Below are 57,671 nucleotides of genomic sequence, written 5' to 3' on the forward strand. Positions count from 1 at the left end.
AAATTAAACGAAAAAGTACTTGGCAAAACGGTTTAGCGAACTATAATGCGCGGCAAGACACGGACTCATAGCTCAGCTGGATAGAGTACTCGGCTACGAACCGAGCGGTCGGAGGTTCGAATCCTCCTGAGTCCGCCATACAATGAGGCGGTTTTCTTTGGAAGACGCATCATTTCACCAGTGGTAATCTGGTCTAAAACTACCATCGACGGACTCATAGCTCAGCTGGATAGAGTACTCGGCTACGAACCGAGCGGTCGGAGGTTCGAATCCTCCTGAGTCCGCCACTTTCTGAAGTGGCTTTGCTTGTCGAGAAATCCTCAAGAAGAGAAGCTTCGAAACCAGTGGTAATCTGGTCTAAAACTACCACCACGGACTCATAGCTCAGCTGGATAGAGTACTCGGCTACGAACCGAGCGGTCGGAGGTTCGAATCCTCCTGAGTCCGCCACACCAAAAAGCCCGCTCCTGTAGCGGGCTTTTTCTTTTCTGCCGTTCACGAATCTGTCAGTGCAACGCGGCTAGACTCCGTATAAATCCCTGCTGCACGTCGATGTGCTTTTTCGCTGTTGTGCGCCGTCGCACTGTTGGCTTCGAGCGTTGTCACAGCTTTATCGCGCAAACGATTGTTCCAGCCAAAAATTTAAGCGATCAGACAGCTTGAGCAGTGTATGATTGCGCCCGTCAGCCCCGCCGGGGCTTGTGGAATACCACCATGGACTTACCCAGTAGTTACCCCTTAATCCGCTTTATCAAGCCAGATCTGACCGATTGATTCTCCCGGCGTGCTCCGCTGCTGGGAGTGGAGTTCGCCTATGACCGAAGTCGAAGTAAAGAAAGTCCAAGAGAGCCTGCAGGATCGCCTCGCCCAGGTGATCGAGCTACTGCAGCGCCAGCGCGTCGTTGAGGACCTGACTCATCGTCAGGAAGGTCAGCACAACGACCTGGTGGAAAACCTCGTCCACCGCCAGAACCTGGTCGAGCTGCAGCGCAAGCTCGATGATCTGCACCCCGCCGACATCGCCTATATCCTCGAAGCCTTGCCCCTGGAAGATCGTCTGACGGTCTGGCAGCTGGTGCGCTCGGATCGTGACGGCGACATCCTTCTAGAAGTTTCCGACGCCGTACGTCAGACGTTGATCGCCGACATGGACGATCACGAGCTGCTGGCTGCGGCAAAGGAAATGGACGCAGACGAACTCGCTGACCTGGCGCCTGAGCTGCCGCGTGACGTTGTCCATGAGCTGATGGAAAGCCTCGATGCCCAGCAGCGTGAGCGCGTGCGTTCGGCCCTGAGCTACGACGAGGAGCAGGTCGGTGCGCTGATGGACTTCGAGATGGTCACCATCCGCGAAGACGTCAGCCTGGAAGTGGTACTGCGTTACCTGCGTCGGCTCAAGGAGCTGCCGGGGCACACCGACAAGCTGTTCGTGGTCGATTACGACGGCATTCTGAAGGGTGTGCTGCCGATCAAGCGTCTGCTGGTCAACGACCCGGACAAGAAGGTGGCGGAGGTCATGGCGACCGACCCTGTCAGCTTCACGCCCGAGGAAGATGCCTACGATGCTGCGCAAGCATTCGAACGTTATGACCTGGTCTCTGCACCGGTGGTCGACAAGAGCAATCGCCTTATCGGCCGTCTGACCATCGACGAGATGGTTGACCTGATTCGTGAAGAGAGCGAAAGCGAAGTGCTCAACATGGCCGGCCTGCGCGAGGAAGAAGATATCTTCGCCTCGGTCTGGCGTTCGCTGCGCAACCGCTGGGCATGGCTGGCCATCAACCTGATCACCGCGTTCGTTGCCTCGCGGGTGATCGGACTGTTCGAAGGGTCGATCGAAAAGCTGGTAGCCCTTGCGGCGCTGATGCCTATCGTCGCCGGTATCGGTGGTAACTCGGGTAACCAGACCATCACCATGATCGTGCGCGCCATGGCGCTGGACCAGGTATCGCCGGGCAACACCCGTCGTCTGATGCGCAAGGAGCTGGCGGTATCGCTGATCAACGGTCTGATCTGGGGCGGGGTGATCGGGGTAGTGGCGTTCCTGCTCTATGGCAGTTGGTCGCTGGGTGTGGTGATGACTGCGGCAATGACCCTGAACCTGCTGCTGGCGGCGTTGATGGGCGTGTTGATCCCCATGACACTGGTGCGCCTGGGGCGCGACCCGGCGATGGGTTCGAGCGTGATGATCACTGCCGTAACCGACAGCGGCGGCTTCTTCATCTTCCTTGGCCTGGCGACACTGTTCCTGCTCTGACGGATTCCGCTCAAATGAAAAAAGCCAGCTTGCGCTGGCTTTTTTCGTGGGCGTTGGAAGCCTCAGGAAGCGTCGGCAGCCATTTCCACATCGTGAGCGATGAGGGCGACCAGCGCATTCTGCTGGCGATGGGTCAGTTGACGGAAGCGTTGCAGCAATTCGCGTTCGTGCAGGGACAGCTCAGGGCTGTCCAGGCGCATGCTCAGCTCGTCGCCCAGTGCACCTTCCTGGATGAGACTTTGCTCCAGGCGGGCGATGATTTCGGAGTTCATGCTGCGGTGATGGTTGCGCGCTACCTCGGCAATGCGCTCACGCATCCCGTCAGGCAGGCGGACGACGAACTTGTCAGCGGTGCGGCTGGAGTAGATAGCCTGTTTCATTGGGCGCATATAAATTGACCGGTTGTTCTGGTTCAGGGGAAGCGGTTCTCAAATTGGCCGCACGGTAGTGGGTTCGACCGTCGCGACGACAAAATGTTCAACCGTGATGTGATTTTGGATGCTCATCTTGCCTCATGGTCGCCGTTTCCTTGGCGTCAATTCTGTGACAAATAGTGATCCGGGTAAAGGCTTTCTGCCAGTACCAATTATCAGAAATGAGTACTGGTTTGAAAAGTTTTACTCTTTCCCGTCTCGCCCTGTTGTCAGGCCTTTGCTGTCAAAATCTCGTAAAGTTCGACAAGACCTGGGGAAAATCATCAAACCCGCAAGGTTTCCCTATCCTTGAGCATAGTGGCTATGCAACATGACGCAAGCGTTCCCCATCAGGCCGAAGCGCCCGACGTTCACGTTTTGACCGCGCCCGCACAAAAAATTCCCTGACGATGCCAGTAATATGCAATTGAACCGCCGCGCAGCTTGGAGGCGGCGAGAAATCGCAGAAAGGGACTACATGGAAATGCCAGCATTGGGCATGACAAACGGTCGAGCGCTGGTTACCATGCTCGCCGCCGACAGCCTGCGCCGCGTCGTGTGGCTTCTCCAACCCACTGAATTTGCGTAGAATGCGCGCCGTGATGTCCCCTTAGTTCAACGGATAGAACAAGCCCCTCCTAAGGGCTAGATGCTGGTTCGATTCCAGCAGGGGACACATCCTTCCTTTCTCGCCTTTCCCTCGCTTCCGCTTGCCACTGCTATCCGATGATTCGGCTGCAGACGTTTTTACCTGCGCAGGAGCCTGCCGTAATGGCCAGCGTTGCACCGGCCATCGCGGTCATGCCACTCAGACGGACTGCGCCTTTTCCTTGTCTTCCTGCTGCTTGCTGGTCTCACTCCCCTGGGCCATGTCGGCCGTGTTGGCTGCTGCGCGTTCAGCCTGTTGTTGCAGCTTGGCCTGGGTCTTGAGTTCGACGTCTTCCTTCATGCGTTGGGCGATCTGCTCGTCGATCTTCTGTTTCTTCTCGGGAGGCAGGGCGTTGTAGTCCTCCTCGGTCATGCCGAGCTCCTGCAGGATCTTCTCCTTGATCTTTTCCGCTGGCGACTTGGACATGTAGTCGCGGAACTCCTGCAGCGCATTGCTGGCTGCAGGTTTCGACGAACTGGCCTGCTGACGTGCGCCAATGTCAGGGTTCTGCAGGGCCACCTTGAGCTTGGCGAAAGCTTCCTGACGAGCGTCCTCGGCATCTTGCTGCGAGGTACTGCCTTGATTGTTCTGCTGCGCTGCTGTGTTGCTGGTGGTCATTGCCTGACGCTGCGGCATGAAATCGGCCTGCACAGCGTCATGGTTGACCCGGCTTGGCTGCTGCAATGCAGTCTGCCAGCCCAGCCCGTTGAGGCTGATCATCATGTGTTTCCTCCTTGGATGGTAGTCGCGTTGTGCAAGGGGCAAAACCTGTGCCATTTGGCTCAGGCCAAGCCTGGCGGGGGTTGTAGCCGAGCAACAGGTATCACCTGGGCAGCGGATTGCCCATCGGAGGAAGCGCATTGCCGGTATCGGCAACAGCCGCTGTTGCAAAAAAAGACCCGCAGCACCCCAAGGCGCTGCGGGTCAAAACGGCCAACGCCGCTTCAGTGCTGATCAGATATGCAAGGCATGTCCCAAAGCTCGCAATGCCGCTTCCTGCACGGCCTCGCCCAAGGTCGGGTGGGCATGGATGGTGCCGGCCACGTCTTCCAGCCGCGCGCCCATTTCCAACGATTGGGCGAAGGCTGTGGACAGTTCGGAAACCGCCACCCCGACGGCTTGCCAACCGAGGATCAGATGGTTGTCGCGACGTGCAACCACGCGCACGAACCCGCTTTTCGACTCAAGGCTCATGGCTCGCCCGTTGGCCGCGAAGGGGAACTGCGCAACGATGCAGTCCAGGCCTTCGGCGCTGGCCTGCTCAGGCGTCTTGCCAGTCACCACCACTTCCGGGTCGGTGAAGCACACCGCAGCAATCGCGGTGGGCTCGAAGCGGCGGGTCTTGCCGGCGATAAGTTCGGCGACCATCTCGCCCTGGGCCATCGCTCGGTGTGCGAGCATCGGTTCGCCGGCCACGTCGCCGATCGCCCAGACGTTGCGCATGCTGGTCTGGCAGCGCTCGTCGATGGCGATCGCCGCACCGTTCATCTTCAGCGCCAGGCTCTCCAGGCCAAAGCCCTGAGTGCGTGGTCGACGGCCAACGGCGACCAGTACCTGATCGGCTTCCAGGCGCAGCTGTTGGCCTGCACCGTCGCGTGCCGACAGACAGCCATGTTCATAGCCTTCGACGCTGTGTCCCAAGTGCAGTGCGATGCCAAGTTTTTTCAGCGACTCAGCCACCGGGGCGGTCAACTCGGCGTCGTAGGTGGGCAGGATGCGATCACGTGCTTCTACTACGCTCACACGAGCACCGAGCTTGCGGTAGGCGATGCCCAGCTCCAGGCCGATATAGCCGCCGCCGACCACCACCATGTGCTGCGGCAGGCTTTTCGGTGCCAGGGCCTCGGTAGAGGAAATCACCGGCCCGCCCAGCGGCAGCATCGGCAGCTCGACACTGCTCGAGCCGGTCGCCAGCAACAGGTGTTCGCACTGGATGCGCTGGCCGTCGACCTCGACGTTCTTGCCGTCGAGGATCTTCGCCCAGCCATGGAGCACCTTCACCCCATGTTTCTTCAGCAAGGCCGCCACACCGCTGGTGAGGCGGTCGACGATGCCGTCCTTCCATTCGACGCTGCGCGCAATGTCCAGCTGCGGTGCCGAGACGCTGATACCCAGCGTCGAGTCGTCAGCATACCGGCTGGTCTGGTGGAACTGCTCGGCCACGTGGATCAGCGCCTTGGACGGAATGCAGCCGATGTTCAGGCAAGTGCCGCCCAATGCCTGCCCTTCGACCAGCACGGTGGGAATGCCCAGTTGCCCGGCGCGGATGGCGGCCACGTAGCCGCCGGGTCCCCCGCCGATAATCAGCAGGGTGGTATCGAGGATCTGTTGCATGCTCACTCCACGAACAGGCAGGCGGGCTGTTCCAGCAGGCCGCGCACGGCCTGGATGAACAGGGCGGCGTCCATCCCGTCGACCACGCGATGGTCGAACGAGCTGGACAGGTTCATCATCTTGCGCACCACGATCTGGCCATCGATCACCACGGGGCGCTCGACCATGCGGTTGACGCCGACGATCGCCACTTCGGGAGTGTTGACCACCGGCGTGCTGACGATGCCGCCCAGGGCGCCGAGGCTGGTCAGGGTGATGGTCGAGCCGGACAGCTCTTCCCGACTGGCCTTGTTGTTGCGCGCGGCATTGGCCACGCGGGCGATCTCGCTCGCGTTGCTCCACAGGCTGCCGGCTTCGGCGTGACGCAGTACTGGCACCATGAGGCCGTTGTCACCTTGGGTAGCGATACCCACGTGTACGGCGCCGTGGCGGGTGATGATCTGGGCCTCGTCGTCGTAGGTGGCGTTGATCTGCGGGAAATCGCGCAGGGCGACGACCATGGCGCGCACCAGGAAGGGCAGCAGCGTGAGCTTGCCACGGCTTTCGCCATGCTTGGCGTTGAGCTGCTGGCGCAGGGCTTCGAGCTGGGTGACGTCGATTTCCTCGACATAGCTGAAGTGCGCGACGCGGCGCTTGGCATCCTGCATGCGCTGGGCGATCTTGCGGCGCAGGCCGATCACCGGCACCTGCTCGCTGTCGGTGCGCTTGCCGTAGCCAGCCGGCGCCTGGCCGAGGGCGGTCTGCGGCTTGCTGATGAAGGCGTCGAGGTCTTCGTGCAGGATTCGCCCGGCCGGGCCGCTGCCGTGCACGTAACGCAGCTCGATACCGGCATCCAGTGCACGCTTGCGCACGGCGGGTGAAGCCAACGGTTTGTCATGCGCCTCGCGCGGGACGATGGGCGCGGCGGCGTGGCTTGTCGCAGGTTGCGGACGGTTTTCGGGCTGCGGCTCGATCTTCGTCTGGACTGGCGCCGGCGCGGCGTGCGCCTCGGCCGGCTTGGTCTGCGGCGCGTCGACGTGGTTGCCGCTGCCTTCGACTTCGATACGGATCAGCTCGCTGCCGACCGCCATGACCTCACCGGGCTGGCCACCCAGGGCCAAGACCTTGCCGCTGACCGGCGAAGGAATTTCTACCGTGGCCTTGTCGGTCATGACATCGGCCACCACCTGGTCTTCTGCGATCACATCGCCGACCTTGACGAACCATTCCACCAGCTCGACCTGCGCGATGCCTTCACCGATATCCGGCATCTTGATGACGTGCGTGCCCATTCAGACCTCCATGACCCGTTTCAATGCCGCACCTACCCGCGAAGGACCAGGGAAGTAGGCCCATTCCTGTGCGTGGGGGTAGGGGGTGTCCCAGCCGGTGACGCGCTCGATCGGCGCTTCGAGGTGATGGAAGCAATGCTCTTGGACCAGCGAAACCAGCTCGGCGCCAAAGCCGCAGGTACGGGTGGCCTCGTGGACCACCACGCAACGCCCGGTCTTCTTCACCGAGGCGACGATGGTTTCCAGGTCCAGCGGCCAGAGGCTGCGCAGGTCGATGACTTCGGCGTCGACGCCACTCTCCTCGGCGGCCACTTGGGCCACGTAGACTGTGGTGCCGTAGGTCAGCACGGTGACATCGTTGCCGAGGCGGGTGATCGCCGCCTTGTCCAGCGGCACCTTGTAGTAGCCGTCCGGCACGGCACTGTGCGGGTGCTTCGACCAGGGGGTTACCGGGCGGTCGTGGTGCCCGTCGAACGGGCCGTTGTACAGGCGCTTGGGCTCGAGGAAGATCACCGGATCGTCGCACTCGATCGAGGCGATCAGCAGGCCCTTGGCGTCATAGGGGTTGGATGGCATCACCGTACGCAGGCCGCAGACCTGGGTGAACATCGCTTCGGGGCTCTGGCTGTGGGTCTGGCCGCCGTAGATGCCGCCGCCGCAGGGCATGCGCAGGGTCAGCGGCGAGATGAATTCGCCGGCCGAGCGATAGCGCAGGCGAGCCATCTCCGAGACGATCTGGTCGGAGGCGGGGTAGAAGTAGTCGGCGAACTGGATTTCCACCACCGGGCGCAGGCCATAGGCGCCCATGCCCACGGCGGTGCCGACGATGCCGCTCTCGGAGATCGGTGCATCGAATACCCGCGACTTGCCGTACTTGCTCTGCAGGCCTTCGGTGCAGCGGAACACGCCGCCGAAATAGCCGACGTCCTGGCCGTAGACCACCACGTCGTCGTCGCGCTCGAGCATGACATCCATGGCTGAGCGCAGGGCCTGGATCATGGTCATGGTAGTGGTGGCCATGGCGGTTTCCGGGTTGATGCTGTTGTTGTGATCGTTCATTTCAAACCCCCAGTTCCTGGCGTTGCCGGCGCAGGTGATCGGGCATTTCCTTGTACACGTCCTCGAACATCGAGGCGGCGCTGGGGATATGGCCATTGGCGAGGGTGCCGAACTTTTCGGCGTCCTTCTGTGCCTTGATCACCTCGGCTTCGAGCTCCGCACTGACGGCCTGGTGCTCTTCTTCGGACCAGTGGCCCGCCTTGATCAGGTGCTGCTTGAGGCGAAGGATCGGATCGCCCAGCGGGAAGTGGCTCCAGTCGTCGGCAGGGCGGTATTTGGATGGATCGTCCGAGGTGGAGTGCGGGCCGGCACGGTAGGTGACCCACTCGATCAACGTCGGGCCCAAGCCGCGGCGAGCACGCTCGGCGGCCCAGCGCGAGGCGGCGTACACGGCGATGAAGTCGTTGCCGTCGACCCGCAGCGAGGCGATGCCGCAGCCCACGCCGCGGCCGGCGAAGGTGGTCGACTCGCCACCGGCGATGGCCTGGAAGGTGGAGATCGCCCACTGGTTGTTGACCACGTTGAGGATCACCGGGGCGCGGTAGACGTGGGCGAAGGTCAGGGCGGTGTGGAAGTCGGATTCGGCTGTGGCGCCGTCACCGATCCAGGCCGAGGCGATCTTGGTGTCACCCTTGATCGCCGACGCCATGGCCCAGCCGACCGCCTGCACGAACTGGGTCGCCAGGTTGCCACTGATGGTGAAGAAGCCCGCCTCACGCACCGAGTACATGATCGGCAATTGGCGGCCCTTGAGCGGGTCGCGGGTGTTGGACAGCAGCTGGCAGATCATTTCCACCAGCGACACGTCGCGGGCCATCAGGATGCTCTGCTGGCGATAGGTGGGGAAGCACATGTCGGTGCGGTTCAGGGCCAATGCCTGACCGCTGCCAATGGCTTCCTCGCCCAGGCTCTGCATGTAGAAGGACATCTTCTTCTGGCGCTGGGCGACCACCATGCGGCTGTCGAAGATGCGCGTCTTGAGCATGGCGCGCATGCCCTGGCGCAGCACCTGCGGGTCGATGCCTTCGGCCCAGGGGCCGACAGCATTGCCGTGCTCGTCGAGCACACGCACAAGGCTGTAGGAGAGGTCCGCAGTGTCGGCGGGCTCTACGTCGATAGGTGGTTTACGGACTTGACCGGCATCGTTCAGACGCAGGTAGGAGAAATCGGTCTGGCAGCCTGGCCGGCCTGTGGGCTCGGGCACATGCAAACGCAGGGGGGCGTACTCGTTCATGCTTTTTACGCTCGCTCGAATGTTGTTTTTGTGAGCTCTGAAGCGGCCGCCGCTGCCTACTGGCTTGTGACTGGTAGGTCAGCGTCATTTACATCTTAGAGGCTGGGCCGAAGAATTTTTCTCTCAAGTTCATTGCCTTTATCGCGTGGCGCAGATAAACATTCTGAATAAACACAAGAATCAGGTGAATTTTCCTCATGCGTAAACTCGATCGCACAGATATCGGCATTCTCAACAGCCTCCAGGAGAACGCCCGAATCACCAACGCAGAGCTTGCGCGCTCGGTGAACCTCTCGCCGACTCCCTGTTTCAACCGGGTCAAGGCGATGGAGGAGCTGGGGGTCATCCGCCAGCAAGTGACCTTGTTGTCGCCCGAAGTGCTGGGTCTGGATGTCAACGTGTTCATCCATGTCAGCCTGGAGAAGCAGGTGGAGCAGTCATTGCATCGCTTCGAGGAGGAGATCGCCGAGCGACCCGAGGTGATGGAGTGCTACCTGATGACAGGCGATCCGGATTACCTGCTGCGCGTACTGTTGCCGAGCATCCAGGCGTTGGAGCGGTTTCTCGATTACCTGACGCGGCTGCCGGGGGTGGCCAATATCCGCTCCAGCTTTGCGCTCAAGCAGGTGCGCTACAAGACGGCGTTGCCGTTGCCGGCCAATGGCATGACCTTGCGCGAGTAGTTGTCAGTGCAGGCCCTATCGCGGGGCAAGTCGCAGCGATAGCTTCGCCGCTCTACAGGGTGCTTGATATTTTAAACACCCCCGGCCTATGTTGTGGCTGTCGCCGTTCGCGGCATGCCTACAACAACAAGGACCAGCGTCATGACGACCGAGCGCCTGACCGGCATCGACGAAATCGAATGCGTCACCCCCGACCTCAATGGCGTCCCGCGCGGCAAGGTGATGACCGCCGAGGGCTTTCTCGAAGGCCGGCGCCTGCAGATGGCGCGTGGCGTGCTGCTGCAATGCATCATGGGCGGCTACCCGCCGGCGAAGTTCTACGGCAGCGATGATGGCGACCTGGCGCTGGTCGCCGACCCTGGGCAAACCCATGTCCTGCCTTGGAGCGACAGCCCTCGGGCACTGGCCATCTGCGATGCGGTCGAGCTCGATGGTACGCCCTCGGGGCTTTCGACCCGTGGCCTGCTCAAGGCGGTGATCGCCCGTTATGCGGCGCTGGGGCTTGCGCCGGTGGTGGCCACCGAACTGGAGTTCTTCGTGTTCGCGCCGAACAGTGATCCGGACCAGCCGTTCCAGCCACCGCTGGGCAGGGACGGGCGTCGCGAGCTGGGCCATTCGGCCTTCAGCGTCAGCTCCAACAATGGCTTGCGCCCCTTCTTCAGCGAGGTCTACCGGTGCATGGCAGCACTGGGCCTGCCACGCGACACCTTCATGCACGAGATGGGCGTCAGTCAGTTCGAGATCAACCTGGTGCACGGTGATCCGCTGTTGCTGGCCGACCAGACCTTCCTGTTCAAGCACCTGCTCAAGGAGGTTGCGCTCAAGCACGGTTTGACCGTGGTCTGCATGGCCAAGCCGCTGGCACATACCCCTGGCAGTTCGATGCACATCCACCAGAGCCTGGTGGAGATCGGCACCGGCCGTAACGTGTTCAGTGACGAAGAGGGCAGGGCAACCGACACCTTCCATCACTTCATCGGCGGCTCGCAGGCGTGCATGGCCGACTTCACCGCACTGTTCGCACCCAACGTCAACTCCTACCAGCGTCTGTGCCACCCGTACGCATCGCCGAACAATGCTTGCTGGTCAGAGGATAATCGCGCTGCCGGCCTGCGCATCCCGGCCAGTTCGCCGGTGGCGCGACGTGTGGAAAACCGCCTGCCTGGCGCCGACACCAACCCTTACCTGGCGATTGCCGCAAGTCTTGCGGCCGGGCTGCATGGCATCGAGCGCAAGCTGCAGCCCACGCCGGCGATCCAGGGCGAGTTCGTGGTGCCCGAGCACCTGAGTCTGCCCTGCACGCTGCACGCGGGGATCGAGCGCCTGCGTCGCAGCACGTTGGCGCGGGAACTGTTCGGCGAGGAGTTCATCGAAGGCTACGTCGCCACCAAGACCCTGGAATTGACTGATTTCTTCAATGAGATCACGCCGTGGGAGCGTAGGGTGCTGGCCGCGCAGGCCTGATCGCGACAGAAGCTTTGCCCGGCGCGCCGCTCCTGGCTTTTTTTCATTGCCAGGGGCCCGCGTCCGGGAAATTGCCCTTATGCTTGCCAGCAGCACCACACCTGCCCAAGGAGCCCGCGGGGACGCATGCGCCAGATCTGGAAGTCATTTCGCTCGTTGTACTTCGCCGCCCTGATGATGCTGATCGGCTCAGGCCTGTTGAGTACCTACCTGGCGTTGCGCCTGGCTGCCGACCATGTCGACAGCCTCTGGGTCGGTGCGCTGATGGCGGCCAACTATTTCGGCCTGGCAGTGGGCGGCAAGGTCGGTCACCGATTGATCGCCCGGGTCGGGCACATTCGTGCGTATGCCACCTGTGCCGGCATCGTCGGCGCGGCGGTGCTCGGGCATGGGATGACCAACTTCGTGCCCGCCTGGATCGGCCTGCGAATGATCGTGGGCCTGGGCATGATGTGCCAGTACATGGTCATCGAGAGCTGGCTCAACGAACAGGCCGACGCCAAGCAGCGCGGTGCGGTATTCAGCGGCTACATGATCGCGTCCTACCTCGGGTTGGTACTGGGTCAGTTGATCCTGGTGGTGCATCCGGCACTGGGGCCTGAGCTGCTGATGCTGGTCGCCATGTGCTTCGCCCTGTGCCTGGTGCCGGTGGCGATGACCCGGCGCATTCACCCGGCGCCGCTGCGGCCGGCGCCGATGGAGCCGAAGTTCTTCATCAAGCGGGTACCGCAGTCGTTGAGTACTGTGCTTGGCGCGGGCCTGATCGTCGGTTCCTTCTATGGTCTGGCCCCTCTGTATGCGGCGCGCCAGGGGCTGAGCACCGAGCAGGTCGGTCTGTTCATGGGTTGCTGTATTTTTGCCGGGCTTCTCGTGCAATGGCCTCTGGGCTGGCTGTCGGATCGTTACGATCGGGCAGTGCTGATCCGCAGTGTATCGATCGGCCTGGCGGTGGTTTCGCTGCCGCTGGCGCTGTTGCCCAGTGTGCCGCTGGAGTTGCTGTTCGCGGCAGGCTTCATCGTTTCGTTGCTGCAATTCTGCCTCTACCCATTGGCCGTGGCGTTCTCCAATGACCACGTGGAAAGCGAGCGGCGGGTATCGCTGACGGCGATGCTGCTGGTCACCTATGGCGTGGGGGCGAGCATCGGTCCGCTGGTGGCGGGCGTTCTGATGAAGGCGTTGGGCGCACAGATGCTCTATGCCTTCTTCACCTTCTTTGCCCTGGTGCTGGTGTGGCGTATTCGGCCGAAGGCGGTCACCGGGCTGCACCAGGTGCAGGATGCACCGCTGGGCCACGTGGCTATGCCGGCGGCAGGTTCGCCTCTGTCGGCTGCGCTCGACCCGCGGGTCGACGAGCAGACCGTGCAGGACGTGATGCAGGCGCCGGTGGCGGCGGAGGATACCGAGGCCGAGGAAGAGAAGGACACAGCTGCCAAGGCGCCGCAGGCCGAGGCAGACAAGTCGGTTTGACGCAGGCTGTGCCGGCCCTGTCGCGGGGCCCCACGGATCAGAACGAAAACGCCACCGATCGGTGGCGTTTTTCATTTGAGCTGGACGATCAGTAGTCGTCCTTGTCGAACCGCCGTGCTTCGCGCTGCAACTGATACACGAAGCTCTCGATCTTGCGCTGGCTTTGCCCATTCAGGTTGTGGAAGCGCACGCCGGCGAAGGTGGTGTTGATCCGCTCTTCGAAGTGCAGGTGGCGCAATTCCACCATGACGTCGGTCAGGCCCAAGGGGTTGGCAGCCTTGAAGCGCTCGTACACCTGGCCCAGTTGCAGGCGGTCTTCGACATTGCCGTCGAAGCGCAGCTTGCAGCCGGTGGCGGACACGTCGAGCAGCTTGCCGCGCAGCGCGCCGTTGCCCTTGAGGTGGGTGCCGTCGAGGATGATGTCGACCAGTTGCGACAGTTTCAGCGCTGCGCGGAAGGCATTGCGGCGCTGGTGGTAGGTCATTTCGGTGGGGAGCGGGCCGCGGTAGCAGCGGTGGCCATCGACTTCGCCGATGGTCAGCGGAGTGTTGCACTCCCAGGCAATGCGTACGCCATCGTGGAAACCTTCGACACGGAAGGGTTCGCCGTTCTCGATGAATTTCTCGCCATCACGCGGGATCATTTCGTCCAGTGCCAGAACGTTGGCGTCCCGGTCCACCTGTACCACGTAACTCTGGAAGCGCTGGCTGCGCTCATGGAAGCTGATGATCAGCGGATCATGGCTGTCCATCAGCTGGCGCAGGTTCGCCGAAATCTCCAGAGGAGTGGTCAGCACTTTTGGTGGCTGAGGAGCATCGGACTCATTGAACACGGGTAATCAATCTCCAGGCAAAAACGACACACGCAAGTAACGGCATTTTGCCAGTATGTTCCGTGCCTTGAATAGGAATAATCACACCTGGCTGATCGCCCGGGGCTTGTCCATGGGGGAGGTGGTGCCACGGCTATCGTACAGCGACGGAGAGTCGCCGCCGTTGAGGATTCTGATCTGGTTGGCCGTGGCGTGCTGTTGCACCTGGATGACCCGGCCGTTGGTCTCGTTGACCTTCTGGCAGGTGTCCATCAACTGGGTCAGCACATCGAGTTGCTGCAGGATGATCTCGCCGTTGGGCGATTGTGCAGCGACGGCCTGCACACCTGCCCGGTCGGCGCTGAGACCGAGCCCGTTGAGCAGGTGATTGCGCCGCATGCCCTGCTGCTCGAGCAAGACGATCAGCGATTGCTTGCGGGCGAGGATGGTCTCCAGCACCTGCATGTCCCGACCGTGCAGGGCGACCGTTTCCTTCTGGAGCAGGTCGAGCAGTTCCTGGGTCGGCGCGATGTCGTCTTCGATCAGTTGCAGCAGTGTGGTGTCGTGCATGGCTGGCTCTTGGCTCTGGCGTCCTGGAAGTCAGCGCACCGTAAGGTTAGCGCTGCGCTTCGAAATCAAGCAGTTTGCTGGCGACCCGGCCGGCATCGACCTGGTAGCTGCCGTCTGCAATCGCCTGCTTCAACTGGGCCACACGGGCACTGTCGACTGCGGGTTGATCGCGCAGCTTGTCGCTGATCTTCTGCAACTGCTGGGCCTCTTGACTGAGGTGTACCGCTTCTCCGCTGACGCTGGCAGGCTTGCCTGCATCGCTGGCAGCACCGGTTTTTTCGGTGTTGCCCGATGTGGCATTGCCGCGAACGCCGCCCGTTATGGACGGAGAGTTATTCAAACGACTGAAGTCGATGACCATGATCAGAAACCTCTGGGTAAATAGGACGCTTGCCTTTGTTTCGGCTAACCCGAAACAAACTTTAGGCACAAATGTTTTGCCGTCCGTCAGCAAACCCGCGTATCCCGATTTCTGACACAGTTTAGGAAAAGCGGTTCATCGCCGCCAGTCCTGGGGCCCTGCATTATTTCGTCGGCAATGCCGCCGACGTCTTCTTTCTACATCGCCACTTCGACCTGGCCCGGCCCGACCACCGTGGCCTTGACCACGCGCTGGGAGTTGAGATTACGCACCCGGATCTGTTCGGTCAGGCCGCCTTTGCTCAAGGCTTCGCCTGGCATGCGTACGCTCAGGCCGCCACTGCGGGCGGTGATCACTACGTGGTCGCCCTTGCGAATCACATCCGCCTGCTCCAGTTGCTGCAGCGTCAGGACCTGGTCGAGGACGGTCGGGCGCAGCAGTTTCATGCCCACGGCCTGGTCGAGTTCGCTCAGAAAGCCCTGGCCCAGGGTGCTGACGTCACGCTCGCGCAGGGCCACGTCACCTTCACCGATCACGCTTTCGCGCTTGAGCGGGCGGGTCATGACCACCACGTCGCGAAACAGCTTGACCTGTGCTGGCACGAACACGGTCCAGGGCGAAGTACCGTCGCAACGTACCCGTACCGTCACTCGCCCAAGCGGCTGAGCCGGGCTTTCCAGCGAGGCGTCCAGTTGCTGGCTGCACACCGGCATGCGCAGGCGTGGGTCGAGATTGTTGACCTGGATGTCATAACGCCCCACGGTCTGGGTGCGCGTCATGTAGTCTTCGACGGTGAATTCAAGAAACCCTTGGGTGACACCGATAAGCTGTTCAGGCAAGGTAAACGAATCCGCCAGCGTGCGGGCGCCGGATGCGAGCAGGCATGCAATGGCCAGGGGGATGGCCAGCAGGCGCGTCAGTCGTCGGAAAAATGTCGTTTTCGTATACATACGCTCAAAAAAGCAAAGCCCGTGCCGACTTGTTGGCAAGCGAGCAGAAAAATAGAAGGAGTCTGGCATGGCTGGCGTTATGGATTCGGTCAACCAGCGCACGCAACTGGTTGGACAGAATCGCCTCGAGCTGCTGTTGTTCCGTCTCAATGGCGATCAACTCTACGGCATCAACGTGTTCAAGGTCCGGGAAGTGCTGCAGTGCCCGGAGCTGACACTGTTGCCCAAGTCCCATCCGGTGGTGCGCGGTGTGGCGAACATTCGTGGGGCGACCATCCCCATCCTCGACCTGTCGATGGCGACGGGGCTGCCGGGCCTGAAAGAAGAGACCCGCAACAGTTTCGTGATCATTACCGAGTACAACACCAAGACCCAGGGTTTCCTGGTGCACTCGGTCGAGCGCATCGTCAACATGAACTGGGAAGAGATCCACCCACCACCCAAGGGCACCGGGCGTGATCACTACCTGACGGCGGTCACCCGGGTAGACAACCGCATGGTCGAGATCGTCGATGTCGAGAAGGTGCTTGCGGAAGTGGCGCCGTCCTCGGAGTCGGTCTCCGCCGGCGTGGTCGATGCCGAGGTGCAGGACAAGGCCGTGTTGCTGCGGGTGCTGACCGTCGACGATTCGTCGGTGGCGCGCAAGCAGGTCAGCCGTTGCCTGCAGACCGTGGGCGTGGAGGTGGTGGCGCTCAACGACGGCCGCCAGGCGCTCGACTACCTGCGCAAGCTGGTGGATGAGGGCAAGCGGCCGGAAGAAGAGTTTCTGATGATGATCTCCGACATTGAAATGCCGGAAATGGACGGCTATACCCTCACCGCCGAGATTCGTAACGATCCGCGCATGCAAAAATTGCACATCGTCCTGCATACTTCGCTATCGGGCGTGTTCAACCAGGCGATGGTCAAGAAGGTTGGCGCTGACGACTTCCTGGCAAAGTTCAAGCCGGACGACCTGGCCCAGCGCGTAGTCGATCGGATCAAGGCAACGCATTGAAACGGCCGGGGCGAGCCCCGGCGCAAGTGATTGAAAAGAGGCGGCAGCATTGTCTACGGGTAATTTGGATTTCGAACAGTTCCGGGTATTCCTGGAAAAAGCCTGTGGCATCCTGCTGGGCGAAAATAAGCAGTATCTGGTGTCCAGCCGTCTCAACAAGCTGATGGAGCAACAGGGCATCAAGAGCTTGGGTGAGCTGGTGCAGCGCATCCAGACCCAGCCCCGCAGCGGCCTGCGCGAGCAGGTGGTCGACGCCATGACCACCAACGAGACCCTGTGGTTTCGCGACACCTATCCGTTCGAAGTACTGAAGAACAAGGTGATTCCCGAGTTCATCCGCAGCAACCCCGGTCAGCGCCTGCGCATGTGGTCGGCGGCCTGCTCGTCGGGGCAGGAGCCGTATTCGATCTCGATGGCCATCGATGAGTTCGAGCGCAGCAACCTGGGCCAGTTGAAGATGGGGGCGCAGATCGTCGCTACTGATCTTTCCGGCGCCATGCTCAATAACTGCAAGACCGGTGAGTACGATAGCCTGGCGATTGCCCGTGGCTTGTCGCAGGAGCGCCTGCAGCGCTACTTCGACCCGAAAGGGCCGGGGCGCTGGGCGGTGAAGCCGGCGATTCGCAGTCGGGTGGAGTTCCGCTCCTTCAACCTGCTCGACAGCTATGCGGCGCTGGGCAAGTTCGACATCGTGTTCTGCCGCAATGTGTTGATCTACTTCTCCGCGCAGGTGAAGAAAGACATCCTCATGCGTATCCACGCGACGCTCAAGCCAGGGGGGTATCTGTTCCTGGGGGCTTCGGAGGCGCTCAATGGCTTGCCGGATCATTACCAGATGGTTCAGTGCAGTCCGGGGATCATCTATCAGGCCAAGTGAATGAAAAGGCCGGTATCGAGAGATACCGGCCTTTTCGTTTTCGGGACGGCGAACACAAGACCTTGCCTGTGCTTTTGTCTTCAGGCGGCAAGATCAGGATCGTTGGAGGTTGCGATCAGAAGTCGTACCGCACCTTCGCCGAGAACACATCGGCATTGAAGCCCGACTTGCCCACGTAGTCGTAATTGACCCCAAGGGTCACCGCACCCAGCTTGTAGTCGGCTCCGATGCCCGCCTCGTAGCTGTTGCGCACGGCACTCGCGCCGCGGGTCACGAATGGCGTGTTGCCAAGCAGGAAGGTCGATGTGCTGTTGGTCTGGTCGGCGGCGAAGTCATGGTAGCCCATCAGCTTGAACTGCGGCTGCAGGGTCCCGACGCCAATGGCATAGCTGCCTGCCACCCGCACACCTGCGCCGAGTTCGAGCGCTTCGTAGCGTTCATCTTCGACCTTGAGCGCGGCGGACGAGCCTTTCTCGCGATAGCCATCGATGTCGACACGGCTGTAGCGCGCGGCCACGCGTGGCTCGACCAGCAGTTGCGGGTTGATGTGCCAGGTGTAGCCACCGACCAGGTTCACGGCCAGCTGGTTGCTGTCGTAATCGGCCTTGGCTCGGGTATCAGCGATCTCGCGCTTGCCTTCGTTGTCGCCCAGGCCGTAGGTCAGGCTGGCGTCGACGAAGTAGTTGCCCAGGGTGTAGGCGCTGTACAGGGTGAAGGCATGGCTCTCTACCGAAGTCTTGTTGCCACTGCTGCCGTTGACGTCGGTGTCCAGGAAGCTGTACGCCAGGCCCAGGGTGAGCTGGTCGTTGAGCTTGCCATCGGCACCGACGGCAATGCCGCGACTGTAGGCGTTGTAACCTGCCACGCCGTCACGGTTGTTCTGGGTGGCGTCGCTGTACAGCGATTGAATCCACACGCCGGCCTGGCTGAAGCCTTCGCCCGAAGAGGCGCCACGCAGGCTGCTGGCACGGCTGCTGATGGCGTTGCCGATCATGCGCTGGCTTCCGGTGGCCGCCTGGCGGGCGCCGCCGTTGACTTCCGGGGTCAGCTGGCGGGCCAGTCTCGCGACCTGGGCCTGGTCGGCGGTGGCGGCGTAGGCCAGCAGTGGGTCGCCTTTGGGCAGTTGAGCCAGGAGGCCGTTGTTGATGGCGTTACCCATAGCGCCCTGGGCATTGCCGTTGCCGCCGCCTTCCTTGACGATTTCGGTGATCTCGTCGACCGGCTTGGTCGTGACTTGCGCGTAGATCTTGTTGTCTTCCACCGCGCTGCTCTGCACGCGCAGCAGTGCCGAGGTGCTGGTGACCTGGATGCCGTTGGGGTCAAGGTCGTGGCCGGCAGTGTCCACCAGCTGTACCTGGCCGGCCTCGACCAGCAGGTAGCGCGATCCGGACGGCTGGAAGTCCTCTTCGTCGGCGTGCAGGGCGATGCGCGAGCCTTGTTCGAACTTGCTGGTGCCGCTGACCTTGAGTACCGCCACGCTCGGGTCGGTTTCGCTGGACAGTTCCAGGCCCAGCGCCGAGTTGCCGGCGATCGACAGGTTGCCGTCGATCACGGTGCGGGCCGCGGTCAGTGACAAGGTTGCACGGGTGTCGTCGCTCAGGTTGCCGACTTCGATCCAGCCACCGGGCTTGAGGCGGATGTCCGGGGTGCTGTGGGGCAGGTAGTGGGCCTGGAACTCGCTGTCACCTTCGACCTCGATGTTGCTCAGCCCGTCCAGCATGCCGGTGATCTGGCTGCCTTCGCGCAGGATGAGCTCGACTGGCCGATTGCTGTGGCTGGCGTCGATGGCCACCTGGGCCATGATGATGCCGCTGTTGAAGATGTTCAGGTCGCCGTGGTCACGGTACCAGGGTTGCTGGCCGGGGGCGTCGTATGCGACATCGCCGATGCGAATGCCGGTGCCGCTCAGGGCGTAGATCGAGCCACGGTTGTCGATGTGTCGCCCGAGGCTGGTGGTCAGGGTTGCACCGTCGAGCGCGATGGCCTGGCTGTTGGTATCGCTGGCGACGATATTGCCGTGGTTTTCGATGCTGTCCAGGCGAGTTGGCATGCCAATGGCGCCGCCGCGCGAAGTGGCGTTGATGCTGATGGCATTGGGGCCGCTGCTTTCGATGGCGCCGCGGTTGATGATCTTGCCCTGCACGGTGGCACCGGCCAGGTTGAGAGTGATCGCGTTGTAGCCATAGGCGCGGACCTTGGCATTCTGGGCATTGACCACGTCGCCCTTGATCAGCGTGGTTTGGCCGGTGGCGCTGGCCAGGTTGATGCCGTAGGCCTCTCGTCGGTTGATGATGCCGATGCCGGTGCCGGCCTGGAGCGTGCCCTGGTTGATCAGGTTGCCATCAACCGTGGTATTGCTGATTTTCAGCGCATTGCCATCGAGGCTGGTGCTCCTGACGAAGGCCTGGTTCACCAGGTCGCCGGTCACCTGGCTGTTGCGCAGGGTGAGGGCATCGCTGCGATTGACCATGTCCACCGAGGTGCGGTCGTTGTCGTTGATCGGGCTGTTGAAGGTCAAGCCGCCCTGTACGGTGGCGTCGTCAAGCACGATCGCACTGCGGGAAATATTGGTGAAGCTGCCGCCGAACTCGAGCCCGTTCGCGTAGCTCTGGTGGCTTGAGGTGAAGCCGGCATCGGTAAGCTGGACGGTCTGGCCGTGGGCAGGCAGGGCGCAGGCGGCAATTGCCAGGGCCAGCAGGGTCTTGCGATAGGTCAGCGGGGACACGGTTTCTTCCTTGGAAGGCAATGGGGACAGTGCGCATCCATGCTGTGCCTGAAACCGTAACTAGTGGCCTCATGCCACATTTCTGCGCGGTCGCGAATGCTACTCGCAGTGATGGCAAAATAACACTGGTCTGTTGACGTCAATTTTTTGGATTGCCGCTTTTGCCGCTCGGCAATTGCCGCTCACCCGCCACCAAGCGGAAGCACTTTGCCGCTTTTCTGGCATTGCCGTTGTTCGCCGATGCAGTCGATGCCCGGTATTGCTGGGGTTGCGCCTGTTGGCACAGGCCTTGCTATAGCTTGGCCAACGCAACGCTGGTCAACCTTCGAAGGTTCCCCGACATGAGCATCAGCTTCGACAAGGCCCTCGGCATCCATGAAAAGGCATTGGGCTTCCGCGCCCAGCGCGCCGAGGTGCTGGCCAACAACATCGCCAACGCCGACACGCCCAACTACAAGTCTCGTGACATGGACTTCTCCTCGGTGCTTGCCGCCGAGGCAGACAAACAAAGCAACGGGCGTATCTCGCTGACCCGCACCAACGGCCATCACATCGAGGCCGAAGGCCTGGCCATGGCCGACGACAGCCTCAAGTACCGCACGCCGATGCAGCCGTCGATCGATCAGAACACCGTCGATGCCCAGATCGAACAGTCGAACTATGCGCAGAACGCGATCGACTTCCAGGCCAGCTTCACCTTGCTCAACAGTAAATTCAAAGGGCTGGTATCGGCCCTGCGTGGAGAGTGACCATGTCCCTTGCCAGTGTCTTCAACATCGCCGGTAGCGGCATGAGCGCGCAGAACACGCGCCTTAACACCGTCGCCTCGAACATCGCCAACGCCGAGACCGTCTCCTCGAGCATCGATCAGACCTACCGCGCGCGCCATCCCGTGTTCGCCACCACCTTCGAGCAGGCCCAGAACGGTGCCGGCCAGTCGCTGTTCGACGACCAGGGCCAGGCCGGCCAGGGTGTGCAGGTCAAGGGGATCATCGAGGACCAGAGCAATCTGGAGGCCCGCTACGAGCCCAATCATCCGGCGGCGAACAAGGACGGCTACGTCTACTACCCGAACGTCAACGTGGTCGAGGAGATGGCTGACATGATCTCCGCCAGCCGTGCGTTCCAGACCAACGCCGAGCTGATGAACACCGCCAAGACCATGATGCAGAAGGTGCTGACCTTGGGTCAGTGATTGAGGAGCGCAACGCATGGCAGTCAATGTTAATGATGTGCTCGCCAACTCTGGTGTGAGCAACGGCACCAAGAAGCCAACCAGCGAGCCGACCGACAAGAACGCGCTCGGCAAGGATGCCTTCCTGCAGTTGCTGGTCACCCAGATGCAGCACCAGAACCCGCTCGACCCGCAGGACAACGGTGAGTTCGTTGCCCAGCTGGCGCAGTTCAGCAGCCTGGAGGGTATCCAGACCCTCAACGAGTCGGTCAATGCCATTACCGGTTCGCTGGGTTCGTCCCAGGCGCTGCAGGCGTCGTCGCTGGTCGGTCGCTCGGTGATCGTGCAGAACGACAAGGCGTTGGTCGATCCGACCAAGAGCTTCAATGGTCAGGTCGTGGTGCCGCAGAACATCGAGAGCGGCAAGGTCACGATCAAGGACAAGGATGGCAACGTCGTCAAGACCATCCAGTTGGGCGAACAGAAGAAGGGCACTGCCGACTTCATCTGGGATGGCACCAACGACAAGGGCGAGAAGGTTGCGGCGGGCAATTACACCTTTACCGCGACGACCACCGTCGATGGCAAGGCTCAGGAGATGTACACGCTGCTGCCAGCCACCGTCACCAGTGTCACCGTGGGCGGCACTGGCGGCGAGATGATGCTCAACCTGGCGGGTATCGGCAAGGTCGGCATCTCCAAAGTACAAACCATCGGAATCTAAGGCCGGCCTGTTCGGCAGAAGGAGCAAAGCATGTCTTTCAATATCGGCCTTAGCGGTCTCTACGCAGCCAACAAGCAACTCGACGTTACCGGCAACAACATCGCCAACGTCAATACCACAGGTTTCAAGTCGTCGCGTGCCGAGTTCGCCGACGTCTACGCCGGTGCCAACCGCCTGGGCGTGGGCCAGAACCAGGTCGGTAACGGTGTGCGCCTGGCGGCGGTGTCGCAGCAGTTCACCCAGGGTGACGTGAACAACACCGGCAACGTGCTGGACATGGGCATCCAGGGCCAGGGCTACTTCGTCCTCTCCGACAACGGCTCGCTGACCTACACCCGTGCCGGTGCCTTCCGCACCGACAAGGACAACAACGTGGTCACCTCCGATGGCCTGAACCTGCAAGGTTATGCCGCCGACAGCACCGGCAAGATCCAGAAGGGCATCCTCACCAACCTGAAGATCGATACCTCGGCGCTGGCCCCTAAGGCCACCACCTTGATCGACCAGGGCATCAACCTGAACTCCTCCGCCGACACCATCCCGCTGGAAGTGTCCAACGGCGCGACCCCGCCGGTGATGGTGCCGAACAAGCCGTTCGACCCGGCCGACCAGTCGACCTACACCAAGTCCTTCCCGACCAAGGTGTACGACAGTCAAGGTAACGAGCACACCATGGAGCAGTTCTACCGCAAGACCGGCACCAACGAGTGGACCATGTACACCCTGGTCGATGGTCGCAACCCGCTGAACCCGGGCAGCACCACGCCGCTGACCGGCACCATGACCTTCAACTCCGACGGCAGCATCAAGGCCATGACCACCGACAACACCACGGTGCCGGCGGCCAACTGGAGCGTGACCAACAACACCTTCAGCCTCAAGGGCTGGATCCCGGCCGCGAAGGATGCCGCAGGCAACTGGGCGGCCAACGGTTCGGATGGCAATGCCGACGGCATGCGCCTGGCCATGAACAGCACCACCTCGTACAACACCGAGACCGCGCGCATGTCGCAGAACCAGGACGGCTATGCCACTGGCATCCTGTCGAGCCTGTCGATCGACTCCACCGGGGTGATGTTCGCAAGCTTCAGCAACCAGCAGTCTCGCGCCATCGGCCAGGTTGCGATTGCCAGCTTCGCCAACGACCAGGGCCTGCAGCAGATTGGCGGTACTCGTTGGAAGGAAACCTTCTCCTCGGGCATTCCGGGCATCGATGCGCCGAAGACCGGCACCCTCGGTTCGGTCGAGTCCAACTCCCTGGAGGCGTCCAACGTCAACCTGACCCAGGAGCTGGTCGAGCTGATCAAGGCGCAGAGCAACTACCAGGCCAACGCCAAGACCATCTCCACCGAGAGCACCATCATGCAGACCATCATCCAGATGACCTGATGGTCGCTGGCTGAGCGTGTCTGGACGAACCCCTTTCCCGTGAAGGGGTTCGTCGTTTTTGCAGGAGGGATCATGAAAAAGTTGGCTGTCGCGCTGCTTGCGGCGCTGTGTCTGCTCCAGGCCCAGGCCGGTACCGCGCCTTGGTGGCGTTGGGAAAGTCAGGTGGATGGGCGACTGGTGTGTTCGCAGTGGTCGCCGGGGGAGGGCTGGAAGCGGTTTGCCGGGCCATACAACAATGGCGGGTGTCGCGACTAGGCTCTGTATGAAAAACCTTGATACTCGGTGATGCTGCGTTGAAAACAGCCTCGGAATGCTCATTTACAACCCGTAAACTCCGCTTCCTCGGCTGTTTTCGCCTTGCCTGACCTTCGTCTCAAGGCTTTTCATACAGACCCTAGCAACACTGCTATTGCTGAACTTTGGCACCCCCTTGCCGCCAGCGGCAAAGCAGCGCCGGATAACCGACGTTGCACCCTCGACGAAAACCGCTAAAGGCCCGTATTCACGGGCTTTTTCTTGCCTTGAAGAAAGTTGGTTCGGAACTTGCTTTACAGCCTGCACAGCAACGGTGAGCGGCAATCGATCGCCAGTGCAGCGGAGGATGACTGTGGACAAGATGCTTTACGTGGCCATGACCGGCGCCGCCCAGAATGCGGTGGCACAGAAGGCCCACGCCAACAACCTGGCGAACGTTTCCACCACCGGTTTTCAGCGTGACCTGGAGCAGGCGCGCTCGATGCCGGTGTTCGGCGACAGCTTTCCGGCGCGTGCCTTCGCCATGAGCGAGCGGCCTGCCACCGACTTTACCGCAGGCCCGATGATCGAGACCGGTCGCGAGCTGGACGTGGCGGTCAGTGGCAATGGCTTCATCGCCGTGCAGGCCCCGGATGGCAGCGAAGCCTACGTACGCACCGGCAGCCTGAACATTGACGCCCTCGGCGTGTTGCGCGCCGGCAATGGCATGCCGGTGATCGGCAACGGTGGCCCGATCGCCATTCCGCCCGAGCAGAAGGTTGAGGTCGGTGACGATGGCACCATCAGCATCCGCGCCATGGGCGAAGACCCGCGCGTCATGGCCGAGGTCGATCGGATCAAGCTGGTCAACCCCGACATCAAGAGCATCAGCAAAGGCCTCGACGGCCTGATCCACACCAACAGCGGCCAGCCGGCCGATGCGGACGTCAATGTCCGCGTGGTGTCGGGCTTCCTCGAAGGCAGCAACGTCAATGCCGTCGAAGAGATGACTTCGGTGCTGGCCCTGTCTCGCCAGTTCGAGCTGCACGTCAAGATGATGAAAACAGCCGAGCAGGGCGACGAAGCCATGGCTCGGGTTTTGCAAATCAGCTAATCACTTTTGAACGGGTGCCGTAAAACAGGCGCACGAGGAGAACACTAAATGCTTCCGGCTCTCTGGGTCGCTAAAACCGGCCTGTCCGCACAGGACACCAACCTGACGGTCATCTCCAACAACCTGGCCAACGTCTCGACCACTGGTTTCAAGCGTGACCGTGCCGAGTTCCAGGACCTGTTGTACCAGACCAAGCGCCAGCCTGGTGCCCAGTCGACTCAGGACAGCGAGCTGCCTTCGGGCCTGCAGGTCGGTACCGGTGTGCGCATCGTCGGCACCCAGAAGAACTTCCAGACCGGCAGCCTGCAGACCACCGAAAACCCGCTGGATCTCGCGGTCAATGGTCGTGGTTTCTTCCAGGTCCTGCAGCCCGACGGCACTGTCTCCTACACCCGTGACGGCACCTTCCACCTGAACTCCGATGGCCAGGTCGTGACTGCCAACGGTTTCGCCCTGGAGCCTGCCATCGTCGTGCCGCCGGAGGCGCAGACCTTCACCGTCGGCCAGGACGGCACCGTGTCGATCACCACCACCGGCAACCCGGCCGCGCAGATCATCGGCAACATCCAGACCGCGGACTTCATCAACCCGGCCGGCCTGCAGGCGATTGGCAACAACCTGTTCTTCGAGACCGCTGCCAGCGGTGCGCCGCAGGTCGGTACCCCGGGCCTGAACGGTTTCGGCACCACCCTGCAGCAGACCCTGGAAAACTCCAACGTCAGCACCGTCGAAGAGCTGGTGAACATGATCACCACCCAGCGCGCCTACGAGATGAACTCCAAGGTCATCTCCACCGCCGACCAGATGTTGTCGTTCGTCACCCAGCAACTGTAAGTCCTGGCTCTAGCTACCCGGCCGCTGTTGCAGCGCCTGTTACACCGTGAGGTAAGCGTCATGAATCGTCTGTTGTCCGTCGTCGCCCTGGGAGGGGCTGTGTTGCTGGCCGGTTGCGTTGCGCCGACGGCAAAGCCCAACGACCCTTACTACGCGCCTGTACTGCCGCGTACACCTTTGCCGTCGGCGGCCAACAACGGTTCGATCTACCAGGCCGGGTTCGAGCAGAACATGTATGGCGATCGCAAGGCGTTTCGTGTCGGTGACATCATCACCATCACCCTCAACGAGCGTACCTCGGCGAGCAAGAACGCCGGTTCCCAGATCCAGAAGGACAGCAACGCCAATATCGGCCTGACCTCGCTGTTCGGCACCACCCCCAACACCAACAACCCGTTCGGCGGCGGCGACCTGTCGCTCAACGCGGGGTACAAGGGCGAGCGTGCCACCAAGGGTGCCAGCCAGGCCAGCCAGGGCAACACCTTGACCGGCTCGATCACCGTGACGGTGGCCGATGTACTGCCCAACGGCATCATCGCCGTGCGCGGCGAGAAGTGGATGACCCTCAACACCGGCGAAGAGCTGGTGCGTATCGCTGGTCTGATCCGCGCCGATGATATCGCCACCGACAACACCGTGCCGTCCACGCGAGTGGCCGACGCGCGCATCACCTATTCGGGCACCGGCTCCTTCGCCGATGCCAGCCAGCCCGGGTGGCTGGACCGCTTCTTCATGAGCCCGCTTTGGCCCTTCTGAGTACGGATGACCATGTTCAACGCCAGGCAGTTGATTGCCGCGACCTTGCTCCTGTCCTTCGCGTTCGGTGCCCACGCCGAGCGCCTGAAGGATATCGCCAGCATTTCCGGCGTGCGCGCCAACCAGTTGATCGGCTACGGCCTGGTGGTGGGGCTCAACGGCACCGGTGACCAGACCACCCAGACCCCGTTCACCCTGCAGACCTTCAACAACATGCTGTCGCAGTTCGGCATCAAGGTGCCGCCAGGTTCGGGCAACGTGCAGTTGAAGAACGTCGCTGCAGTGTCGGTGCACGCCGACCTGCCGGCCTTCGCCAAGCCCGGCCAGGTGATCGACATCACCGTGTCCTCGATCGGCAACTCCAAGAGCCTGCGTGGCGGCAGCCTGCTGATGACCCCGCTCAAGGGGATCGATGGCAACGTCTACGCCATTGCCCAGGGCAACCTGGTGGTCGGTGGTTTCGATGCCGAAGGTCGCGATGGCTCGAAGATCACCGTCAACGTGCCGTCGGCCGGTCGCATCCCTGGCGGCGCTTCGGTCGAGCGAGCGGTGCCGAGCGGCTTCAACCAGGGCAACAGCCTGACCCTGAACCTCAACCGTCCTGATTTCACCACCGCCAAGCGCATCGTCGACAAGGTCAACGAACTGCTCGGCCCGGGCGTTGCCCAGGCGCTGGACGGCGGTTCGGTGCGCGTCACCGCGCCCATGGACCCGAGCCAGCGGGTCGACTACCTGTCGATCCTCGAGAACCTGGAGATCGATCCGGGCCAGGCCGTGGCCAAGGTCATCATCAACTCGCGTACCGGCACCATCGTCATCGGCCAGAACGTCAAGGTATCGCCGGCCGCCGTCACCCACGGCAGCCTGACCGTGACCATCACCGAAGACCCGATCGTCAGTCAGCCGGGGCCGTTCTCCAACGGTCAGACTGCCGTGGTGCCACGGTCGCGGGTCAATGCGCAACAGGAAGCCAAGCCGATGTTCAAGTTCGGCCCGGGGACCACGCTGGATGAAATCGTCCGTGCGGTGAACCAGGTCGGCGCGGCACCGGGCGACCTGATGGCGATCCTCGAAGCCCTGAAACAGGCCGGCGCCTTGCAGGCCGACCTGATCGTGATCTGAGGACGCTGGCGATGAATCCGAAGAGCCTGGTTTCAAGTTCCGCCGACAGCGGCGCCTACACCGACCTCAACCGTCTGAGCTCGCTCAAGCACGGGGACCGTGACAGCGATGCCAACATCCGCAAGGTGGCCCAGGAGTTCGAGTCGCTGTTCATCGGCGAAATGCTCAAGGCCTCGCGCAAGGCCGGCGATGTACTGGCTGCCGACGATCCGATGAATACCGAGACGGTCAAGCAGTACCGCGACATGTACGACCAGCAGTTGGCCGTGAGCATGTCCCGTGAAGGCGGCGGTATCGGCCTGCAGGACGTGCTGGTGCGTCAGTTGTCGAAGAACAAGGGCGTGCGCCCTAACACCAGCCCGTTCCCGCGTATCGACGGCAATGCGCCGGCGCTGTGGGGCACGAAAGTGGTCGCACCTGCCCACGCCGTCGAATCGACGTCCACTCGCAACGACGTTGCGGCGCTCAATGCGCGGCGTCTGGCGCTGCCGGGCAAGCTCACCGACCGTCTGCTCGCCGGCATCGTGCCGTCGGCGGGCAATCCTGCGGCGACCAACACCTCGGCGTTGCCGGGCCGTGGCGACATCCCGCCCGGTGGCGTGGCCACCGGTGACTGGGAGCCGGCCCAGGCCTTCGCCGCGCCAGGGCGTGGCATGCAGATTCTCGGGCGTGCGGTGGCCCAGCCGCCGCTGGCGCCGAAGAAAGCCTTCGCCGACAGCGACGAGTTCGTCGCCACCATGCTGCCGATGGCCGAGCAGGCCGCCAAGCGCATTGGTATCGACCCGCGTTACCTGGTGGCCCAGGCCGCCCTGGAAACCGGCTGGGGCAAATCGGTCATGCGCAACACCGATGGCAGCAGCAGCCACAACCTGTTCGGCATCAAGGCCACCGGCAATTGGCAGGGCGGCGAGGCGAGGGCGATCACCAGCGAGTTCCGCAACGGTCAGTTCGTCAAGGAGACGGCCGCGTTCCGTTCCTACGACTCTTATCAGGACAGTTTCCACGACCTGGTCAGCCTGCTGCAGAACAACGCGCGCTATCAAGATGCGGTGAAGGCGGCCGATAACCCAGAACAGTTTGTGCGAGAGCTGCAGAAGGCCGGGTATGCCACCGACCCGAACTACGCCAGCAAGATCTCGCAGATCGCAAGACAGATGAAGTCGGACACGAGCTACGCAATGCTCGGGACCACCACGCAACTTTAAGGGCAGCGAATCATGGCGAGCTTGATCAATATTGGCATGTCGGGGCTGGGTGCCGCGCAGTCGGGGATGTACACCCTGGGTAACAACATCGCCAACGCCGATGTGGACAGTTACTCGCGCCAGCAGAACGTGCAGAAGACCAAAGGCTCGCAGCAGAACGGCAACGTCTTCATCGGCAGCGGCACCACGCTGGCCGACGTGCGCCGGGTGTACAACTCGTTCCTCGAGAACCAGCTGCGCACCACCACCTCGCTGTCCAGCGATGCCAACTCGTACCTGAACCAGATCAATCCGCTCGACACTGCCCTGTCGAGCGCTGACACCGGTATCACGGCTGCCCTGAAAAGCTTCTTCACCGCCATGCAGGACGCTGCGGCCAAGCCCAACGAAGATGCCTCTCGCCAGTTGCTGCTGACCAGCGCGCAATCGCTGGCCAAGCGTTTCAACAGCCTGTCCACGCAACTCAATCAGCAGAACAGCAACATCAACGCCAACATGGCGTCGATCGCCGATCAGGTGAACAAGCTCACCTCGACCATCGCCCAGTACAACGACCAGATCTCGCGCGTGTCGGCGATCCAGGGCCAGCCGAACGATCTGCTCGACCAGCGTGACGGCGCCGTGCGCGAACTGAACAAGCTGATCGGCAGCCAGGTGGTGGAGCGCGAAGGCAACTACGACATTTACCTGCCCAACGGCCAGGCATTGGTGCTGGGCAAGACCACCCAGACCCTCGAGGTCGCGCCAAACCGCAACGATCCGACGCGCATGAGCCTGATGATCAACCGCGGCAGCACCAAGATGGACATCACCGACACCACCACCGGTGGCGAGCTCGGTGGCCTGCTGCGCTACCGCAAGGACACCCTGGACCCTGCGCTCAACGAGCTGGGCCGGGTGGCACTGGTGGTGTCCGATGCGATCAACAGCCAGCTCGGCCAGGGCGTCGACAAGAATGGTGAATTCGGCGCGCTGCTGTTCGGCGACATCAACAGCGCCAAGGCCATCAGCGAGCGCAGTATCGCCCGCCAAGGCAACAGTGCAGGCTCCGGCAACCTCGATGTGACCATCAAGGACACCGGTAAGCTTGGCACCAGCGACTACCAGGTGACCTTCACCAGTGCCACCGGCTACAACGTGCGCAAGCTGCCCGAAGGCACCGACATGGGCAACTTCGACCTTAACGACAACCCACCTAAAGTGATCGATGGCTTCAGCCTCTCGCTCAATGGTGGCGCCGTTGCCGCTGGCGACAGCTTCAAGATCACCCCGACCCGCAACGCCGCAGCCGGTATCGAGTCGGTGCTCACCGATCCCAAGCGCCTGGCGCTGTCCGCGCCGTTGGGTGCAGTGAGCGGCTCGGGCAACAAGGGCACCGGGCAGATCACCCAGCCGAACCTGACCTCCAAGCTGGACATCTACAACGCCACCGATCGTACTCAGTTGCAGACCGGCCTGAAGTATTCGACCCCGGTCAAGCTGGTGTTCGGCGACGACTCCGCGTCCCCCCAGGGCTACACCCTGTACGACGCCAAGGGCAACTCCATCGGCACCGGCACCATCGTGCCCGGCCAGAGCAACAAGCTGCAGCTCTCGGTGCCGATGGTCGATGGCGCCGGTAACCCGATCATGGACGGCGCCACCCAGCGCTCGTTCACCTTCGAGATGGAAGTCGCGGGCGCGCCGAAGAACGGTGACAGTTTCACCGTCTCGCTGACCGGCGCAGGCTCGTCCGATAACCGCAACGCCAAGTCGGTGATCGACCTGCAGACCAAGTCCACCGTGGAAGTCGGCGCCGACGGCAAGGGCATCAGCATGACCGATGCCTACGCCAAGCTCGTGTCCAACGTCGGCGGCAAGGCCGGCCAGGCAAGCATGGACTCCGACGCCACCAATGCCCTGCAGAAGTCGGCGCTCGATGGGCGCAACGCTGTCTCTGGGGTGTCGATCGACGAAGAGACCGGCAACCTCATCAAGTTCCAGCAGTACTACACCGCGTCGTCGCAAATCATCAAGGCGGCCCAGGAAACCTTCGCCACCTTGATCAACAGCCTTTAAGGAGCCGTAGACCGTGCGCATTTCCACTTCGCAGTTCTACAACACCAGCAGCGCCAACTATCAGCGCGGCTTTTCCAACGTGGTGAAAACCCAGCAGGAATCCAGCGACGGCATCCGCGTGCGTACTGCAGCCGACGATCCGGTAGGCGCCTCGCGCCTGCTGCAGCTCGAGCAGCAACAGAACATGCTCGACCAGTACAAGAGCAACATCACCAATGTGCGCAACTCGCTGAGCACTTCCGAAAGCACCCTCGATGCCATCGGCAAGGTGCTGCAGCGCGTCAACGAGCTGGCGATCAGCTCGGGCAACGCCGGTTTCACCGACGCCGACCGCAAGGCCAACGCCGACGAGCTGGGTTCGCTGGAAGAGCAGTTGTTCTCGCTGATGAACAGCAAGGACGAGAACGGCAAATACCTGTTCTCCGGTTCCAAGGGCGACACCCCGCCCTACGTGCGCAACGCCGACGGCACCTACAGCTACCAGGGCGACCAGGGCCAGCTGAAACTGCAGGTGGGCGACATGCTCAGCCTGGCGGCCAACGAGACCGGTTTCGATGCCTTCGAGCAGGCACTCAACACCAGCCGCAGCCAGACCACCCTGACCGCTCCAGCGGTGGACGATGGTCGGGTCAGCCTGTCCAACGGCCAGGTGTCCGGCAGCGCGACGTTCAACGACCGCTTCCGCAGTGGCGAGCCGTACCGCGTCGAGTTCCTCAGCAGCACTCAGTACCGAATCCTCGATTCGGGCAACAACGACGTGACCCTGGAAGCCTCACAGGGCGGGACCTACAACCCGAATGCCGAGAATGGTTCGATCTCCTTCCGTGGTGTCGACCTGCGCCTGAAGATCACCCTGCAGCCGGGCGACAACCCGGATGCCGCGATTGCCGGCCACACCTTCAACCTGAGCTCCAAGCCCGACGCCATCGCTGGCTCGCGCAGCCCGGGCAACACCTCCGGCACTCAGGTCAACAACGCCACCATCAGCAACCAGGCGCAGTACAACGCCTCGTTCCCAGGTGGCGGCGCGGTGCTCAAGTTCACCAGCGCCACCGACTTCGAGCTGTATGCAGCGCCGCTCACCGACAACAGCCGGCCGATCTCCACCGGCACCCTGGCGGGCAACACCGCCACGGCCTCCGGCGTGAGCTTCCAGTTGTCCGGTGCACCCAATGCTGGTGACTCGTTCGCAATCAAGGTCGACACCCACCAGAACCAGAACATGCTCAACACCATTGGCCAACTGCGCACCGCGTTGAGCGTGCCGATGGACAGCGACCCCAAGGCGCGCCAGAACTTCCTCGCCTCGCTGGACTCGGCAATCGGCAACATCGCCAGTGCCACCAACCAGGTGAGCTCGTCGATCAGCGCCATCGGTGGTCGCGGCGCGGCATTGGATGTCCAGGCCGAAACCAACGAAGCGCTGGGCAACGAGAACGCCAAGACCCAGAGCTCGATCCGCGAAAGCGACCCGGCCACGGTGATGCTGCGCCTGCAGATGCAGACCAACATGCTCCAGGCCTCGCTGCAGTCCTACGCCAAGATCGCCGGCCTGTCGCTGGTCAACTACATCTGAACCCAGGTGCGGGTGATCGCGGGGTGATCGTCCCACGAGCCTGCCTCGCCACCCGCCGGTCAGCGCCGGACCGGGTGGCAGCCGGTCCCGCGGTTCAATCGCTTGAGTGAGTCCTAGTGAACGCACAACCCCTCGTCAGTATCGCCATCCCCGCGTTCAATCCCGAGTTCTTTCGCGCCACGCTGGCCAGCGCCATCGGCCAGGATTACCCGAACCTGGAGATCGTGGTCTGCGACGACAGTCGCGGTGACCAGATCGCGGCGATCTGCGAAGAGCTGCGTGCCGGTTGCACGGTGCCCTTGCGTCATGTGCGCAACCCCGAGCGCCTGGGTTTTGCCCGCAACCTGCAGCGCTGCCTGGAGGAATCGTCGGGCGAGCTGATCAAGTTTCTCTGTGACGACGACGTGCTGTTCGGCACCTGCATCAGCCAACAGGCCAGGGTGCTCAGCGATCACGCCAAGGTCAGCATGGTCATCTGCCAGCGCCTGCTGTGTGCAGCCGACGATGTGCTGCTGCCGGCGCGTTGGCTGAACTTCGTCATTTCCCTGAACAGTGCCGTGATCAATGGCACCGACCTGCTCGAAAGCGTCGCCGATGGCGTGCCCAATCTGTTTGGCGGGATCAGCCATGCGCTGCTGCGCCGTGACGAGGTACAGGCCTATCTGCCGGCGCTGGTCGGGGAGGGGCAGGGCTTTGCCGCACGCCTGGACCTCGCGCTGTACGCCTGCCTGCTGCGTCGTGGTCACCTCTGCAGCCTGGACCAGGTGCTGAGCCTTGAGCGCGTGCACGCGGGGCGCCTGAGCCACCAGGGCAGCATGGTCGAGGCTGCCAGGACCGAATCCGAATGGCTGCTGCAGATGCTCGCCGAGTCCACTGGCGAGCCAGCGCCGGCCGATGGCTGGGTGCGCACCCTGCCGCTGGCCGAATACACCGGGGCGGCCGATCAGGTCTGGGAGGAAATGGACCTGCGCCGCTTCTTCTCCGGTCAGATGGCCAACCTTGGCCAGCAGATCGGTACAGACAGCATCAGCTTCGACGAGCTGTATGCCGAATGGCTGGCGTCGCGCCAGTTGTCTGCGGGCCAGGTCAGCCTGCTGCCCAAACGCATCGAGCAGTGGCCCCGCCAGCCGCGCATCGCGGTGGCGGTGCTGGCCGAGGCGGGCGACGAGAAGGCCTTGCGCACCACTTTGCAGAGCCTGCAGGGGCAGTCCTATCCCGCCCGCAGTACCTTGGTGCTGGGCCCGGCGGCGCTGGCTGGCCAGGTACAGGGCGATGCCCGGCACTTGCACAGCCAGGGTGATCACTTTGCCGAACTTGGCCAGTGGCTGGCCACCGCCCAGGACATCGACTGGCTGTTGTTGCTGCGCGCCGGTGACCGCGCGCACCCTCATGCACTGGTGATCATGGCCGAGCGCATGGCCTTGCGTGGCGATAGCCTGTGCCTGTACATCGACGAAGGCGCCAACGACAACCTGGCGCCATCGTGTCCGATCTTCAAACCCGACTTCAACCTCGACCTGATGCGCAGCCTGCCCTACGTCGGTCGGCTGCTTGCCTTCGATGCCAAGGCGCTGCGCGAACTTGGCGGCTTCGATTCCAGCTTCGCCACGCTCGCTCCCCACGACCTGCTCTGGCGCATGGTCGAGGCCCACGGCCTGCAGGTGGTCGAGCACATCGCCGAAGTGCTGGTGCAGTGTCACCACAGCTACGCCGACTGGCTCAACGATGCGCAGGCGCATGTGCAGGCCCCGCGTGTGCTGCAAGCACATTTCGAGCGCCTGGGCGTGCAGGCGCGGGTTTCGGGTATCGAAGGCAGCATGATGACGCGGGTCACCTACCTGCACCCCCAAGCCGCCAGTGTCTCGATCCTCATCCACGCCGCGGGCGAGCTGGCGGTGCTGATGCGCTGCGTGGAATCGCTGTTCGCCCATACCGCCTACGCCGATTTCGAAGTGTTGCTGGTGGCCAGCAGCGAGACATCCTCGGAGGTGCGCGACTGGCTGGGCGGCCTGCAGGGGTTGGGCAGTGACCAATTGCGCGTTTGCCAGGCGGATGCCACCGGGCGGGCGCAGAGCCTCAACGAGGCCAGCCGTCAGGCGCGCGGTGAATACCTGCTGCTGCTCGATGCCACTTGCGTGCTGTTCGACGGCCAATGGCTGCAGGAATTGATGCATCTGGGGCAGCGCCCGGAAGTCGGCCTGGTTGGCCCCAAGCTGTTCGACAACAATGGTTCGGTGCTCTCGGCCGGCCTGGTGATGGGCATGAATGGCACTGCCGGCACGCCGTTCCTGAGTTGTGCGGTGAATGCCGATGGCTACATGAACCGCCTGAGCCTGGTGCAGAACTGGAGCGCCCTGGGCCTTGACTGCCTGCTGGTGCGCGCAGCGTTGTTCGCCGAGCTGGGTGGGTTGGATACTGCGGCGTTCGAGGTATCGCTGTTCGATGCCGATTTGTGCCTGCGGGCGCGCGAAGTGGGCTACCTGTCGGTGTGGACGCCGTTCTCGCGGGTCGCCCAGGTGCCGGTGCCCGCTCAGGAACAGCCCGCACCGCAAAGCCTGCTGGCCGATCAGGAGCGGCTGTATGAGCGCTGGCTGGCATGGGTTGCTTTCGATCCTGCCTACAATCGCAACCTCAGCCTGAAGCTGCCGAACTTCAACTTCGAGCCGGGCCTGCGCGGTGGTTGGGATCCGTTCATTGCGCGCGCCATGCCGTCGGTGATGGGGCTGCCCAGCAGCACCTCCGCCATCGGTCACTACCGTGTATCGCAGCCGTTCGCCGAGCTGGAAAAGGCCGGCTGGATCCAGGGCCGCATCGACTACAGCGCACCGAGCCTGATCGAGCTGGAGCGGGAAAAACCTGATGTGGTGATCCTGCAGTGCCGCTACACCCCGGCCAGCCTGCGCGATATCGCTCGCTTCAAGCGCTTCTCCAACACCCGGCGCATCTACGAGCTGGACGACTACATCATCGATCCGCCGAAGAAGAACGATCACGCCCGCAACCTGCCGCGCAACATGCGCGAGCTGGTCAGCCAAGCCATCGGCCTGTGCGATCGCGTGGTGGTCTCTACCGAACCGCTGGCCGATGCCCTGTCGAGCATGCACAGCGACATCCGCGTGGTCCCCAACATGCTCGCCGCCTCTTTGTGGACGGGCCTGCGCAGTGAGCGTCAGACCAGCGCGCGGCCGCGTGTAGGCTGGGCGGGCGGCACCAGCCACCGCGGTGACCTGGAACTGCTGCTGGAGGTGGTGCGCACGCTGGCCGACGAAGTCGACTGGGTGTTCTTCGGCATGTGCCCCGAGATGCTGCTGCCTTACGTGAAGGAGTTTCACCCGGCCATTTCGTTCGGTGACTACCCGCGCAAGCTGGCCAGCCTCAACCTTGACCTGGCCCTGGCACCGTTGGAGCAGAACCTGTTCAACGACTGCAAGAGCAACCTGCGGCTGCTCGAATATGGCGCCTGCGGCTTCCCGGTCATCTGCACCGACACCAAGGCTTATGCCGGCTACCTGCCGTGCACCCGCGTGGCAGACAACACCACGGCGCAGTGGCTGGAAGCGATCCGCATGCACCTCGACGACCCGGCTGCCAGCTATCGCCAGGGCGATGCTTTGCGCGAGGCGGTACTGAGCGACTACGTCCTCACCGAACATCATCTGCAGCACTGGGCCAACGCCTGGCTGGCTGACTGAAATCCAGGCGCCGGGCCCAGGCCTTGCGCAGAACCGAACACTTGAACAGGTGCCTTATGATCGATACCGCAACCGGCTCGCACACCGACGTGACCGTTGTCCTGCTTGGGCATGACCAGGCGGATCACCGCGCCCGCGCACTCCACTACTACGCCGGTCAGGGCGTTGCGTGCCTGGCGCTGGAGCCGGCAGGCCAACTCGGCGAACTGCTCGATCAGGTGAAAACGCCTTTCGTTTGCCTGGCGCTGGATGCCGACTTCGTTCTCGCCGATGCGCTGGGCAAGGCTGCTGCCTCTCTGGCTGCACAGCCCCAGTTGAAGGGTGTACAGGGGCATGCCCTGGCCTATGCGGCGGGCAACTGCAAGCTCAGCTACCACAAGCTGGGTGCATTCGCCGCGCCCGAGGCCGCAGAGGACGCTCTGGCGCGCGTGCGCCGTTATGGTTACAGCGGGCAACAGGCTTGGCGCGCGGTGCTGCGTGTCGCTACCCTGCAGACCGCGCTGGCAGGCCTGCCGCAAGCGCTGGACGCCGCGGGCTGGCGTGTGGCGCTGGGCTACGCGATCCTGCTGCAAGGCGAGATCGGCAGCCTCGAGCAGACCGATGTGGTCTGCGAACTGCTGAGCAACGACCTGGGCGCAGCCGCCCGCGAAGAGCGCCTGACCCAGACCGTGCGCAGCCTGCGCCAGTGGGATGAAGCGGTGGGTGTATGTGCCGGCGAAGAAGGTTTCGTGGTGCTCAACCGCTTCGTGCGCAGCAGCTACGATCAGGGCGAGACGCCGCTGCTGTTCAGCTCCGACTGGGCCAGCGTGATCGACGACCCTGAACAGACCTTCGAGCCGCGCCAGTATGTCGAGCTGCCGTACTACAACGGCAAGCTGTTCCAGCGTCTGAGCGAAATCGAATTCCTCTGCCATGCCTGGCCGACCGGAGAGCGTCATCTGCATGCGCTCGAAGGCGCCTGGGTGCGCCAGCACGACCTGCTGCAAGTGCATCCGAACGACACCAACGACAGCCTGCAGCAGCGCTACCTGCACGCGCTGGGCCTGGGCCTGTTCAACCAGGACGTATGTCAGCGCCTGGTGCCGCTGCTGACCGGCGCCAAAGACACCCACCATGTTCGCGAAATGCAGGACTGGCTGGCGCGCCTGGGCAGCGTTCCGGCACCTGATGCCCGCGCATTGCTCGAGACGACGCCGTCCGGCAAGGTGTTGGCCGCCATTGCTGCCGCGACCCCGGCTGAAGCCGACCGTGCTCGCGCGCAGCGCTTCCTGGCGCGCCACCCGGCTGCGCAGATCGCCTTCGTGGTGCTGGACCTGGAAAACGACGACCAGGCGCTGCAGGCCACCTTCGACAGCCTGCTGGCCAGCGGCCTGCGCAACTTCAAGCTGGTGGTGCTCAAGGGCGGCAAGCCCCCGGCCATCACCACCGCGCGCGATACCCTGCACTTCATTCAGGTCAACGAAGGCAACTGGGCGACCCACCTGAACCAGGTGGTGAAACAGCTTTCCAGCGAGTGGCTGCTGCTGCTCGATGCTGGCGACGTGCTGCTGGCCGGTGGCCTGTTGCGCCTGGCTGTCGAGCTGGCCCAGGCGCCGGGCTGCCAGGCGATCGCTGCCGATGAGGTGCAGCGCGACAGCGAAGGCCGTCTGCTTGACGTGACCCGTCCGGGCAGTGACCTGGACCTGCTGCGCAGCCAACCAGGCCTGATGTCGCGGCACTGGCTGGTGCGTCGCCAGGCCGTGGTCGATCTGGGGGGCTACAGCGAGTCCTATCGTCATGCGCTGGAGTACGACCTGTTGCTGCGTCTGGTCCAGCAGCAGGGTGTCGGCTGTCTCGCGCACATGGACGACTACCTGGTCATCGGTCAGCAGCCCGAGCAGGCATTGACCGACGAAGCGGCCAAGGTCCTCAACCGCCACCTGACCGAGCTGGGCTACCGCGCCCAGATCAGCGACCAGGGCAGTGCAGGCCTGACCATCGATTTCCGTCATACCGCCACGCCGCTGGTCAGCATCCTGCTGGCGGGCGAGGGCGATACCGCGCAACTGCAGGTGTCGCTGACCGGGATCTTCCAGCGCACCCGTTATCCGCGCTTCGAAGTGGTGGTGGCCTTGCCGGGGCACGACAGCGCAGGGCAGGCGGCGATTGCCCAGACCTTTGGCACACGCGTGCGGCTGATTGCCGGTGAGGCGCATGCCTCGCGCGAGCAACTGCTGGCGCTGGCCGCCGGGCAGGCGCGTGGCGATTACCTGGTGCTGCTGTCCGAGCGCTGCCACGTAATCACTCCGGCCTGGATCGAGTCGCTGCTCAACGAGGCCCAGCGCCCTGAGGTGGGGATCGTCGGGGCCAGCTTGTGGGGGCGCGGCGAGGTCCTGCTGCATGCTGGCTACGAGCTGCTCGACGGCGGCCAGGTCAATGCACCGTGGGCCGGTGCCTCGGCGGCACGCAGCGCCGCGGCGCGCTGGCCGCTGTCGGCCCGTGATTGCCCTGCGGTATCCGGCGATTGCCTGATGATCGGCCGCGAGACCTTCGAGCAGTGCGGTGGCCTGCCGACAACGGGTGCGGCGGACCTGGCCCTGTGCCTGGCGGTACGCAGCAACGGCCTGATGGTGGTGTGGACGCCGCGTGCCAGGCTGATGGGCAACGAGCTGGTGGTGCCTGCCGGGCAAGCTGTGCAGGCGCTGGCCGAGCAATGGCCCGGTGCGTTCCAGGGGGGTGCGCGGCTCGACGGTAAGAGCGCCGCGGGTGCACCGCAGTGGCTGGCACAGCTGGGGTGACTGGCGCGCTAATTGCTAAAAAGCCGGGTTAAGCCCGGCTTTTTCATGCCCGCTGGCAAATTATTGACAGGCCGCCACCGTGATGGTCAGCGGCCTGTCCTGATCCTGGAGTTCGCCCCCCAATGTCGACCGCTGCGCAGCTGGATGCTCTTTCGCTCGAACAGGCGCTGACGCGCCTGCGCCTGATGTTCACCAAGCCGGGGCATCCCTACTACCTGCTGGCGCCTGCCTACCGCGATACCTCCTCCGGTATCGTTTCGATGCACTACCTCTGCCACATGCTCAACCTCAATGGCCGCGAGGCATACATCTACGGCACCGATGTGGTCAATCCAGACCTGAAGACGCCGCTGTTCGACCCGGCCGTCGCCCGCCGCCACCTGGCCGAGGGCAAGGTGCCGATCGCGGTCTATCCCGAAGTGGTCAGCGGCAACCCGCTGGAGTGCCCGGTGGTGGCGCGCTACATGCTCAACTTCGAGAGCTTCATCAGCGGCAAGAGCATGAATGCGGCGGCGACCGACTTGATCTTCTACTACGCCGAACGCCTTGCCGAGGCCCGTGGCGATGTCAACGTCGACCTGCTGTGCCTGCCCACCATCGACATCGAATTGTTCGCCGCCGGCGCTGCCGATTGTGTTCGCGAGGGCGCCTACCTCTACCAGAACCGCCACCCGCTGGAGATGATCGACTACGACCAGTTGCCTGCAGGCATTCGCCTGCTCAGCGTGGCCAATGCCCTGAGCCTGGTGGAGTTGGCCGAGGTGCTGCGCCATGCCGAGGTGCTGTACACCTACGAATGGTCGATGACCTGCGTGATCGCGGTGCTGTGTGGTTGCCCTGTGCTGTTCATGCCGGGGCATGGCGTGGATCAGCAGGTGCTCGAGAACAGCTTCTTCGGTTGCGTCGGCTTTGCCATGGCCGACCAGCCGCACGCCCTCGAACAGGCCCGGGCCACCGTTGGCGATGGCCTGCAGCGTTATGTGCAACGTACCGCATCGTTCTGGCAGCAGCTGGACACCTTCATCGCCAAGACCCAGGACGCAGCCGTGCGTGAAGCCGCGGGCAACCGGCACGGTATGCTCGACTGGCTGCGGCAGCGCTATCCGCTGCCCGCCCAGGTACAGCGCCTGCAGCAGGCGTTGTCCGGGCCACAGGCGCCCAAGCTTGCCGTGCTGGTGCGTGATCATGGTGACCGCCAGGCACTGCTGCATACCCTGGAGAGTCTTGACCGTGGCCTGTATCGACAGTTGCAGGTGCATGTGCTGGGTGAGTGCGACCCGCAGCGTGTCGGTGTGCAATGGCATGCCTGCGATCCACGTGAGCCGGTGGCGATGATCAACACGGTGCTGAGCGATAGCGCAAGTGACTGGTGCCTGCTGGTCGAGGCTGGCGAGACCTTCGTCGCCAGCGGGCTGCTGGCGCTGGCGGTGCGTTTGCTCGATGCGGCCGATGACTGCCAGGCGGTGTACGCCGACGAAGGGCTGCGCCGCGAGGGAGGGGAAATCGAGCTGGCGCTTCGTCCGGACCTTAACCTCGACCTGCTGCTGGCCATGCCGGGCAGCCTGTCGCGGCACTGGATCTATCGGCGCGAGGCGCTGGCGGCAGGGTTCGCCAGCGACTGCGGGCGAGCCTTCGAACTTGGCCTTCAGTTGAGTTTGTTGCTTGAGCGCGGGTTGGGCAGTGTCATGCATGTCGCCGAGCCTCTGTTGATCGGCAATGGCGGGCCGCTGGCGGCCTGTGCCGACGAACAGAGGGTCATCGAGCATCACCTGCGCCTGCGCGGCTATGAACGGGCGCAGGTCTTGGCCCTTGACGACGTGCCGGGCGGTTATCGCATCGACTACGGCCATGCGCATGTCGCGTCCGTGAGCATCATGGTGCCGTTGCGCGGGCAACTGGTCGACTTCCAGCGCTGCCTGGAAACCCTGCTGACGCACACCGCCCATGAGCAGTTCGAGGTGTTGCTGATCGAGGCGGGCAGTGAAGACCCGGCACTGCTCGAATGGCTGGATATGGTGGGGCAGATCGGCGATGGGCGCTTCCAGGTGCTGCGCTACATGCCAGGCCAGCCATGGGCTGCGTTGTGCAACGCGGCTGCGCAGGAGGCGCGGGGTGATTATCTGGTCTGGCTCGACGGCCGCGCCGCGGTGCTCGATGGCAACTGGTTACCGGCGCTGCTCAATCATGCCCAGCGCCCCGAAGTCGGTGCCGTCGGCGGCAAGTTGCTGGCGGGTGACGGTACGGTACGCCAGGCGGGTCTGCTACTGGGAGTCGACGGCTCGGTGGGGGCGGCGTTCGCCGGTCTGCCTGCGCAGTCTGCAGGCTACATGGCGCGCCTGGCGCTGGAGCAGAACTTCGCTGCTGTCGGTGGCGAGTGCCTGATGCTGCGGCGCGAACTGTTCCACGAGGCAGGTGGCTTCGATGCCAGCGAGTTGCTGGCGCCCTGGGCCGATGTCGACCTGTGCCTGAAGCTGCATCAGGCCGGCTATCTGAATGTCTGGACGCCGCATGCGCGCTTGCTGCTGGATGCGCCACGCGATGTGCTGGCCAGCGAAGAGCAGCACGACGCGTTGTATGCACGCTGGTTGCCGCGTCTGGCACATGACCCGGCCTACAACGGCAATTTCTCGCTGCGTGCCGGGCAAGGTTTCGTGCTGCAAAGCAATGACCTGAGCTGGCGACCGCTGCTCGGCAAGGTGCCGCGGGTGTTGGCTTGCATTGCCGAGCAGGATGAGCAGGCTCTGTCGCGTCTGATCCATCCGCTGGGTGCGATGTGCGAAAACGCGTTGCTCGACGGTGCCGCGACCGTCGGGCTGTTGTCTGCGGTGGAGCTGGAGCGTTTTGCCCCGACCAGCGTGATCCTGCAGCGACCGCTGGATGATGCAGGGCTGCTGACCCTGCGCCGGCTGAGTGCATTCTCCCGAGCGCTGAAAGTGGTGGTGCTCGACAGTTATCCCGCGCTTGCACAGTTCGAGTCCAGCGAGGATCTGCTGCAGCGCCTGCAGGCGGCGTTGATGCACGCTGACCGGGTACTGGTGTCGACCCCCGTGCTGGCCGAGCGGCTGCAGGGGCTGCACCACGATATCCGGGTGTTGGAGAGCGCCTTGCCGGTCGGCTGGGGCCGCCTGAAGGGCGAGCGACGCGCAGGAGAACTGCCACGTCTTGGCTGGATCTCCGGCAAGGACGACGAGATGCTCGAACAGGTAGTCCCGGCCTTGTCGGGTGAAGTCGAGTGGGTGGTGCTGGGTGAGTGTCCCGGTAGCTTGAAGCCGTTCGTCAGCGAGTTGCACGCAGCGGTCGAGCCAGGGCATCTCGGCGAGGCCCTGGCCGCGTTGAGTCTGGATCTGGCTCTGGTGCCCATGGCCGACTCGATGGAAAACGCCTGCTCTGGCGACATGCGCGTGTTGCAGCACGCGGCCTGTGGTCATCCGGTGATCTGCAGTCGAGTGCCGGGCTTTGCCGCAGGCGATGCCTTGCCGCTGTCGCGTGCGGGCAACCAGCCCGACGAGTGGCTGCAGGCGATCCGTCTGCACTTGTCCGACCGCGACGCGTCGGCGGCATTGGGTGATGCGTTGCAGGCGGCGGTGCGTGGGCAGTGGCTGCTCGAAGGGACGCGACTGGAGAGCTGGCGCCGCGCCTGGTTACCCGATTGAGGGGTGGCCCGCAGTGAGGATGTGACGCTGCGGTGTCCATTCGACAAAAAACGCGTGACTTGAGAGTCACTTCGCGCATCTTCACTGTATATTGTCCAAACTAGGAGCCGCCGTCGCGCAGCCATAAACGTGGTCAGGAACAGGGGCGTCCCGTGTTTCCTGGCGTTTCGTCGTTGCGTACGCCGTGGGCTACTTCGCTGTTATTGAACGGGAAGCCACATGATTGGCATTAAAAGCATCGCCAGTTACCTGCCGACTCAAGGGGTAGACAACTACGCCCAGGGCGCAAAATTCGGCAAGGACCAGGATTTCATCTTCGGCAAGATCGGCTCCACGTTCTTGCCGCGCAAGGACAGCGAGCAGGAAACTTCCGACCTGTGTGTCGAGGCCGCGCGCAATCTGTTCGCCGCCAATCCTTCGCTCGACCCTGCCAGCATCGATGCGGTGATCGTCGTCACTCAGAATGGCGACGCCGAGGGCCTGCCGCACACCGCAGCCATCGTTCAGCACAAGCTGGGGCTTGCGACCCATGTTGCGGCGTTCGACGTTTCGCTCGGGTGCTCGGGCTATGTCTACGGCCTGTACGCGATGAAGGGCTTCATGGAAGCTGCGGGCCTGAAGAACGGCCTGCTGATCACCGCCGATCCGTACTCGAAGATCGTCGACCCTGAAGACCGCAATACCACCATGCTGTTCGGTGATGCCGCCACCGCCACCTGGATGGGCGAGGGCGCGGCCTGGCAACTGGGCAAGTCGCTGTTCGGTAGCGACGGTGCCGGTGCCGAGCACCTGCGCACCACCGATGGCAAGTTCTTCATGAACGGTCGTCAGGTCTACAACTTCGCCCTGGTCAAGGTGCCGGCGCACCTGAACCAGTTGCTCGAGGCCAGCCAGCTCAAGGCTGACGACATCGACCTGTATTGCCTGCATCAGGGCAGCGCGGCCATCGTCGATGCGGTGTCGGCGCGCTTCGATGAGGGCGCGCACAAGGGCAAATTCGTCAAGGACATGGTCGAGACCGGCAACACCGTTTCCTCCAGCATTCCGTTGCTGCTGGAGAAGCATGTGCTGGGTTCGACCCACAAGCGTGTTGCCCTCAGTGGCTTTGGCGTCGGCTTGTCGTGGGGTTCGGCGATCATCGAACGCACTGATTGAGCATCGTCGTTGCATCTGCAAAAGCGCCGCACGGGTAACCGTTCGGCGCTTTTGCATTTCTGCTGTCTATGGCAGTTCTGCGGGCCTCGGCGGACGCTGTATTTCTGGCGTCAAACCCTTGATTTCATTGGGGTGGCAGCGTGCCACTAAAAAAAATCGCAAAACCCCCTAAAGCAAACCGCCACGACGACGATAACCATTACGAAGGTTCTCTAGGCCACACACCCGGCAAACGCCAGGGCCGGAAGCCGCAGTACCCAATCCAACGAGGAATTCGTCATGGCTTTGACCGTTAACACCAACACCACCTCTCTGGGCGTTCAGAAAAACCTGAGCCGTGCTTCCGACGCTCTGAGCACCTCGATGACCCGTCTGTCGTCCGGCCTGAAAATCAACAGCGCCAAAGACGACGCCGCTGGCCTGCAGATCGCTACCCGCATGACCTCGCAGATCCGCGGTCAGACCATGGCTATCAAGAACGCCAACGACGGTATCTCCATCGCCCAGACCGCTGAAGGCGCGATGCAAGAGCAGACCAACATCCTGCAGCGTATGCGTGAACTGGCCGTCCAGTCCCGAAACGACTCCAACAGCCAGCAAGACCGTGACGCTCTGGACAAAGAGTTCCAGTCGATGCTGTCGGAAATCGACCGTATCGCCGACTCCACCCAGCTGAACGGCAAGAACCTGCTGGACGGTACCGCTGGCGTCATGACCTTCCAGGTCGGCTCCAACTCCGGCTCTGCCAACCAGATCACCGTGACGCTCAGCGCCGCGATGAAAACCACCGGTACTGGCGCTGCGCTGACCGCCCTGGCTGGCAAGAGCATCACCGGTGCCAACAGCACCGCCGCCGAGCAGACCTTCACCGCCGCCATCAGCGCAATCGACGCTGCCCTGCAGGCAATCAACACCAACCGTGCTGACCTGGGTGCCGCCCAGAACCGTCTGACCAGCACCATCAACAACCTGCAGAACATCAACGAGAACGCCGAAGCTGCTCGTGGCCGTGTACAGGACACCGACTTCGCTGCCGAAACTGCCCAGCTGACCAAGCAGCAGACCCTGCAGCAAGCTTCGACCTCGGTTCTGGCTCAGGCCAACCAGCTGCCGTCGGCAGTTCTGAAGCTGCTGGGCTAATCTGCCTGATAGCTGCTGGCGGGGGAGTGCACTTGCGGCGCTCCCCCGCCTTTTCATTACGAGGTGGTGGACATGGACATGAGCGTCAAGCTGAACCTGTCTTATCCGGCCGCACGCTCGGCCGAGCAGGTTGCCGACAAGCCGGTCTCGCGGCCGTTGGAAGCATCCGCTGAGGGTGGCAAGAAGGACGCGGTCAAGGTGCACGACACTGACAACGTCAAGAAAGCCGTCTCGCAGATCGAGCAATTCCTGAAAGAAACCCGACGTAATCTTGAATTTTCCACGGATGAAGAATCCGGCAAGATTGTCGTCAAGGTCATCGCCAGCGAAACCGGCGAGCTGATCCGTCAGATTCCCTCCGAGGAGGCCCTGCGGATCGCCGAAAGCCTGCGCGATGTCAAAAGTGTACTGTTCAACGCCAAGGTCTGACCGGCGGCGAGCATTGCGCGTTACGAATCATGCCGGCCTTGCAGGAGCGAGGCGGGCGCGTTGAAGAGAGGGGCAGGACATGGCAGCAATTACTCCTAGCACAGGCGTGGGCTACGGCCTCGAGATCAGCAAGATCGTCGATGCCTTGGTGAAGTCCGATACTTCGGCCAAGTCCAACCAGATTGCTCGGCAGTCGAGCAATAACTCGGCGATCCTCTCGGGCATTGGCTCCCTGCGTAGCGCTCTCACGGCGTTCCAGGACGCCATGAAGAAGCTCAACGACAAGGATGCGCCTTCCTTCAACGCCTTTGCCGGTACGTCCGCCAACGAAAGCGTGGTCAAGATCAAGACCACCAACAGTGCGGTTGCCGGTACCTACGATATCCGGGTAAGCCAACTGGCCACTGGCTCCAAGGTCGCCAGCCAGCAGTTCGCCGGAGGGGGAACCTCAGCGATCAGCGAAGGTGAGCTGACCATCAGCCAGAACGGCAAGACCTACAAGGTCAATGTTGCTGCCGGTTCCACGCTGCAAAGCGTGCGCGACCAGATCAACAAGGAACTGGGCAAGGAAGGCATCACCGCCAACGTCGTCAACGAGGCGGGCGGTTCGCGTCTGGTGTTCGGCTCTACCACGACCGGCAAGGGCAGTGACATTTCCGTTGGCGGTATCCCCGAACTTACCATTGATGGCACGCAGAAGATGGTGGGTGCGGGGGGCGGCTTTATCGACGCCTTGGCACAGGATGCCGAGTTCTCCGTCGACGGTTTGAAGCTGACCAGTTCCAAGAACGTCGTCGACAACGCGGTCAGTGGCCTGAGCCTCGAACTTACCGGCACCACGTCGCCCACTGCCACGACCGGGGTCAAGGTGAGTGTGACGCTCGATAACGATGGCCTGAAGAAATCGGTTCAGTCGTTTGTCGATGCTTACAACACCCTGCGCAAGGCTGTTACCGCCCTGACGACACCGACCAAGGACTCTTCCGGTAACGTGACCAGCCTGGGCCCGTTGACCAACGATCCGACCACGCGCTCGTTGCTGAGCGACATCGGCAAGGTGGTCGCCGAAGCCGGTTCTGGCACCCAGCTCAATACCCTCAGCCAGCTGGGTATCAACACCCAGAAAGACGGCACGCTTGAGTTCAACAGCACCAAGTTCACCGCTGCACTGAACGACAAGAAGCTTGGCTCGGAGATTCAGGGGTTGTTCACGGCCGACGGTGGCGTTTTCGACCGGATGACCAAGGCCCTCGATCCCTACGTCAAGACCGGCGGTTCGCTGGATTCGCGCAAGTCGGCGCTCGACAAGGTGACCAAGAACCTGCAGGACCAGCAGGCTGCGCTGGACCGCCGTACCGAGCTGCTGACCACCTCGCTGACCAAGAAGTACGCAGCGCTCGACACCGCCCTGGGCCTGATGAAGAAGCAGGGCGAGCAGATCGTCTCGATCTTCGATGCGATGAATGCCCAGGCCAAGAAAGGCTGATCGCTAAGCGGCGACAAAAGCCCGGTGACACCTTGCAGGTGTCCCGGGCTTTGTGTTTCATGGCTAAAGTTTTTTGACGAGCTGGCGATACAGCAGGTATACGCAACCTTTTCGCTGCAATGAGGTAGTTCCATGAACCCGATGTTGGCCCTTCGGCAGTACCAGAAAGTCAACGGTGCTGCGCAGACTTCCGAAGCCAGTCCGCACCGTCTGGTGCAGATGCTGATGCAGGGCGGTCTTGACCGAATGGCCCAGGCCAAGGGCGCCATCGCGCGCAAGGACGTCGCCCAGAAGGGCATTCTGATCGGCAAGGCCATCGACATCATTGGCGGCCTGCGCGAAGGGCTGGATCTGGAGAATCACGCCGACAGCCTGACCGACCTCGACAACCTGTACCAGTACATGAGCCGTCGCCTGATCGAAGCCAACGTCCACAGTGACCCGGCGATCATCGACGAAGTGGCGCGCCTGCTGATCACGGTCAAGGAAGGCTGGGACGCCATCGGCGAACAGGTGCCGGCAGAGTAATTCCAGGAGGCGCACATGAGCGAAGTGATTGCACGTATCGAAGAGACCCGCGATGCCTTGCTGGCAGCGTTCGCTGAGCGCGACTGGGATGCGGTGGGCAAGCTCGACCTGGCATGTCGCGTGTGCGTTGAGGATATCCTGGCCGAAGCGCAGGAAAACGATGCACAGGTCAGGAGCAGTCTGGATGAATTGCTGGCGGTGTATCGGCAATTGATTGAATTTGCAAGTGGTGAACGTCAATCGATAGTCGACGAGATGACGCAGATCCGTCAGGCAAAAAACGCGACAAAGGTATACCATCTGTTCAGCTGATCGCTGGGCAATGCAAGAAGCTGCGCGCCATTAATTTGACTGTGTGCTGTTTTTTGACTTAACTAGTGGCTGTTTTCGAAATTTCAGACGTCCGAACACTGACCATTTCAGTCGGAATGATGTCGAGCACGCCTGCGGGCGCCGATATGACTAGGGAAGTTAGTATTGAATGTGGCGTGAAACCAAGATCCTCCTGATCGATGACGACAGCGAACGCCGCCGCGATCTGGCGGTGGTCCTGAATTTTCTCGGCGAAGAGAACCTCTCCTGCTCCAGTGCGGACTGGCAGCAGTCGGTAGAGGCGTTGTCTTCGAGCAGGGAAGTCCTGTGTGTGCTGATCGGGGCTGTGAATGCACCGGCAAGTGTCCTGGGCCTGCTTAAGACAGTGGCTGCGTGGGATGAGTTCCTTCCAGTTCTGCTTCTAGGTGAAATTTCTTCTGCCGAGTTCCCTGAAGACCTGCGCCGGCGCGTGCTGTCCAACCTGGAGATGCCGCCCAGCTATAGCCAGTTGCTCGATTCGCTGCACCGTGCCCAGGTCTACCGTGAGATGTACGACCAGGCGCGCGAGCGCGGTCGTCAGCGCGAACCCAACCTGTTCCGCAGCCTGGTTGGCACCAGCCGTGCGATCCAGCATGTGCGGCAGATGATGCAGCAGGTGGCCGACACCGATGCCAGCGTGCTGATCCTCGGTGAGTCCGGCACGGGCAAGGAAGTGGTCGCGCGCAACCTGCACTATCACTCCAAGCGCCGTGAAGCGCCTTTCGTGCCGGTCAATTGCGGGGCGATCCCTGCCGAGCTGCTCGAAAGCGAGCTGTTCGGACACGAGAAGGGCGCCTTCACCGGGGCGATCACCAGCCGTGCGGGGCGTTTCGAACTGGCCAACGGCGGTACCCTGTTCCTCGACGAGATCGGCGACATGCCGTTGCCGATGCAGGTCAAGCTGCTGCGCGTGCTGCAGGAGCGTACCTTCGAGCGGGTTGGCAGCAACAAGACCCAGAGCATCGACGTGCGCATCATCGCGGCGACCCACAAAAACCTCGAGACCATGATCGAAGAGGGGACCTTCCGCGAAGACCTGTACTATCGCCTGAATGTCTTCCCCATCGAAATGGCGCCGCTGCGCGAGCGTGTCGAGGACATTCCGCTGCTGATGAACGAGCTGATCTCGCGCATGGAGCACGAGAAGCGCGGCTCCATCCGTTTCAACTCGGCCTCGATCATGTCGCTGTGCCGGCATGGCTGGCCGGGCAACGTCCGTGAGCTGGCCAACCTGGTCGAGCGTATGGCGATCATGCATCCGTACGGGGTGATCGGCGTTGCCGAGCTGCCGAAAAAATTCCGCTACGTCGATGACGAAGACGAGCAATTGGTCGACAGCTTGCGCAGCGATCTCGAAGAGCGCGTGGCGATCAACGGCCATGCGCCGAACTTCTCCAGCCACGCCATGCTGCCGCCGGAAGGCCTGGACCTGAAGGACTATCTCGGCAGCCTTGAGCAGGGGCTGATCCAGCAAGCTCTGGACGACGCCAACGGTATCGTTGCCCGCGCCGCCGAGCGCCTGCGCATCCGTCGAACCACGCTTGTCGAGAAGATGCGCAAGTACGGCATGAGTCGCCAGGGCGGCGAAGACCAGGCCGAAGACTGAAGCCCGGCCCTTTGCAGGCGCAACCTCGCGTTGCGCCTGCAAAGGGCTGGCGTGTTTTCAGAAACCCCATCCCCGGCACGGCTATTGCTACACCGCAGGCAAAGTACCGTTTTTATGACGGTCAGCCATGCGAGAGAGCACGATGCCCCAGGCCGCCCACATCTCCCGAGCCCCTGAGCAGCAGGGACGCACCCCGGTCGAACAGGAAAGTCGACAGGGGCTTGAGCAGGCGTTCGCCCTGTTCAACCAGGTTTCCTCCCAGCTCAGTGAGTCGTACAACATGCTCGAGGCCCGCGTCAGCGAGCTCAAGGGCGAGCTGGAGGTGGTCAGCGCACAGCGCATGGCCGAGCTGGGTGAAAAGGAGCGTCTGGCCAACCGCCTGCAGCATTTGCTGGATCTGCTGCCTGGCGGGGTGATCGTCATCGACGGCCAGGGCTATGTGCGCGAAGCCAACCCTGCCGCCTGTGAGTTGCTCGGTGCGCCGTTGGTCGGTGAACTCTGGCGCCAGGTCATCGCTCGCAGCTTCGCGCCGCGAGAGGATGACGGCCACGAGGTGTCGCTGCGTGACGGTCGACGCTTGTCCATTGCCACCCGTTCGCTGGATGCCGAGCCCGGTCAGTTGGTGCTGCTCAACGACCTGACCGAAACCCGTCGCCTGCAGGGGCAACTGGCGCGTCACGAGCGTCTGTCGTCGTTGGGGCGCATGGTTGCCTCGCTGGCGCATCAGAGTCGCACGCCCCTGTCGGCGGCCATGCTCTATGCCAGCCATCTGGCCGACGACCAGGGCGGCCTGGCTCTGGAAACCCGTCAGCGCTTCGCCGGCAGTCTGAAGGAGCGTCTGCACGAGCTGGAGCATCAGGTGCGCGACATGCTGGTGTTCGCCCGTGGCGAGTTGCCGCTCAATGACCGGCTGACCCCAAAGGCATTGTTCCAGGCGCTGCAACAGGCTGCGCAGTCCCATGTGCAGGGGCATGCGGTGCGCTGGCAGTGCGATACGCACTTGGGCGAGTTGCTGTGCAATCGCGACACCCTGGTTGGCGCCTTGCTCAATCTGATCGAGAACGCGCTGCAGGCAAGCTCGGAGCCCGCGCGCCTGAAAGTACACCTCTTGCGTCGGGGGCAGAGCCTGCACCTGTGCGTCAGTGATGCTGGCAGCGGGATCGACGCGCAGCTGCTGGCGCGCCTGGGCGAGCCGTTCCTGACTACCAAGGCCACCGGCACCGGCCTCGGCCTGGCGGTGGTCAAGGCGGTGGTCAAGGCGCATCAGGGCAGTCTTGAGCTGCGCTCGAAAGTCGGGCGTGGCACTTGCGTGCGGGTGGTGCTGCCGCTGATCGACGGGCAATCGACGGAGGTGCAGTGATGGTCAAGGTTTTGTTGGTCGAGGACGATCGTGCCTTGCGCCAGGCATTGGGCGATACCCTGGAGATCGGCGGGTTCGACTACCGCGCCGTGGGTAGTGCAGAAGAGGCGCTGGACGCCGTGGCCGAAGAGGCCTTCGGGTTGGTGGTCAGTGATGTGAACATGCCGGGGATGGATGGCCATCAACTGCTTGCGCAACTGCGTCGTCACCACCCGCAACTGCCCGTGCTGCTGATGACTGCGCACGCTGCAGTGGAGCGTGCGGTGGAGGCGATGCGTCAGGGCGCTGCCGACTACCTGGTCAAGCCGTTCGAACCCAAGGCGTTGCTGAGTCTGGTCGATCGTCATGCCGCGGGGCACCTGGGTGCCGAAGAGGAGGGGCCGGTGGCCAGTGAGCCGGCCAGTCGGCAGTTGCTCGAGCTGGCTGCCCGCGTGGCGCGCAGCGAATCCACGGTGTTGATCTCGGGTGAGTCGGGTACCGGCAAGGAAGTCCTGGCGCGTTACATCCATCAGCGCTCGGCGCGCGCCGCGCAGCCGTTCGTGGCGATCAACTGTGCGGCGATTCCGGACAACATGCTCGAAGCGACGCTGTTCGGTCACGAAAAAGGCGCGTTCACCGGTGCCATCGCGGCCCAGGCGGGCAAGTTCGAGCAAGCCGATGGCGGCACCTTGTTGCTCGACGAGATTTCCGAAATGCCACTGGGCCTGCAGGCCAAGCTGCTGCGCGTGCTGCAGGAGCGGGAGGTCGAGCGGGTCGGCGGGCGCAAGCCGATCACCCTGGACATTCGCGTGCTGGCCACCACCAACCGTGACCTGGCTGGCGAAGTCGCTGCCGGGCGCTTCCGTGAAGACCTGTACTACCGCCTTTCGGTCTTCCCGCTGGCCTGGCGCCCACTGCGCGAGCGCAGCGCCGATATCCTGCCGCTGGCCGAGCGCCTGCTGGCCAAGCATGTCGGCAAGATGAAGCATGCGCCGGTTCGCCTGTCGGCCGAAGCGCGGGCATGCCTGCAGGCGCACGCATGGCCTGGCAACGTGCGCGAGCTGGACAACGCGCTGCAGCGAGCGCTGATCCTGCAGCAGGGTGGGGTGATCGAGGCGGCGGATTTCTGTCTGGCGGGCGCCATTCCCTTGTCACCACTAAGCAGTGATATCACTGAGCCATCATCGCTCGAATCGGCTTCTGAGTCCAGTGGCCTGGGCGACGATATGCGTCGTCATGAATTCCAGATGATCATCGATACCTTGCGCGCCGAACGTGGGCGTCGCAAGGAGGCTGCCGAACGGCTGGGCATCAGCCCGCGTACGCTGCGCTACAAGCTGGCGCAGATGCGCGATGCGGGGATGGATGTCGAGGCCAGCCTGTACGGGTAAGTGCCTTTGCGGAGCGACTTTGCGAAGGCTGGCACCTTTGTTGCTTTAACCGTTTTACCCGCTGCATCAGTGTCAAAAAAATGCGGCCGCCGGAGAGAGAAGTTCATGAGCCAAGGTGTTGAATTCAATCGTCTGATGTTGGACATGCGCGCGATGCAGGCCGATGCCATGTCGCTGCCCAAGGTCGCCGCTGCGCCTGAGCTCGCCCCGGGCCAGAGCAGCTTTGCCGACATGCTCGGCCAGGCCATCAACAAGGTCAGCGATACCCAGCAGGCATCGAGCCAGTTGGCCAACGCCTTCGAGATCGGCAAGAGCGGTGTCGACCTCACCGACGTGATGATCGCCTCGCAGAAGGCCAGCGTGTCGTTCCAGGCCCTGACCCAAGTGCGCAACAAACTGGTCCAGGCGTACCAGGACATCATGCAGATGCCGGTTTGAGGACGAATTGAGTCATGGCCGAAGCAGTCGTCGATAACGCCCCCGCCAAGAGTGGCACGCCCGTGGCCAAGCCGCCGCTGTTCGGCATGGCGTTTCTGGAAAACATCTCGCAGATGCCCATGCTGCGTCAGGTCGGCCTGCTGGTCGGGCTGGCTGCCAGCGTGGCCATCGGCTTTGCCGTGGTGCTCTGGTCGCAGCAGCCGGACTACCGTCCGCTGTATGGCAGCCTGGCCGGCATGGACACCAAGCAGGTCATGGAAACCCTGGCCGCCGCTGATATTCCCTACACCGTCGAACCCAATTCCGGCGCGCTGCTGGTCAAGGCCGATGACCTCTCCCGTGCCCGCATGAAACTGGCCGCCGCCGGCGTGGCGCCAAGCGATGGCAACATCGGTTTCGAGATCCTCGACAAGGACCAGGGCCTGGGCACCAGCCAGTTCATGGAGGCGACCCGTTACCGTCGCGGCCTGGAAGGCGAATTGGCGCGTACCATCTCCAGCCTGAACAACATCAAGGCTGCTCGCGTGCACCTGGCCATTCCGAAAAGCTCGGTGTTCGTGCGTGACGAGCGCCGCCCGAGCGCTTCGGTACTGGTCGAAATGTTCCCGGGCCGCAACCTGGAAGCCGGTCAGGTGATGGCCATCGTCAACCTGGTCGCCACCAGCGTGCCGGAGCTGGACAAGTCGCAGGTCACCGTAGTCGACCAGAAGGGCAATCTGCTCTCCGATCAGTTGCAGGACACCTCGCTGACCATGGCCGGCAAGCAGTTCGACTACACCCGCCGCATGGAAGGCCTGCTCACCCAGCGTGTGCACAACATCCTGCAGCCGGTGCTGGGCAACGACCGCTACAAGGCCGAGGTGTCCGCCGACGTCGACTTCAACGCCGTCGAATCCACCTCCGAGCAGTTCAACCCTGACCAGCCGGCGCTGCGCAGCGAGCAGTCGGTCAACGAACAGCGTGCCAGCAGCCAGGGCCCGCAGGGTGTTCCCGGCGCGCTGAGCAACCAGCCGCCAGCCGGTGCTGCTGCACCTGAGAACGCTGCCGGTACCGGTACCCCGGCCGGTGCCATCGCCCCCGGCCAGCCGCTGGTCGATGCCAACGGCCAGCAGATCATGGACCCGGCCACCGGCCAGCCGATGCTTGCACCGTATCCGTCCGACAAGCGCCAGCAGAGCACCAAGAACTTCGAGCTGGACCGCTCCATCAGCCATACCCGCCAGCAGCAAGGTCGCCTGACCCGCCTGTCGGTGGCCGTGGTGGTGGACGATCAGGTCAAGGTCGATGCCAACGGCGAGACCACCCGCGCGCCCTGGGGCGCCGAGGACCTGTCGCGCTTCACTCGCCTGGTGCAGGATGCGGTCGGCTTCGATGCCAGCCGCGGCGACAGCGTGACCGTGATGAACGTGCCGTTCTCCGCCGACCGTGGCGAAGTGCTGGCCGACATCCCGTTCTACTCGCAGCCCTGGTTCTGGGACATCATCAAGCAAGTGCTGGGCGTGGTGTTCATCCTGGTGCTGGTGTTCGGCGTGCTGCGCCCTGTGCTCAACAACATCACCGGTGGCGGCAAGAGCGCGGCCACCGACAGCGACATGGAACTGGGCGGCATGATCGGCCTGGACGGCGAACTGGGCAACGACCGCGTCAGCCTTGGCGGGCCGAGCAGTATCCTGTTGCCAAGCCCGAGCGAAGGCTATGAGGCGCAACTGAACGCAATCAAGGGCCTGGTGGCCGAAGACCCGGGCCGTGTCGCCCAGGTCGTGAAAGAGTGGATCAACGCCGATGAGTGACAACCGAGCCGTTACCGCCAAGCTGAGCCGCGTCGACAAGGCGGCGATTCTCCTGCTGTCCCTGGGCGAGACCGATGCAGCCCAGGTCCTGCGGCACATGGGGCCCAAGGAAGTGCAGCGGGTTGGCGTCGCCATGGCGCAGATGGGCAACGTGCACCGCGAGCAGGTCGAGCAGGTGATGAGCGAGTTCGTCGAGATCGTCGGGGACCAGACCAGCCTGGGTGTCGGCTCCGACGGCTATATCCGCAAGATGCTCAACCAGGCGCTCGGCGAGGACAAGGCCAACGGCCTGATCGACCGCATCCTGCTCGGTGGCAACACCAGCGGCCTGGACAGCCTGAAGTGGATGGAGCCGCGTGCCGTGGCCGATGTCATCCGCTACGAGCACCCGCAGATCCAGGCCATCGTGGTCGCCTACCTCGACCCCGACCAGGCCGGTGAAGTGCTGAGCAATTTCGACCACAAGGTGCGCCTGGACATCGTCCTGCGCGTCTCCTCGTTGAACACCGTGCAGCCGGCGGCACTCAAGGAGCTCAACCAGATCCTCGAGAAGCAGTTCTCGGGCAACTCCAATGCTGCGCGCACCACCCTGGGCGGCATCAAGCGCGCTGCCGACATCATGAACTTCCTCGATAGCTCCGTGGAAGGCCAGCTGATGGATGCGATCCGCGATATCGACAGCGACCTGTCCGAGCAGATCGAAGACCTGATGTTCGTCTTCAACAACCTGGCCGACGTCGACGACCGTGGTATCCAGGCGCTGCTGCGCGAGGTGTCCTCGGACGTGCTGGTGGTCTCGCTCAAGGGCGCGGACGAGAAGGTCAAGGACAAGATCTTCAAGAACATGTCCAAGCGTGCTTCGGAACTGCTGCGCGACGACCTGGAGGCCAAGGGGCCGGTGCGGGTCAGCGATGTGGAAACGGCGCAGAAGGAAATCCTCACCATCGCTCGACGCATGGCCGAGGCCGGCGAGATCGTGCTCGGTGGCAAGGGTGCCGAGGAAATGATCTAAGCGATTTCGCGCACCGTTCTGACTGGCGCTGACCCTGTGGGAGCGGGTTTGCCCGCGAAGGCGCCAGGTCAGGCCACGCGTTGCTCCTGCTGACGCTTTCGCGGGCAAGCCCGCTCCCACAGGGATCGCGTTGGCTGAACATGGTTTCGAGAACATGACAGCATGTCCACCAAAGAACATCCCAGCGACCTGATCCGCGCCCGCGACCTCGAGGGTGTCGATATATGGGCATTGCCCAGCTTCGATCCGGAGCCCGAGCCTGAACCTGAACCTGAGCCCGAGGTGGTCGAGGAAGTCGAGGAAGTGCCGCTGGAGGAAGTCCAGCCGCTGACCCTCGAAGAGCTCGAAGCGATTCGCCAGGAGGCCTACAACGAAGGCTTCGCCACCGGCGAGCGCGAGGGTTTCCACAGCACGCAGCTCAAGGTGCGCCAAGAGGCCGAAGAGGCATTGACGGCCAAGCTGGCGAGCCTGGAGCAATTGATGGCCAACCTGCTCGAGCCCATCGCCGAGCAGGATACCCAGATCGAGAAGTCCCTCGTGCACCTGGTCGCCCATGTCGCCCGTCAGGTGATCGGTCGCGAGTTGGCCAGCGATTCCAGCCAGATCACTCATGTGTTGCGCGAGGCGCTGAAACTGCTGCCGATGGGCGCAGACAATATCCGCATCCACCTCAATCCGCAGGATTTCGAGCTGGCCAAGGCCCTGCGCGAACGCCACGAGGAAAGCTGGAAGCTGCTTGAAGACGAGTCGCTGCTGCCAGGCGGTTGCCGCATCGAGACGGCCCACAGCCGCATCGATGCCACCATGGAAACCCGCATGGAGAAGGCCGTGGCGCAGTTGTTCGAGCAGACCCACGACCAGTCACTGCATCCTGCCGCGCCGGATCTGTCGGTCGACCTGGACAGCCCCGATGCGCCTTGAACGCACCAGTTTCGCCAAGCGCCTGGCCGGCTATGCCGAGGCGGTGAATCTGCCGGAGCAGCCGGTGGTCGAGGGCCGTCTGCTGCGCATGGTCGGCCTCACCCTAGAAGCTGAGGGCTTGCGCGGCGCTGTGGGCAGCCGCTGCATGGTGATCAACGACGACAGCTACCACCCGGTGCAGGTCGAGGCCGAAGTGATGGGCTTTGCGGGCAGCAAGGTCTTTCTCATGCCGGTCGGCAGTATCGCCGGTATCGCCCCCGGTGCGCGGGTTGTGCCGCTGGACGACAGCGGCCGCCTGCCCATGGGCATGAGCATGCTTGGACGGGTGCTCGATGGCGCCGGCCGTGCCCTCGATGGCAAGGGCGGGATGAAGGCCGAGGACTGGGTGCCGCTGGATGGCCCGGTGATCAACCCGCTCAATCGTGATCCGATCAGTCAGCCGCTGGATGTGGGCATCCGCAGTATCAACGGCCTGCTCACTGTCGGTCGCGGCCAGCGCCTGGGTCTGTTCGCCGGTACGGGTGTCGGTAAGTCGGTGCTGCTGGGCATGATGACCCGCTTCACCAAGGCCGACATCATCGTGGTCGGCCTGATCGGCGAGCGGGGCCGCGAGGTGAAGGAGTTCATCGAGCACATCCTTGGCGAGGAAGGGCTCAAGCGCTCGGTGGTGGTCGCTTCGCCGGCCGACGATGCACCGCTGATGCGCCTGCGCGCAGCCATGTATTGCACGCGCATCGCCGAGTATTTCCGCGACAAGGGCAAGAATGTCCTGTTGTTGATGGATTCGTTGACCCGTTTTGCCCAGGCGCAGCGGGAAATCGCCCTGGCCATCGGCGAGCCGCCCGCCACCCGTGGCTATCCGCCGTCGGTCTTCGCCAAGTTGCCCAAGTTGGTCGAGCGCGCGGGTAATGGTGAGGCGGGGGGTGGTTCGATCACTGCGTTCTATACCGTGCTTTCCGAGGGGGATGACCAGCAGGACCCGATCGCCGATTCGGCACGTGGGGTGCTGGACGGACACTTCGTGCTGTCCCGGCGCCTGGCCGAGGAAGGGCATTATCCGGCGATCGACATCGAGGCTTCGATCAGCCGGGTGATGCCGCAGGTGGTGGATGCCGACCATCTGCGCCAGGCGCAGAAGTTCAAGCAACTATGGTCGCGCCTGTCGCAGAGTCGCGACCTGATCAGCGTGGGTGCCTACGTGGCCGGTGGCGATCCGGAAACCGACCTGGCCATTGCCTTGCAGTCCAAGCTGGTGGCGTTCTTGCGCCAGGGGCTGGACGAGAGTGTCGGCATGGCCGAGAGCGGCGAGCAGCTGGGCGCGGTGTTCGCCCCGCCGGCGGGCGGCTGATAGGCCATGGCCCTGCCCAGTCGTGCCGCGCGCCTGTCGCCGGTGGTGGAGATGGCCGAGGAGGCCGAGCGCAAGGCTGTCCAGCGCATGGGTCACTTCCAGCAACTGGTGGCTCAGGCGCAGGCCAAGCTCGCCGAGCTTGAGCGTTTTCGCGAGGACTACCAGTTGCAGTGGATCAACCGCGGCAGCCAGGGCGTTGGCGGCAGTTGGTTGGTCAACTACCAGCGCTTTCTGGGTCAGTTGGAAACGGCCATGACCCAGCAGCGCCAGAGCCTGACCTGGCACCAGAACAACCTCAAGAATGCCC

The 57,671-nt window shown here is 63.0% G+C and carries 47 protein-coding genes and 4 tRNA genes (1 of these 51 only partly in view); 40 read left to right on the forward strand and 11 right to left on the reverse strand.

Annotated features, from left to right (window positions below; all coding sequences use genetic code 11):
* Nucleotides 1-61: 61 nt before the first annotated feature.
* The 4 genes from VA602_RS16075 to mgtE all read left to right on the forward strand — a co-directional run bounded on the left by VA602_RS16075 (nucleotide 62) and on the right by mgtE (nucleotide 2,257).
* Nucleotides 62-138: transfer RNA gene (locus tag VA602_RS16075), tRNA-Arg, on the forward strand.
* Nucleotides 139-210: 72 nt separating this feature from the next.
* Nucleotides 211-287, forward strand: a tRNA-Arg gene (locus VA602_RS16080).
* 86 nt (nucleotides 288-373) lie between these two features.
* Nucleotides 374-450 (forward strand) — tRNA-Arg (locus tag VA602_RS16085).
* 364 nt (nucleotides 451-814) lie between these two features.
* Nucleotides 815-2,257, forward strand: coding sequence for a magnesium transporter (gene mgtE / locus VA602_RS16090; protein WP_054891920.1), 1,443 nt, complete (start codon nucleotides 815-817; stop codon nucleotides 2,255-2,257).
* A 62-nt stretch (nucleotides 2,258-2,319) separates the two neighbouring features.
* Here the strand turns inward: mgtE and VA602_RS16095 are convergent, their stop codons facing one another.
* The gene (locus VA602_RS16095; RefSeq protein WP_029613963.1) at nucleotides 2,320-2,646 is read right to left on the reverse strand and encodes an Arc family DNA-binding protein; all 327 of its coding nucleotides are present in this window, start codon (nucleotides 2,644-2,646) and stop codon (nucleotides 2,320-2,322) included.
* 628 nt (nucleotides 2,647-3,274) lie between these two features.
* Between VA602_RS16095 and VA602_RS16100 the strand changes: the two genes are divergently transcribed.
* A tRNA-Arg gene (locus tag VA602_RS16100) sits at nucleotides 3,275-3,346 on the forward strand.
* A 132-nt stretch (nucleotides 3,347-3,478) separates the two neighbouring features.
* Here the strand turns inward: VA602_RS16100 and VA602_RS16105 are convergent.
* From VA602_RS16105 to VA602_RS16125, 5 genes are all read right to left on the reverse strand, one after another.
* Nucleotides 3,479-4,042 carry a hypothetical protein gene (locus tag VA602_RS16105; RefSeq protein ID WP_323453695.1) on the reverse strand — a complete coding sequence of 188 codons (564 nt, stop codon included), beginning with the start codon at nucleotides 4,040-4,042 and terminating at the stop codon, nucleotides 3,479-3,481.
* Nucleotides 4,043-4,273: 231 nt separating this feature from the next.
* Nucleotides 4,274-5,653, reverse strand: a complete 1,380-nt coding sequence (gene lpdA / locus VA602_RS16110) for a dihydrolipoyl dehydrogenase (RefSeq protein WP_323453696.1) — start codon at nucleotides 5,651-5,653, stop codon at nucleotides 4,274-4,276.
* 2 nt (nucleotides 5,654-5,655) lie between these two features.
* A complete protein-coding gene (locus tag VA602_RS16115) occupies nucleotides 5,656-6,924 on the reverse strand; it encodes a dihydrolipoamide acetyltransferase family protein (RefSeq protein WP_323453697.1) in 1,269 nt (422 codons plus the stop codon).
* Nucleotides 6,925-7,983, reverse strand: a complete 1,059-nt coding sequence (locus VA602_RS16120) for an alpha-ketoacid dehydrogenase subunit beta (protein WP_323453698.1) — start codon at nucleotides 7,981-7,983, stop codon at nucleotides 6,925-6,927. It lies immediately after the preceding gene.
* Between the two features lies 1 nt (nucleotide 7,984).
* Entirely contained in the window at nucleotides 7,985-9,217 is a 1,233-nt protein-coding gene (locus VA602_RS16125; protein ID WP_323453699.1) for a 3-methyl-2-oxobutanoate dehydrogenase (2-methylpropanoyl-transferring) subunit alpha, read from the reverse strand.
* Nucleotides 9,218-9,414: 197 nt separating this feature from the next.
* Here VA602_RS16125 and bkdR point away from each other — a divergent pair, with 197 nt between their 5' ends.
* The 3 genes from bkdR (at nucleotide 9,415) to VA602_RS16140 (ending at nucleotide 12,831) form a co-directional block, all read left to right on the forward strand.
* Nucleotides 9,415-9,900, forward strand: a complete 486-nt coding sequence (gene bkdR, locus VA602_RS16130) for a Bkd operon transcriptional regulator BkdR (RefSeq protein WP_054891915.1) — start codon at nucleotides 9,415-9,417, stop codon at nucleotides 9,898-9,900.
* Between the two features lie 222 nt (nucleotides 9,901-10,122).
* A complete protein-coding gene (locus VA602_RS16135; RefSeq protein WP_323453816.1) occupies nucleotides 10,123-11,364 on the forward strand; it encodes a glutamine synthetase family protein in 1,242 nt (413 codons plus the stop codon).
* Between the two features lie 126 nt (nucleotides 11,365-11,490).
* On the forward strand, nucleotides 11,491-12,831 hold the full coding sequence (locus tag VA602_RS16140) for an MFS transporter (protein WP_063545702.1): 1,341 nt from the start codon (nucleotides 11,491-11,493) through the stop codon (nucleotides 12,829-12,831).
* Nucleotides 12,832-12,919: 88 nt separating this feature from the next.
* On the opposite strand, the gene VA602_RS16145 is transcribed toward VA602_RS16140, so the two are convergent.
* From VA602_RS16145 to flgA, 4 genes are all read right to left on the reverse strand, one after another.
* Nucleotides 12,920-13,663 (reverse strand): flagellar brake protein, encoded by a 744-nt coding sequence (locus VA602_RS16145; protein WP_063545701.1) that lies wholly within the window; start codon nucleotides 13,661-13,663, stop codon nucleotides 12,920-12,922.
* An 81-nt stretch (nucleotides 13,664-13,744) separates the two neighbouring features.
* On the reverse strand, nucleotides 13,745-14,212 hold the full coding sequence (locus VA602_RS16150) for a flagella synthesis protein FlgN (RefSeq protein ID WP_054891911.1): 468 nt from the start codon (nucleotides 14,210-14,212) through the stop codon (nucleotides 13,745-13,747).
* A 46-nt stretch (nucleotides 14,213-14,258) separates the two neighbouring features.
* A complete protein-coding gene (flgM, locus tag VA602_RS16155; protein ID WP_153774601.1) occupies nucleotides 14,259-14,573 on the reverse strand; it encodes a flagellar biosynthesis anti-sigma factor FlgM in 315 nt (104 codons plus the stop codon).
* A 197-nt stretch (nucleotides 14,574-14,770) separates the two neighbouring features.
* Complete coding sequence (gene flgA, locus VA602_RS16160; RefSeq protein WP_063545700.1) at nucleotides 14,771-15,523, reverse strand: flagellar basal body P-ring formation chaperone FlgA; 753 nt, start codon at nucleotides 15,521-15,523, stop codon at nucleotides 14,771-14,773.
* A 67-nt stretch (nucleotides 15,524-15,590) separates the two neighbouring features.
* Between flgA and VA602_RS16165 the strand changes: the two genes are divergently transcribed.
* Both VA602_RS16165 and cheR read left to right on the forward strand, forming a co-directional pair.
* Nucleotides 15,591-16,520, forward strand: coding sequence for a chemotaxis protein CheV (locus VA602_RS16165; RefSeq protein ID WP_063545699.1), 930 nt, complete (start codon nucleotides 15,591-15,593; stop codon nucleotides 16,518-16,520).
* Between the two features lie 49 nt (nucleotides 16,521-16,569).
* Complete coding sequence (gene cheR, locus VA602_RS16170; protein ID WP_054891907.1) at nucleotides 16,570-17,397, forward strand: protein-glutamate O-methyltransferase CheR; 828 nt, start codon at nucleotides 16,570-16,572, stop codon at nucleotides 17,395-17,397.
* Between the two features lie 115 nt (nucleotides 17,398-17,512).
* On the opposite strand, the gene VA602_RS16175 is transcribed toward cheR, so the two are convergent.
* Nucleotides 17,513-20,122, reverse strand: a complete 2,610-nt coding sequence (locus VA602_RS16175) for an autotransporter family protein (RefSeq protein ID WP_323453700.1) — start codon at nucleotides 20,120-20,122, stop codon at nucleotides 17,513-17,515.
* 341 nt (nucleotides 20,123-20,463) lie between these two features.
* Here VA602_RS16175 and flgB point away from each other — a divergent pair, with 341 nt between their 5' ends.
* From flgB to fliJ, 30 genes are all read left to right on the forward strand, one after another.
* Nucleotides 20,464-20,871 (forward strand): flagellar basal body rod protein FlgB, encoded by a 408-nt coding sequence (gene flgB / locus VA602_RS16180; RefSeq protein WP_054891906.1) that lies wholly within the window; start codon nucleotides 20,464-20,466, stop codon nucleotides 20,869-20,871.
* Nucleotides 20,872-20,873: 2 nt separating this feature from the next.
* Nucleotides 20,874-21,317 carry a flagellar basal body rod protein FlgC gene (gene flgC, locus VA602_RS16185; RefSeq protein ID WP_054891905.1) on the forward strand — a complete coding sequence of 148 codons (444 nt, stop codon included), beginning with the start codon at nucleotides 20,874-20,876 and terminating at the stop codon, nucleotides 21,315-21,317.
* A gap of 16 nt (nucleotides 21,318-21,333) precedes the next feature.
* Complete coding sequence (flgD, locus tag VA602_RS16190) at nucleotides 21,334-22,020, forward strand: flagellar hook assembly protein FlgD (RefSeq protein ID WP_323453701.1); 687 nt, start codon at nucleotides 21,334-21,336, stop codon at nucleotides 22,018-22,020.
* Nucleotides 22,021-22,050: 30 nt separating this feature from the next.
* The gene (flgE, locus tag VA602_RS16195) at nucleotides 22,051-23,409 is read left to right on the forward strand and encodes a flagellar hook protein FlgE (protein ID WP_063545696.1); all 1,359 of its coding nucleotides are present in this window, start codon (nucleotides 22,051-22,053) and stop codon (nucleotides 23,407-23,409) included.
* A 72-nt stretch (nucleotides 23,410-23,481) separates the two neighbouring features.
* Entirely contained in the window at nucleotides 23,482-23,664 is a 183-nt protein-coding gene (locus VA602_RS16200; RefSeq protein ID WP_054891902.1) for a hypothetical protein, read from the forward strand.
* A gap of 352 nt (nucleotides 23,665-24,016) precedes the next feature.
* The gene (locus tag VA602_RS16205; protein WP_054891901.1) at nucleotides 24,017-24,757 is read left to right on the forward strand and encodes a flagellar basal body rod protein FlgF; all 741 of its coding nucleotides are present in this window, start codon (nucleotides 24,017-24,019) and stop codon (nucleotides 24,755-24,757) included.
* 48 nt (nucleotides 24,758-24,805) lie between these two features.
* Complete coding sequence (flgG, locus tag VA602_RS16210; protein WP_063545695.1) at nucleotides 24,806-25,591, forward strand: flagellar basal-body rod protein FlgG; 786 nt, start codon at nucleotides 24,806-24,808, stop codon at nucleotides 25,589-25,591.
* Nucleotides 25,592-25,651: 60 nt separating this feature from the next.
* Nucleotides 25,652-26,347 carry a flagellar basal body L-ring protein FlgH gene (gene flgH / locus VA602_RS16215; RefSeq protein ID WP_054891899.1) on the forward strand — a complete coding sequence of 232 codons (696 nt, stop codon included), beginning with the start codon at nucleotides 25,652-25,654 and terminating at the stop codon, nucleotides 26,345-26,347.
* A 12-nt stretch (nucleotides 26,348-26,359) separates the two neighbouring features.
* Nucleotides 26,360-27,469: a flagellar basal body P-ring protein FlgI gene (locus VA602_RS16220; protein WP_065862324.1), complete on the forward strand. Its 1,110-nt coding sequence runs from the start codon at nucleotides 26,360-26,362 to the stop codon at nucleotides 27,467-27,469.
* A gap of 11 nt (nucleotides 27,470-27,480) precedes the next feature.
* Nucleotides 27,481-28,674: a flagellar assembly peptidoglycan hydrolase FlgJ gene (gene flgJ / locus VA602_RS16225; protein ID WP_323453702.1), complete on the forward strand. Its 1,194-nt coding sequence runs from the start codon at nucleotides 27,481-27,483 to the stop codon at nucleotides 28,672-28,674.
* Nucleotides 28,675-28,686: 12 nt separating this feature from the next.
* Nucleotides 28,687-30,732, forward strand: a complete 2,046-nt coding sequence (gene flgK / locus VA602_RS16230) for a flagellar hook-associated protein FlgK (protein WP_323453703.1) — start codon at nucleotides 28,687-28,689, stop codon at nucleotides 30,730-30,732.
* Between the two features lie 13 nt (nucleotides 30,733-30,745).
* Nucleotides 30,746-32,308, forward strand: a complete 1,563-nt coding sequence (locus VA602_RS16235) for a flagellar hook-associated protein 3 (RefSeq protein WP_153774598.1) — start codon at nucleotides 30,746-30,748, stop codon at nucleotides 32,306-32,308.
* 116 nt (nucleotides 32,309-32,424) lie between these two features.
* Complete coding sequence (locus tag VA602_RS16240) at nucleotides 32,425-36,000, forward strand: glycosyltransferase (RefSeq protein ID WP_323453704.1); 3,576 nt, start codon at nucleotides 32,425-32,427, stop codon at nucleotides 35,998-36,000.
* A gap of 56 nt (nucleotides 36,001-36,056) precedes the next feature.
* Nucleotides 36,057-38,777: a glycosyltransferase family protein gene (locus VA602_RS16245; RefSeq protein ID WP_323453705.1), complete on the forward strand. Its 2,721-nt coding sequence runs from the start codon at nucleotides 36,057-36,059 to the stop codon at nucleotides 38,775-38,777.
* A gap of 122 nt (nucleotides 38,778-38,899) precedes the next feature.
* The gene (locus VA602_RS16250) at nucleotides 38,900-42,430 is read left to right on the forward strand and encodes a glycosyltransferase (protein WP_323453706.1); all 3,531 of its coding nucleotides are present in this window, start codon (nucleotides 38,900-38,902) and stop codon (nucleotides 42,428-42,430) included.
* Between the two features lie 219 nt (nucleotides 42,431-42,649).
* Nucleotides 42,650-43,585, forward strand: a complete 936-nt coding sequence (locus VA602_RS16255) for a ketoacyl-ACP synthase III (protein WP_054891892.1) — start codon at nucleotides 42,650-42,652, stop codon at nucleotides 43,583-43,585.
* Nucleotides 43,586-43,864: 279 nt separating this feature from the next.
* Nucleotides 43,865-44,725: a flagellin domain-containing protein gene (locus VA602_RS16260; protein WP_054891891.1), complete on the forward strand. Its 861-nt coding sequence runs from the start codon at nucleotides 43,865-43,867 to the stop codon at nucleotides 44,723-44,725.
* Nucleotides 44,726-44,797: 72 nt separating this feature from the next.
* On the forward strand, nucleotides 44,798-45,154 hold the full coding sequence (locus VA602_RS16265; RefSeq protein WP_153774594.1) for a flagellar protein FlaG: 357 nt from the start codon (nucleotides 44,798-44,800) through the stop codon (nucleotides 45,152-45,154).
* Between the two features lie 79 nt (nucleotides 45,155-45,233).
* The gene (gene fliD, locus VA602_RS16270) at nucleotides 45,234-46,640 is read left to right on the forward strand and encodes a flagellar filament capping protein FliD (protein WP_153774593.1); all 1,407 of its coding nucleotides are present in this window, start codon (nucleotides 45,234-45,236) and stop codon (nucleotides 46,638-46,640) included.
* Between the two features lie 132 nt (nucleotides 46,641-46,772).
* Entirely contained in the window at nucleotides 46,773-47,168 is a 396-nt protein-coding gene (fliS, locus tag VA602_RS16275; protein ID WP_054891888.1) for a flagellar export chaperone FliS, read from the forward strand.
* Between the two features lie 15 nt (nucleotides 47,169-47,183).
* Nucleotides 47,184-47,480, forward strand: coding sequence for a flagellar protein FliT (fliT, locus tag VA602_RS16280; protein ID WP_054891887.1), 297 nt, complete (start codon nucleotides 47,184-47,186; stop codon nucleotides 47,478-47,480).
* A gap of 169 nt (nucleotides 47,481-47,649) precedes the next feature.
* Complete coding sequence (fleQ, locus tag VA602_RS16285) at nucleotides 47,650-49,125, forward strand: transcriptional regulator FleQ (protein WP_054891886.1); 1,476 nt, start codon at nucleotides 47,650-47,652, stop codon at nucleotides 49,123-49,125.
* 142 nt (nucleotides 49,126-49,267) lie between these two features.
* Entirely contained in the window at nucleotides 49,268-50,485 is a 1,218-nt protein-coding gene (locus VA602_RS16290; RefSeq protein WP_323453707.1) for a sensor histidine kinase, read from the forward strand.
* The gene (locus VA602_RS16295; RefSeq protein WP_323453708.1) at nucleotides 50,482-51,855 is read left to right on the forward strand and encodes a sigma-54-dependent transcriptional regulator; all 1,374 of its coding nucleotides are present in this window, start codon (nucleotides 50,482-50,484) and stop codon (nucleotides 51,853-51,855) included. The genes VA602_RS16290 and VA602_RS16295 overlap by 4 nt, the downstream gene beginning before the upstream one ends.
* Nucleotides 51,856-51,960: 105 nt before the next feature.
* The gene (gene fliE, locus VA602_RS16300) at nucleotides 51,961-52,293 is read left to right on the forward strand and encodes a flagellar hook-basal body complex protein FliE (RefSeq protein WP_054891884.1); all 333 of its coding nucleotides are present in this window, start codon (nucleotides 51,961-51,963) and stop codon (nucleotides 52,291-52,293) included.
* A gap of 14 nt (nucleotides 52,294-52,307) precedes the next feature.
* On the forward strand, nucleotides 52,308-54,083 hold the full coding sequence (fliF, locus tag VA602_RS16305) for a flagellar basal-body MS-ring/collar protein FliF (protein ID WP_323453709.1): 1,776 nt from the start codon (nucleotides 52,308-52,310) through the stop codon (nucleotides 54,081-54,083).
* Nucleotides 54,076-55,095 (forward strand): flagellar motor switch protein FliG, encoded by a 1,020-nt coding sequence (fliG, locus tag VA602_RS16310; protein WP_054891882.1) that lies wholly within the window; start codon nucleotides 54,076-54,078, stop codon nucleotides 55,093-55,095. Before fliF ends, fliG begins: the two co-directional genes overlap by 8 nt.
* Nucleotides 55,096-55,257: 162 nt before the next feature.
* Nucleotides 55,258-56,016: a flagellar assembly protein FliH gene (gene fliH, locus VA602_RS16315; RefSeq protein WP_153774590.1), complete on the forward strand. Its 759-nt coding sequence runs from the start codon at nucleotides 55,258-55,260 to the stop codon at nucleotides 56,014-56,016.
* Nucleotides 56,006-57,364, forward strand: coding sequence for a flagellar protein export ATPase FliI (gene fliI, locus VA602_RS16320; protein ID WP_054891880.1), 1,359 nt, complete (start codon nucleotides 56,006-56,008; stop codon nucleotides 57,362-57,364). The genes fliH and fliI overlap by 11 nt, the downstream gene beginning before the upstream one ends.
* Before the next feature lie 6 nt (nucleotides 57,365-57,370).
* Nucleotides 57,371-57,671, forward strand: partial view of a flagellar export protein FliJ gene (gene fliJ, locus VA602_RS16325; protein WP_054891879.1) — the 5' portion only. The gene runs 158 nt beyond the window's last position; 301 of the gene's 459 nt are visible here — the first part of the coding sequence; its start codon is at nucleotides 57,371-57,373; the stop codon falls past the right edge of the window.

This window comes from Pseudomonas machongensis (assembly GCF_034961125.1).
Taxonomy (GTDB): Bacteria; Pseudomonadota; Gammaproteobacteria; order Pseudomonadales; family Pseudomonadaceae; genus Aquipseudomonas; species Aquipseudomonas machongensis.

Bases quoted from the DNA above. Each gene is read 5' to 3' on its own strand.
- VA602_RS16265 (WP_153774594.1), top strand. From the start codon at position 44,798: ATGGACATGAGCGTCAAGCTGAACCTGTCTTATCCGGCCGCACGCTCG.
- fliG (WP_054891882.1), top strand. From the start codon at position 54,076: ATGAGTGACAACCGAGCCGTTACCGCCAAGCTGAGCCGCGTCGACAAG.
- fleQ (WP_054891886.1), top strand. From the start codon at position 47,650: ATGTGGCGTGAAACCAAGATCCTCCTGATCGATGACGACAGCGAACGC.
- fliH (WP_153774590.1), top strand. From the start codon at position 55,258: ATGTCCACCAAAGAACATCCCAGCGACCTGATCCGCGCCCGCGACCTC.
- VA602_RS16290 (WP_323453707.1), top strand. From the start codon at position 49,268: ATGCCCCAGGCCGCCCACATCTCCCGAGCCCCTGAGCAGCAGGGACGC.
- VA602_RS16125 (WP_323453699.1), bottom strand. From the start codon at position 9,217: ATGAACGAGTACGCCCCCCTGCGTTTGCATGTGCCCGAGCCCACAGGC.
- VA602_RS16260 (WP_054891891.1), top strand. From the start codon at position 43,865: ATGGCTTTGACCGTTAACACCAACACCACCTCTCTGGGCGTTCAGAAA.
- mgtE (WP_054891920.1), top strand. From the start codon at position 815: ATGACCGAAGTCGAAGTAAAGAAAGTCCAAGAGAGCCTGCAGGATCGC.
- VA602_RS16140 (WP_063545702.1), top strand. From the start codon at position 11,491: ATGCGCCAGATCTGGAAGTCATTTCGCTCGTTGTACTTCGCCGCCCTG.
- VA602_RS16135 (WP_323453816.1), top strand. From the start codon at position 10,123: ATGACCGCCGAGGGCTTTCTCGAAGGCCGGCGCCTGCAGATGGCGCGT.
- flgE (WP_063545696.1), top strand. From the start codon at position 22,051: ATGTCTTTCAATATCGGCCTTAGCGGTCTCTACGCAGCCAACAAGCAA.
- flgJ (WP_323453702.1), top strand. From the start codon at position 27,481: ATGAATCCGAAGAGCCTGGTTTCAAGTTCCGCCGACAGCGGCGCCTAC.
- VA602_RS16165 (WP_063545699.1), top strand. From the start codon at position 15,591: ATGGCTGGCGTTATGGATTCGGTCAACCAGCGCACGCAACTGGTTGGA.
- VA602_RS16200 (WP_054891902.1), top strand. From the start codon at position 23,482: ATGAAAAAGTTGGCTGTCGCGCTGCTTGCGGCGCTGTGTCTGCTCCAG.
- VA602_RS16105 (WP_323453695.1), bottom strand. From the start codon at position 4,042: ATGATGATCAGCCTCAACGGGCTGGGCTGGCAGACTGCATTGCAGCAG.
- lpdA (WP_323453696.1), bottom strand. From the start codon at position 5,653: ATGCAACAGATCCTCGATACCACCCTGCTGATTATCGGCGGGGGACCC.
- flgH (WP_054891899.1), top strand. From the start codon at position 25,652: ATGAATCGTCTGTTGTCCGTCGTCGCCCTGGGAGGGGCTGTGTTGCTG.
- VA602_RS16150 (WP_054891911.1), bottom strand. From the start codon at position 14,212: ATGCACGACACCACACTGCTGCAACTGATCGAAGACGACATCGCGCCG.
- fliF (WP_323453709.1), top strand. From the start codon at position 52,308: ATGGCCGAAGCAGTCGTCGATAACGCCCCCGCCAAGAGTGGCACGCCC.
- flgB (WP_054891906.1), top strand. From the start codon at position 20,464: ATGAGCATCAGCTTCGACAAGGCCCTCGGCATCCATGAAAAGGCATTG.
- flgG (WP_063545695.1), top strand. From the start codon at position 24,806: ATGCTTCCGGCTCTCTGGGTCGCTAAAACCGGCCTGTCCGCACAGGAC.
- VA602_RS16115 (WP_323453697.1), bottom strand. From the start codon at position 6,924: ATGGGCACGCACGTCATCAAGATGCCGGATATCGGTGAAGGCATCGCG.
- fliI (WP_054891880.1), top strand. From the start codon at position 56,006: ATGCGCCTTGAACGCACCAGTTTCGCCAAGCGCCTGGCCGGCTATGCC.
- flgM (WP_153774601.1), bottom strand. From the start codon at position 14,573: ATGGTCATCGACTTCAGTCGTTTGAATAACTCTCCGTCCATAACGGGC.
- VA602_RS16250 (WP_323453706.1), top strand. From the start codon at position 38,900: ATGTCGACCGCTGCGCAGCTGGATGCTCTTTCGCTCGAACAGGCGCTG.
- flgA (WP_063545700.1), bottom strand. From the start codon at position 15,523: ATGTATACGAAAACGACATTTTTCCGACGACTGACGCGCCTGCTGGCC.
- VA602_RS16120 (WP_323453698.1), bottom strand. From the start codon at position 7,983: ATGAACGATCACAACAACAGCATCAACCCGGAAACCGCCATGGCCACC.
- flgD (WP_323453701.1), top strand. From the start codon at position 21,334: ATGGCAGTCAATGTTAATGATGTGCTCGCCAACTCTGGTGTGAGCAAC.
- bkdR (WP_054891915.1), top strand. From the start codon at position 9,415: ATGCGTAAACTCGATCGCACAGATATCGGCATTCTCAACAGCCTCCAG.
- VA602_RS16255 (WP_054891892.1), top strand. From the start codon at position 42,650: ATGATTGGCATTAAAAGCATCGCCAGTTACCTGCCGACTCAAGGGGTA.
- VA602_RS16095 (WP_029613963.1), bottom strand. From the start codon at position 2,646: ATGCGCCCAATGAAACAGGCTATCTACTCCAGCCGCACCGCTGACAAG.
- fliS (WP_054891888.1), top strand. From the start codon at position 46,773: ATGAACCCGATGTTGGCCCTTCGGCAGTACCAGAAAGTCAACGGTGCT.
- fliD (WP_153774593.1), top strand. From the start codon at position 45,234: ATGGCAGCAATTACTCCTAGCACAGGCGTGGGCTACGGCCTCGAGATC.
- flgC (WP_054891905.1), top strand. From the start codon at position 20,874: ATGTCCCTTGCCAGTGTCTTCAACATCGCCGGTAGCGGCATGAGCGCG.
- flgK (WP_323453703.1), top strand. From the start codon at position 28,687: ATGGCGAGCTTGATCAATATTGGCATGTCGGGGCTGGGTGCCGCGCAG.
- fliE (WP_054891884.1), top strand. From the start codon at position 51,961: ATGAGCCAAGGTGTTGAATTCAATCGTCTGATGTTGGACATGCGCGCG.
- VA602_RS16220 (WP_065862324.1), top strand. From the start codon at position 26,360: ATGTTCAACGCCAGGCAGTTGATTGCCGCGACCTTGCTCCTGTCCTTC.
- VA602_RS16245 (WP_323453705.1), top strand. From the start codon at position 36,057: ATGATCGATACCGCAACCGGCTCGCACACCGACGTGACCGTTGTCCTG.
- fliT (WP_054891887.1), top strand. From the start codon at position 47,184: ATGAGCGAAGTGATTGCACGTATCGAAGAGACCCGCGATGCCTTGCTG.